Annotated in this window: 54 protein-coding genes (2 of these 54 cut by a window edge); 43 read left to right on the plus strand and 11 right to left on the minus strand. The window is 55.5% G+C overall.

The window, feature by feature from the left end; all coding sequences use genetic code 11:
- Positions 1 to 24, minus strand: partial view of an AraC family transcriptional regulator gene (locus tag ABNS66_RS04825; protein ID WP_286839582.1) — the beginning only. The gene continues 990 nt to the left of window position 1, outside the view; the window shows 24 of its 1,014 coding nt (coding positions 1-24); the start codon lies at positions 22 to 24; the stop codon falls past the left edge of the window.
- Between the two features lie 145 nt (positions 25 to 169).
- Between ABNS66_RS04825 and ABNS66_RS04830 the strand changes: the two genes are divergently transcribed.
- Positions 170 to 1,054: a fatty acid desaturase gene (locus tag ABNS66_RS04830; RefSeq protein ID WP_204997428.1), complete on the plus strand. Its 885-nt coding sequence runs from the start codon at positions 170 to 172 to the stop codon at positions 1,052 to 1,054.
- Between the two features lie 52 nt (positions 1,055 to 1,106).
- Here ABNS66_RS04830 and ABNS66_RS04835 read toward each other — a convergent pair whose 3' ends face one another.
- Positions 1,107 to 2,021: a 2-dehydropantoate 2-reductase gene (locus ABNS66_RS04835; RefSeq protein WP_286839586.1), complete on the minus strand. Its 915-nt coding sequence runs from the start codon at positions 2,019 to 2,021 to the stop codon at positions 1,107 to 1,109.
- A 103-nt stretch (positions 2,022 to 2,124) separates the two neighbouring features.
- On the opposite strand from ABNS66_RS04835, the gene ABNS66_RS04840 reads away from it, so the two are divergent.
- Both ABNS66_RS04840 and ABNS66_RS04845 read left to right on the plus strand, forming a co-directional pair.
- Positions 2,125 to 2,607 (plus strand): YajQ family cyclic di-GMP-binding protein, encoded by a 483-nt coding sequence (locus tag ABNS66_RS04840; protein ID WP_286839589.1) that lies wholly within the window; start codon positions 2,125 to 2,127, stop codon positions 2,605 to 2,607.
- Positions 2,608 to 2,657: 50 nt separating this feature from the next.
- On the plus strand, positions 2,658 to 3,917 hold the full coding sequence (locus ABNS66_RS04845) for an AmpG family muropeptide MFS transporter (RefSeq protein WP_286839590.1): 1,260 nt from the start codon (positions 2,658 to 2,660) through the stop codon (positions 3,915 to 3,917).
- Here ABNS66_RS04845 and ABNS66_RS04850 read toward each other — a convergent pair.
- The 3 genes from ABNS66_RS04850 to ABNS66_RS04860 are packed head-to-tail and all read right to left on the minus strand — an operon-like array spanning position 3,914 to position 5,920.
- A complete protein-coding gene (locus ABNS66_RS04850) occupies positions 3,914 to 4,240 on the minus strand; it encodes an MGMT family protein (RefSeq protein ID WP_286693905.1) in 327 nt (108 codons plus the stop codon). The genes ABNS66_RS04845 and ABNS66_RS04850 overlap by 4 nt on opposite strands.
- A complete protein-coding gene (locus ABNS66_RS04855; protein ID WP_204997432.1) occupies positions 4,230 to 4,874 on the minus strand; it encodes a carbonic anhydrase in 645 nt (214 codons plus the stop codon). Before ABNS66_RS04855 ends, ABNS66_RS04850 begins: the two co-directional genes overlap by 11 nt.
- 32 nt (positions 4,875 to 4,906) lie before the next feature.
- Positions 4,907 to 5,920 (minus strand): phospholipase A, encoded by a 1,014-nt coding sequence (locus tag ABNS66_RS04860; protein WP_286839594.1) that lies wholly within the window; start codon positions 5,918 to 5,920, stop codon positions 4,907 to 4,909.
- Positions 5,921 to 6,067: 147 nt separating this feature from the next.
- On the opposite strand from ABNS66_RS04860, the gene ABNS66_RS04865 reads away from it, so the two are divergent.
- The 7 genes from ABNS66_RS04865 to ABNS66_RS04895 all read left to right on the plus strand — a co-directional run bounded on the left by ABNS66_RS04865 (position 6,068) and on the right by ABNS66_RS04895 (position 11,656).
- Positions 6,068 to 6,538, plus strand: coding sequence for an FxsA family protein (locus tag ABNS66_RS04865; protein ID WP_286839597.1), 471 nt, complete (start codon positions 6,068 to 6,070; stop codon positions 6,536 to 6,538).
- A gap of 213 nt (positions 6,539 to 6,751) precedes the next feature.
- Positions 6,752 to 7,042 (plus strand): co-chaperone GroES, encoded by a 291-nt coding sequence (locus tag ABNS66_RS04870; RefSeq protein WP_027874494.1) that lies wholly within the window; start codon positions 6,752 to 6,754, stop codon positions 7,040 to 7,042.
- A gap of 46 nt (positions 7,043 to 7,088) precedes the next feature.
- Positions 7,089 to 8,735 carry a chaperonin GroEL gene (gene groL / locus ABNS66_RS04875; RefSeq protein ID WP_204997438.1) on the plus strand — a complete coding sequence of 549 codons (1,647 nt, stop codon included), beginning with the start codon at positions 7,089 to 7,091 and terminating at the stop codon, positions 8,733 to 8,735.
- A gap of 226 nt (positions 8,736 to 8,961) precedes the next feature.
- Positions 8,962 to 9,666: an SAM-dependent methyltransferase gene (locus ABNS66_RS04880; protein WP_239547812.1), complete on the plus strand. Its 705-nt coding sequence runs from the start codon at positions 8,962 to 8,964 to the stop codon at positions 9,664 to 9,666.
- The gene (locus ABNS66_RS04885; protein WP_286839601.1) at positions 9,659 to 10,534 is read left to right on the plus strand and encodes a D-hexose-6-phosphate mutarotase; all 876 of its coding nucleotides are present in this window, start codon (positions 9,659 to 9,661) and stop codon (positions 10,532 to 10,534) included. The genes ABNS66_RS04880 and ABNS66_RS04885 overlap by 8 nt, the downstream gene beginning before the upstream one ends.
- Positions 10,535 to 10,657: 123 nt before the next feature.
- Complete coding sequence (locus ABNS66_RS04890; protein ID WP_286839604.1) at positions 10,658 to 11,200, plus strand: hypothetical protein; 543 nt, start codon at positions 10,658 to 10,660, stop codon at positions 11,198 to 11,200.
- Between the two features lie 90 nt (positions 11,201 to 11,290).
- Positions 11,291 to 11,656 (plus strand): CoA-binding protein, encoded by a 366-nt coding sequence (locus tag ABNS66_RS04895; RefSeq protein ID WP_204996595.1) that lies wholly within the window; start codon positions 11,291 to 11,293, stop codon positions 11,654 to 11,656.
- A gap of 97 nt (positions 11,657 to 11,753) precedes the next feature.
- On the opposite strand, the gene ABNS66_RS04900 is transcribed toward ABNS66_RS04895, so the two are convergent.
- Entirely contained in the window at positions 11,754 to 12,413 is a 660-nt protein-coding gene (locus ABNS66_RS04900) for a urate hydroxylase PuuD (RefSeq protein ID WP_027874187.1), read from the minus strand.
- Between the two features lie 218 nt (positions 12,414 to 12,631).
- Here ABNS66_RS04900 and ABNS66_RS04905 point away from each other — a divergent pair, with 218 nt between their 5' ends.
- From ABNS66_RS04905 to ispH, 13 genes are all read left to right on the plus strand, one after another.
- Entirely contained in the window at positions 12,632 to 13,390 is a 759-nt protein-coding gene (locus ABNS66_RS04905; protein ID WP_286839607.1) for a hypothetical protein, read from the plus strand.
- A 139-nt stretch (positions 13,391 to 13,529) separates the two neighbouring features.
- The gene (locus tag ABNS66_RS04910; protein WP_204996597.1) at positions 13,530 to 15,047 is read left to right on the plus strand and encodes a fumarate hydratase; all 1,518 of its coding nucleotides are present in this window, start codon (positions 13,530 to 13,532) and stop codon (positions 15,045 to 15,047) included.
- A gap of 95 nt (positions 15,048 to 15,142) precedes the next feature.
- The gene (gene sbcB, locus ABNS66_RS04915) at positions 15,143 to 16,579 is read left to right on the plus strand and encodes an exodeoxyribonuclease I (protein WP_286839610.1); all 1,437 of its coding nucleotides are present in this window, start codon (positions 15,143 to 15,145) and stop codon (positions 16,577 to 16,579) included.
- A complete protein-coding gene (locus ABNS66_RS04920; RefSeq protein WP_275587349.1) occupies positions 16,576 to 16,887 on the plus strand; it encodes a GIY-YIG nuclease family protein in 312 nt (103 codons plus the stop codon). Before sbcB ends, ABNS66_RS04920 begins: the two co-directional genes overlap by 4 nt.
- A complete protein-coding gene (locus ABNS66_RS04925) occupies positions 16,880 to 18,688 on the plus strand; it encodes an ABC transporter transmembrane domain-containing protein (RefSeq protein ID WP_286839613.1) in 1,809 nt (602 codons plus the stop codon). The genes ABNS66_RS04920 and ABNS66_RS04925 overlap by 8 nt, the downstream gene beginning before the upstream one ends.
- Before the next feature lie 32 nt (positions 18,689 to 18,720).
- Complete coding sequence (locus tag ABNS66_RS04930; protein WP_286696208.1) at positions 18,721 to 19,737, plus strand: aspartate carbamoyltransferase; 1,017 nt, start codon at positions 18,721 to 18,723, stop codon at positions 19,735 to 19,737.
- On the plus strand, positions 19,737 to 20,345 hold the full coding sequence (locus ABNS66_RS04935) for an NUDIX domain-containing protein (protein ID WP_286839615.1): 609 nt from the start codon (positions 19,737 to 19,739) through the stop codon (positions 20,343 to 20,345). The genes ABNS66_RS04930 and ABNS66_RS04935 overlap by 1 nt, the downstream gene beginning before the upstream one ends.
- The gene (gene murJ / locus ABNS66_RS04940; protein WP_286839617.1) at positions 20,342 to 21,931 is read left to right on the plus strand and encodes a murein biosynthesis integral membrane protein MurJ; all 1,590 of its coding nucleotides are present in this window, start codon (positions 20,342 to 20,344) and stop codon (positions 21,929 to 21,931) included. Before ABNS66_RS04935 ends, murJ begins: the two co-directional genes overlap by 4 nt.
- Before the next feature lie 102 nt (positions 21,932 to 22,033).
- Positions 22,034 to 22,981, plus strand: coding sequence for a bifunctional riboflavin kinase/FAD synthetase (gene ribF, locus ABNS66_RS04945; RefSeq protein WP_338061848.1), 948 nt, complete (start codon positions 22,034 to 22,036; stop codon positions 22,979 to 22,981).
- Between the two features lie 36 nt (positions 22,982 to 23,017).
- Positions 23,018 to 25,837 carry an isoleucine--tRNA ligase gene (gene ileS / locus ABNS66_RS04950; protein ID WP_286839619.1) on the plus strand — a complete coding sequence of 940 codons (2,820 nt, stop codon included), beginning with the start codon at positions 23,018 to 23,020 and terminating at the stop codon, positions 25,835 to 25,837.
- On the plus strand, positions 25,830 to 26,336 hold the full coding sequence (gene lspA, locus ABNS66_RS04955) for a signal peptidase II (protein WP_286696186.1): 507 nt from the start codon (positions 25,830 to 25,832) through the stop codon (positions 26,334 to 26,336). The genes ileS and lspA overlap by 8 nt, the downstream gene beginning before the upstream one ends.
- A 30-nt stretch (positions 26,337 to 26,366) precedes the next feature.
- Positions 26,367 to 26,828 (plus strand): peptidylprolyl isomerase, encoded by a 462-nt coding sequence (locus ABNS66_RS04960; protein ID WP_286696185.1) that lies wholly within the window; start codon positions 26,367 to 26,369, stop codon positions 26,826 to 26,828.
- 3 nt (positions 26,829 to 26,831) lie between these two features.
- The gene (gene ispH / locus ABNS66_RS04965; RefSeq protein ID WP_286696184.1) at positions 26,832 to 27,779 is read left to right on the plus strand and encodes a 4-hydroxy-3-methylbut-2-enyl diphosphate reductase; all 948 of its coding nucleotides are present in this window, start codon (positions 26,832 to 26,834) and stop codon (positions 27,777 to 27,779) included.
- 28 nt (positions 27,780 to 27,807) lie between these two features.
- Here ispH and ABNS66_RS04970 read toward each other — a convergent pair whose 3' ends face one another.
- Complete coding sequence (locus ABNS66_RS04970; RefSeq protein WP_286839622.1) at positions 27,808 to 28,308, minus strand: GspH/FimT family protein; 501 nt, start codon at positions 28,306 to 28,308, stop codon at positions 27,808 to 27,810.
- 343 nt (positions 28,309 to 28,651) lie between these two features.
- On the opposite strand from ABNS66_RS04970, the gene pilV (ABNS66_RS04975) reads away from it, so the two are divergent.
- The 11 genes from pilV (ABNS66_RS04975) (at position 28,652) to ABNS66_RS05025 (ending at position 42,048) form a co-directional block, all read left to right on the plus strand.
- Complete coding sequence (gene pilV / locus ABNS66_RS04975) at positions 28,652 to 29,098, plus strand: type IV pilus modification protein PilV (RefSeq protein WP_286696183.1); 447 nt, start codon at positions 28,652 to 28,654, stop codon at positions 29,096 to 29,098.
- A gap of 3 nt (positions 29,099 to 29,101) precedes the next feature.
- Entirely contained in the window at positions 29,102 to 30,124 is a 1,023-nt protein-coding gene (locus ABNS66_RS04980; protein WP_286839625.1) for a PilW family protein, read from the plus strand.
- Positions 30,121 to 30,645, plus strand: coding sequence for a PilX N-terminal domain-containing pilus assembly protein (locus tag ABNS66_RS04985; protein WP_286839627.1), 525 nt, complete (start codon positions 30,121 to 30,123; stop codon positions 30,643 to 30,645). Before ABNS66_RS04980 ends, ABNS66_RS04985 begins: the two co-directional genes overlap by 4 nt.
- A gap of 11 nt (positions 30,646 to 30,656) precedes the next feature.
- Positions 30,657 to 34,439, plus strand: coding sequence for a PilC/PilY family type IV pilus protein (locus ABNS66_RS04990; RefSeq protein WP_286839629.1), 3,783 nt, complete (start codon positions 30,657 to 30,659; stop codon positions 34,437 to 34,439).
- Positions 34,439 to 34,888 carry a type IV pilin protein gene (locus ABNS66_RS04995; protein WP_286696179.1) on the plus strand — a complete coding sequence of 150 codons (450 nt, stop codon included), beginning with the start codon at positions 34,439 to 34,441 and terminating at the stop codon, positions 34,886 to 34,888. The genes ABNS66_RS04990 and ABNS66_RS04995 overlap by 1 nt, the downstream gene beginning before the upstream one ends.
- A gap of 290 nt (positions 34,889 to 35,178) precedes the next feature.
- The gene (locus ABNS66_RS05000; RefSeq protein ID WP_286696178.1) at positions 35,179 to 35,592 is read left to right on the plus strand and encodes a type IV pilin protein; all 414 of its coding nucleotides are present in this window, start codon (positions 35,179 to 35,181) and stop codon (positions 35,590 to 35,592) included.
- Positions 35,580 to 36,035, plus strand: coding sequence for a GspH/FimT family pseudopilin (locus ABNS66_RS05005; RefSeq protein WP_204996612.1), 456 nt, complete (start codon positions 35,580 to 35,582; stop codon positions 36,033 to 36,035). The genes ABNS66_RS05000 and ABNS66_RS05005 overlap by 13 nt, the downstream gene beginning before the upstream one ends.
- Positions 36,035 to 36,598, plus strand: a complete 564-nt coding sequence (pilV, locus tag ABNS66_RS05010; RefSeq protein ID WP_286696177.1) for a type IV pilus modification protein PilV — start codon at positions 36,035 to 36,037, stop codon at positions 36,596 to 36,598. The genes ABNS66_RS05005 and pilV (ABNS66_RS05010) overlap by 1 nt, the downstream gene beginning before the upstream one ends.
- On the plus strand, positions 36,595 to 37,635 hold the full coding sequence (locus tag ABNS66_RS05015) for a PilW family protein (RefSeq protein ID WP_286839632.1): 1,041 nt from the start codon (positions 36,595 to 36,597) through the stop codon (positions 37,633 to 37,635). Before pilV (ABNS66_RS05010) ends, ABNS66_RS05015 begins: the two co-directional genes overlap by 4 nt.
- Complete coding sequence (locus ABNS66_RS05020; RefSeq protein WP_204996615.1) at positions 37,632 to 38,183, plus strand: hypothetical protein; 552 nt, start codon at positions 37,632 to 37,634, stop codon at positions 38,181 to 38,183. The genes ABNS66_RS05015 and ABNS66_RS05020 overlap by 4 nt, the downstream gene beginning before the upstream one ends.
- A gap of 37 nt (positions 38,184 to 38,220) precedes the next feature.
- Positions 38,221 to 42,048, plus strand: a complete 3,828-nt coding sequence (locus ABNS66_RS05025; protein ID WP_286839634.1) for a PilC/PilY family type IV pilus protein — start codon at positions 38,221 to 38,223, stop codon at positions 42,046 to 42,048.
- Between the two features lie 43 nt (positions 42,049 to 42,091).
- Here the strand turns inward: ABNS66_RS05025 and ABNS66_RS05030 are convergent, their stop codons facing one another.
- Together ABNS66_RS05030 and ABNS66_RS05035 are read right to left on the minus strand one after the other, a co-directional pair.
- Positions 42,092 to 43,444: a sigma-54 dependent transcriptional regulator gene (locus tag ABNS66_RS05030; RefSeq protein WP_286696174.1), complete on the minus strand. Its 1,353-nt coding sequence runs from the start codon at positions 43,442 to 43,444 to the stop codon at positions 42,092 to 42,094.
- 15 nt (positions 43,445 to 43,459) lie between these two features.
- Positions 43,460 to 45,052 (minus strand): ATP-binding protein, encoded by a 1,593-nt coding sequence (locus ABNS66_RS05035; protein WP_286839636.1) that lies wholly within the window; start codon positions 45,050 to 45,052, stop codon positions 43,460 to 43,462.
- 126 nt (positions 45,053 to 45,178) lie between these two features.
- Here ABNS66_RS05035 and ABNS66_RS05040 point away from each other — a divergent pair, with 126 nt between their 5' ends.
- Positions 45,179 to 46,807: an NAD+ synthase gene (locus tag ABNS66_RS05040; RefSeq protein ID WP_286839639.1), complete on the plus strand. Its 1,629-nt coding sequence runs from the start codon at positions 45,179 to 45,181 to the stop codon at positions 46,805 to 46,807.
- A gap of 63 nt (positions 46,808 to 46,870) precedes the next feature.
- On the opposite strand, the gene ABNS66_RS05045 is transcribed toward ABNS66_RS05040, so the two are convergent.
- Positions 46,871 to 47,740, minus strand: coding sequence for an outer membrane protein assembly factor BamD (locus ABNS66_RS05045; RefSeq protein WP_027874214.1), 870 nt, complete (start codon positions 47,738 to 47,740; stop codon positions 46,871 to 46,873).
- A gap of 97 nt (positions 47,741 to 47,837) precedes the next feature.
- Here ABNS66_RS05045 and rluD point away from each other — a divergent pair, with 97 nt between their 5' ends.
- The 7 genes from rluD to ABNS66_RS05080 all read left to right on the plus strand — a co-directional run bounded on the left by rluD (position 47,838) and on the right by ABNS66_RS05080 (position 56,428).
- A complete protein-coding gene (gene rluD / locus ABNS66_RS05050) occupies positions 47,838 to 48,794 on the plus strand; it encodes a 23S rRNA pseudouridine(1911/1915/1917) synthase RluD (RefSeq protein WP_286839641.1) in 957 nt (318 codons plus the stop codon).
- Positions 48,791 to 49,564, plus strand: coding sequence for a peptidoglycan editing factor PgeF (pgeF, locus tag ABNS66_RS05055; RefSeq protein ID WP_286839643.1), 774 nt, complete (start codon positions 48,791 to 48,793; stop codon positions 49,562 to 49,564). The genes rluD and pgeF overlap by 4 nt, the downstream gene beginning before the upstream one ends.
- Before the next feature lie 120 nt (positions 49,565 to 49,684).
- Positions 49,685 to 52,273: an ATP-dependent chaperone ClpB gene (clpB, locus tag ABNS66_RS05060; protein ID WP_286839646.1), complete on the plus strand. Its 2,589-nt coding sequence runs from the start codon at positions 49,685 to 49,687 to the stop codon at positions 52,271 to 52,273.
- A 142-nt stretch (positions 52,274 to 52,415) separates the two neighbouring features.
- Positions 52,416 to 53,960: a DUF4331 domain-containing protein gene (locus ABNS66_RS05065; protein WP_286839648.1), complete on the plus strand. Its 1,545-nt coding sequence runs from the start codon at positions 52,416 to 52,418 to the stop codon at positions 53,958 to 53,960.
- 20 nt (positions 53,961 to 53,980) lie between these two features.
- Positions 53,981 to 54,199 carry a hypothetical protein gene (locus ABNS66_RS05070; protein WP_286839650.1) on the plus strand — a complete coding sequence of 73 codons (219 nt, stop codon included), beginning with the start codon at positions 53,981 to 53,983 and terminating at the stop codon, positions 54,197 to 54,199.
- Between the two features lie 58 nt (positions 54,200 to 54,257).
- The gene (locus ABNS66_RS05075; RefSeq protein ID WP_286839652.1) at positions 54,258 to 55,364 is read left to right on the plus strand and encodes a hypothetical protein; all 1,107 of its coding nucleotides are present in this window, start codon (positions 54,258 to 54,260) and stop codon (positions 55,362 to 55,364) included.
- Positions 55,361 to 56,428: a HupE/UreJ family protein gene (locus tag ABNS66_RS05080; protein WP_348655237.1), complete on the plus strand. Its 1,068-nt coding sequence runs from the start codon at positions 55,361 to 55,363 to the stop codon at positions 56,426 to 56,428. The genes ABNS66_RS05075 and ABNS66_RS05080 overlap by 4 nt, the downstream gene beginning before the upstream one ends.
- A 9-nt stretch (positions 56,429 to 56,437) precedes the next feature.
- Here the strand turns inward: ABNS66_RS05080 and ABNS66_RS05085 are convergent, their stop codons facing one another.
- Entirely contained in the window at positions 56,438 to 56,848 is a 411-nt protein-coding gene (locus ABNS66_RS05085; protein ID WP_286839657.1) for a DUF4124 domain-containing protein, read from the minus strand.
- 532 nt (positions 56,849 to 57,380) lie between these two features.
- On the opposite strand from ABNS66_RS05085, the gene ABNS66_RS05090 reads away from it, so the two are divergent.
- Positions 57,381 to 57,671: the start of an acetolactate synthase 3 large subunit gene (locus ABNS66_RS05090; protein WP_286839661.1), read on the plus strand. The gene runs 1,458 nt beyond the window's last position; only the first 291 of its 1,749 coding nucleotides appear in the window; its start codon is at positions 57,381 to 57,383; the stop codon falls past the right edge of the window.

Here is a 57,671-nt window from a genome sequence, read left to right on the forward strand (position 1 = left end):
TGGGTGAAGAATATCCGCGTTCATCGCCCGGCCAGCTCCGTCTGCCGCGCCAGCCGGCACGTAATGTGTGGTGGTCTGCTATGCCCTGATGACGGCCAGAAATGCCCTTCTGGTTGAGCGACGCTGTCTGTAGTGTGCTGGCCTGTCATCAATGCTCGGAGAATAATCGGTGGAAAAGAATCATAGCACAGCTAATCGGCGGGCTATTGTGGTGGCCAAGCGCTACATGGGAGAGTTTGCCTGGCCAACGGTGCTACTCACTATGTTAGTTGTCGGTGCTTTTATTGCTAACTTGGCACTGTTCATCGCCGGTGTGGTGCCGTGGTGGCTGGCGACGCTGGTGTATGCCGCGCTCACCTACATGGCGTACACGCCTTTGCACGAAGCCACCCACGCGAATATTCATGGTGATCATGCATCGTTGAAATGGCTGAACGATGCCTGTGGGTTTGTTGTTGCCCCCATTATTATGATCCCTTACGCATCGCACACGGTGGAGCACTTTACCCATCACCGCTATACCAATCAGCAGGGTAAGGACCCGGACTATATGCTCCACAAAATGGGCGACGGGTGGTGGGCCTTTCTGGTGACGGGCCTGCGGTTTTTTTGGCTGCAAAACCGCTTCCTTTATGCGACCCGCTGGCACAAGGTGTCTGGCCGCGAGCGGTTGATTTATTTGGGTGAAATTGCGTTTTCTGTGAGCTGGCGTATCGCCTTGGTGGCGTGGGTGGCCACGCCGGCGATTGTTGCATTATTGATCGTGGGCTACTTCCTTGGTGGCTTCTTTACGGCCTACTGGTTTGCGTATCGTCCGCACCTGCCTTACCGCGACGCTGAACGCTACCGCAATACCTGCAGTATGATCATGCCGCGTTGGATGAAGCCATTTGAATGGTTCTGGCTGGGACAAAACCTGCACTCCATTCACCACCTCTTTCCCCGCGTGCCGTTTTATCGCTATCACGCTGTTCACAGGGAAATCGAGCCGATTTTGCGCGCAGAGCAAACGCCGATTATCGGTATTTTTAGCCGCGAACCTGTGGAGCCTTGATGGGCACGGTGGCAAATGCCTGGGTCTGCGGCTGGGTACAGAAGCCTGTGGCTTATTGGCCCGGAAGGGCCTTTAGTTGCTCTAGCAGCTGCCGGTTGATGGGTATGGCAATACCGTGTTGCTCTGCCACGCGACAGAGGTAGCCCGTGATGTAGTCGATCTCACTGCGGCGACCGGACTCGATGTCTTGTAACATCGATGAGCGGTTGAGGGCGGTATTTGCGACGACGTCCAAGACTTGCTCTCGCAGGCCGTCAAAGACATCGCCGAGTTGCAAATGCGGCGCCAGGCAGAGCGCCTCGTCGATGACGCCGTGCAGTTGCTGAAGCGCCTGAGGATTGTCCAACAGCTCGCCGTTGCGGCAGCGATACAGCGCCGTTAAGGGGTTGATGGCGCAGTTGATAATGAGCTTGCGCCACAGGGCTTGCTCGATGTTCGGGTCGGGGGTAACAACGAGCGGCCCGACGCTGAGTTCCCTCGCCAGGGCTTTATCATTTGAGCCGCCGCCAAGCAGCGTGCGACCGCGACCCGCGTGCACGACCTGAAAAGGAGCGGGGCGAAATGCTCCTTCCGTGGTGACGGCGTGATAGCACTGCAGGTCGGGCCGAAGTTTGAGCAATTCTTCGCGCACGCCCAGGCCATTTTGAAGCAGTACCACGCAGGCACCCGAGGCCAAGCGAGGGCTGATAGACGCGACGGCTGACGAGCTGTCTGGTGCTTTGGTGGTAAGGAGTAAACGCGCTATCGGCGGGCCGTTTTGTTCGCATGACTCTGCCGCCAGTGGCAGCAGTTCAGCACTCCCTGCCAGAGTCGCGAGAATTCCCCCTGCCATTTTAAACTGCGAAAGTCGTTCGTCGCTGCGTAGCAGCAATGTGGTTGGCAGGTCATGTTTAACGGCGTAGCTGGCCCACAGGCTGCCTATCGCGCCTGCGCCAAGTATGTGCCAATGTGAGCGGTGTGAGGTCATGGTGGCAGCTTACGTGATGGCCGCGGTGTGGAGCAACGGTGCTGTTTGCGCGCGTCAGCCCTTGTTACACTTGTGCCCGTTCATTTGTATAGGAAGAACCTGAATGCCGTCGTTTGATATCGTGTCTGAAGTGGATTTGCACACCTTTACCAATGCCCTTGATCAGGCCAACCGCCAGTTGGATACCCGCTTTGATTTTCGCGGTGTTGAAGCCAGCTTCGAGCGCGACGGGCTCAATGCCACGGTGTTGGCGGAGGCGGAGTTTCAGCTGACTCAGATGGAAGACATACTGCGCAGCACCCTGATAAAGAACAAGATCGACCCGAAGGCGATGGAACTGGGCGACATGGAAGGCTACGGCAAGCAAGTGCGGCAACGGGTGACCATGAAAAATGGTTTGGAGTCGGATCTGTGCCGCAAGATCGTCAAGCTGATCAAAGACAGCAAGCTGAAAGTGCAAAGCCAAATTCAGGGTGATCAGGTGAGAGTCACCGGTAAAAAACGCGACGACCTCCAGCAGGTAATGGCGCTGTTGCGCGATGCTGATCTAGAGCAGCCCCTGCAATTCAATAATTTTCGCGATTGATTGCACCGACTCCGGCCTCTGGGCCGCAGCCCAATTAAGGATAGGCAATAATGCAGCCCCAGCCGTCACCGGACGTCACCGACCTGCCATGGTATCGATCCATATTTACGCAGCAGATGTTTATCTGCGTGCTTACTGGGTTGGCCTCGGGTTTGCCGTTGTATTTCCTCATTCAACTGGTGCCAGCGTGGCTGCGCAGCGAGGGAGTAGGGCTAACCGAGATCGGCTTATTTGCCCTGGTGGGCTTCCCGTATAACTGGAAGTTTGTATGGGCGCCGTTGATGGACCGCTATGTGCCGCCGTTTTTGGGCCGCCGGCGCGGGTGGATGTTGATCACGCAAATCGCTCTCATGCTGTCCATGGCGGCACTGGGTTTTATTGACCCGACGATGTCTGTCGGGCTGGTTGCCTACGTGGCGGCGGGGGTCGCTTTTTTTAGCGCCAGCCAGGATGTTGTGCTGGACGCGTATCGCCGTGAGCTTCTGAAGGACGAGGAGCTGGGGCTGGGCAACGCGATACATGTGCAGGCCTACCGCTTGGCCGGTTTGGTGCCGGGTTCTCTCGGGGTGATCATGGGGGACTACTTCCCCTGGAGCACGGTGTTCATGGTGATGGCCGGCTTCATGCTCATCGGTGTTGCGATGACCTTCTGGGTAAGCGAGGCCGGTGATGACAGCGCGGCGCCTCTTACCCTGCGCGCGGCAGTGGTCGAGCCATTTAAGGAGTTTGTGCAGCGCAACGGGCTGGGCAGTGCCTTGTGGCTGCTGACCTTCCTGTTTCTGTACAAGCTCGGTGACAATATGGCCACCGCGCTGTCGTCGCCTTTTTACTTGGATATCGGTTTTAGCCTCACGGAAATTGGTACGATCGCTAAAACGGCCTCGCTGACGGCCGCGATTATTGGCGGCCTGGTGGGCGGCGTGATAATGATTCGGCTGGGCATCAATCGCGCGCTTTGGCTATTTGGTGTGGTGCAACTGCTGAGCATCTTTGGCTTTGCGGCATTGGCTGAAATCGGGCCGAACCGCCTGGCGCTGACCCTAGTGATTGTATTTGAGTACCTCGGGGTGGGTTTAGGCACCGCCGCCTTTACCGCCTTTATCGCCAGGGCAACAACACCGGCCTATGCGGCCACACAGTTTGCCTTGTTCACCGCGCTGGCGGCACTGCCGCGCACCTTTGCCAATGCCACCACTGGCGCCATTGTTGAAGTGGTCGGTTGGACGAATTTCTATTTGCTCTGCGCTGCATTGGCGATCCCAGGCATGTTGATGCTGGTTAAGGTTGCGCCGTGGTCGGCAGAGCGCTAGTGTTGATCCGGCCACCGGCATCGCTGCCACGCGATTTTGCCGTCGGGTGAGGCGCTGCCTTCATCAATCAGCCGTGAGAGCTGTCGACGATAAGCCTCGGAATTGTGTGGGAAACTGATTTTGCCTTGTGCATTGATAACGCGGTGCCAAGGCAGGGTGTTCTGGTCGGGAAGTTGGCTGAGCTGGCGCCCAACCCAGCGGGCCCGGCCGGGCAGTCCTGCTTGGCGGGCGAGCTCGCCGTAGCTGCATAAGCGGCCAGGAGGAATCTGACTCAGCGCCAGCAGTAGCTGACGCCGAGCTTGGTCGGAAGGCTTATTCGTCAAGGTTGCGAATACGCTCCCAGTAGTCTTCGTAGAAGAAGTCGACCTTTCCGGTTTCCAGCGAGTACTCTGCGCCCACGACCATTAGCTTCCCTTCGCTAATCAGCTGTTCCAATGTGGATGAGCCGCTGCAAAGGTGCTCTACCGAGGTCCGTACATTGGCGCGTACCGCCTGCTTAACCAGTTCCTCTGGGTTGTCTTTTAACTCGGTGACTAGCAGCGTTTCCACGGCTGGGCGCACGCGCTTAACAATGGAGTGTAGGGCGGAGGTGGGGATTTTGGAGTTGCCACTCAGTGCGTCTACCGTGGCTTTGACAGCGCCACAGCGCGAGTGACCCAGCACCACAACCAATGGCGTGCCAAAGTTGAGGGCGGCAAATTCAACACTGCCGATGCCCGACGGGGCTACAACATTGCCGGCTACGCGAATAACAAACAGATCGCCCAGAGTTTGGTCAAACACCATCTCAGCGGGAACCCGCGCATCGGAGCAACCCAAAATGATGGCGAAGGGGCTTTGCTCCTCAACCAACTCGGGTTTTTTATTCGATATGTAGTCTTTGTTTTCAGCCAGCTTTTCAACAAAGCGGGTATTGCCTTCTTTTAAACGCGCAAGCGCTTCCTGAGCATTGATCATTATCTACCTTTATATGTGTTTTCTGTCGAGTGTTACAGCCAATCGCTGATCAGCACGCCAAAACCGACGCTCTGCAGCGAGTTATTGTATTCGATCAGGCTTTCGCCATAACCATTAAAGTATTTTACATAAGCTTTGATCTTGGAACTAATCGGAAAGCTCCAACCGATTTCCACTGCGCCACGGTTGTCGCTGCGCAAGTTGTTGCGCAGCATCACGCTGAGTGTGCGGTCTTTCCATTGATAGAAGCCCATCCACTCAAAGTGGCCGAGATAAAATTCGATATCGCGGTTATCGTCATCATCGGCGGCCTCGGGGATGCGGTACCAGGGCTTAAAGGTCATGGCGAAGCGGTCGTGCTCAAACACCATATTGAGCATGATGCGATTCCAACTGCGTGACAACGGCTCGCCGCGGCCGTTGGACTGATGGTTAAATATTAGCTGGTTGCCCACATTGCGAACCCCATTCCATTGCCAGTCGTTGCTGTAACTGAGAATGAGCTCGGGCTCGTGGTTGGTCTCGCGAAACGGTGCGGAAAACTCCTTGTTGTAGGCCTGCCAGAAGGAGCGGTTGGTATAGGCGCCGCTGAGAATGCCGCCCCCGAGGATTCCCTTGGCGATGTGTACTTTTACACTGAGCTGAAATTCGACCTCAGTGCTATCAACATTTTCCTCTTTGATCGGCAGCGACGAGCTGTAGTCTGCGGTGTCGTCGCGCCAGGACAGGGGAAGCAAGTAATTGGCGCGGTGAGGGGTGAGTACAAAGGGGTTGTCATCGGTGAAGCGCTCTAGTGCAACACGCTCTTCGACAACGCCCTTGGTTTGTTTGCGAATATGCTCTTCGGCAGCATCGGGGCCTTGAAGGCGCTGTTGGCACTGTTCGCGCAGCTGGCCGAGCGTGATCTCGTCGGAGGCACTCTGAGCGGCCAGCGATAGGCATTCTTCCATATCCATCGCTGGTGTTGGCGCACTCGACGGTGCGGCGTAACTTTTTGAAATATATGGTGTTAGCAGCAGTAATAAGGCGGCGCGAGCGAGGTGCATAGGGCTGAGGTCTCGAAGGTGGTAGAGGTCGCAGTGGCGTTGCTGACATAATAAGTTGTCAGCAAGGCGGGCACTAGGCGCTTTGGTTTTTTTCTTTCCTTGGGGCTAAAGACGGCACCATTTTTGATTCATCAGGTCAGCATAACTATGAGAGTCCTATTTAGTATTTTTGTCATCGCCCCCATCTTGGAAATGTGGCTGCTTATCGAGGTTGGGGGGCTGATCGGTGCCCTGCCTACGATCGCGTGTGTATTGCTAACCGCGTTAATCGGCGCCACATTGCTGCGCCAGCAGGGCGTGTCTACGTTATTGCGTGCGCGCCAGCGCCTGGATCACGGTGAGGTGCCCGCCAGAGAGATACTCGAGGGCCTGATGCTGGCAATCGGCGGCGCATTACTGCTCACACCGGGTTTTATTACTGATGCGGTGGGTTTCGTCTGCCTGATTCGCCCCTTGCGCAACACCGTTATTGACCAGATGCTGCGCCGCGGCGTTATTCAGATGCAAGCCGGTGGCTTCAGCGCCAGTAGCGGCCCGCGCGGCAATTCTTCGGGCGCGGAAGGGCGCCGCGAGCCTGGCCATATCACCATCGAAGGTGAATACCGAAAAGAAGACTAAAAATTTTCACTCTTTGCCCTTGAAAAGCATTTTCTCGCCCCCAGTTACCTGAGCAGCCCACGGTGACTGCATGTCCAGTCTGCGCGATGGGAAACCTGATGATTCCCGATCCGTGTGAAAGGGAGGTCGCCAAGTAGGTAATCACTACCTGGCGGTGCCGGAATGTCCGGTCAAATAAAAATCTGTTCATTGATTTAATGGAGATTGATCAAGATGAAAATTCGTCCCTTATACGACCGTGTAGTGGTTCGTCGTAGCGAAGAGGAGCAGACAAGCGCCGGCGGTATCGTTTTGCCCGGTTCTGCCAAAGAGAAGCCGAATCAAGGCGAAGTATTGGCTGTAGGCGAGGGAAAATTGCTGGAAAACGGTGAGTTGCGCCCTGTTGGTGTCAAGGTTGGCGATCGCGTGATCTTCGGTCAGTACTCTGGTAACGCCGTTAAAGTCGACGGTGAAGAGCTGATTGTTCTCGGTGAGTCTGAAATCTTCGGTGTTATCGAAGGCTAATTTCTAGCGCTCAATTGAATCAACGAATTAGTAGGAAGGTAAGACAATCATGGCTAAAGACGTAGTATTTGGTAACGAAGCCCGCCAACGCATGGTGGCTGGCGTTAACACCCTGGCAAACGCGGTTAAGGTAACGCTTGGTCCCAAGGGCCGCAACGTTGTTTTGGACAAATCATTTGGTGCGCCAACCGTAACAAAAGACGGTGTCTCTGTTGCCAAAGAAATCGAGCTTGAAGACAAGCTGGAGAACATGGGTGCCCAGATGGTCAAAGAAGTGGCTTCTAAAGCTTCTGACGACGCGGGTGACGGCACCACCACTGCCACCGTACTGGCCCAGGCCATTGTTAACGAAGGCCTGAAAGCGGTCGCTGCTGGCATGAACCCAATGGACCTGAAGCGCGGCATCGACAAGGCAATCGCGTCAGCAGTTGAAGAAGTTAAGAAGCTGTCTATCCCCTGTGCGGACAGCAAGGCCATCTCTCAGGTTGGCACCATCTCGGCCAACAGCGACAGCCACGTTGGCGCTATCATTGCTGAAGCGATGGAGAAAGTCGGCAAAGAGGGTGTGATCACTGTAGAAGAAGGTCAAGGCCTGGAAAACGAGCTGGATGTTGTTGAAGGTATGCAGTTTGATCGCGGCTACCTGTCTCCTTACTTCGTGAACAACACCGACAACATGTCTGTTGAGCACGACAACCCCTTCATCCTGTTGGTTGACAAGAAAATCTCCAATATTCGCGAGTTGTTGCCGCTGCTGGAGAACGTTGCGAAGGCCAGCCGTCCACTGGTGATTGTTGCTGAAGATGTTGAAGGCGAAGCCCTGGCAACACTGGTTGTGAACACGATGCGCGGCATCGTTAAAGTGGCTGCGTGTAAAGCGCCTGGCTTCGGCGACCGCCGTAAAGCCATGCTGCAAGACATCGCCATCCTGACTGGTGGTACTGTGATCTCTGAAGAAGTTGGCCTCGACCTGGAGCAAGCGACTCTGGAGCACTTGGGTACCGCTAAGCGCGTAACCATGGACAAAGAAAACACCGTGATTGTTGACGGTGCCGGCCAAGCGGGCGATATCGAAGCACGCGTTGCCGAGATTCGCACTCAGATCGAAAACACCAGCTCTGATTACGATCGTGAGAAGCTGCAAGAGCGCGTAGCCAAGCTGGCTGGCGGTGTTGCGGTGATCAAAGTTGGCGCAGCCACTGAGATCGAAATGAAAGAGAAAAAAGCCCGTGTTGAAGATGCGCTGCATGCAACACGCGCGGCAGTTGAAGAAGGCGTTGTACCTGGCGGTGGTGTTGCCCTGGTTCGCGCAATCAGCAACCTGGCTGCAGTAGAAGGCGACAATGAAGACCAGCTGGCGGGTATTAACGCCGCGCTGCGTGCGATGGAAGCTCCTCTGCGTCAGATTGTGACTAACGCGGGTGACGAAGCCTCTGTAGTACTCGACAAAGTGCGCTCTGGCGAAGGTAACTTCGGTTACAACGCTGGCAACGGCACCTACGGTGACATGATGGAAATGGGTATCCTCGACCCAGCCAAAGTGACCCGTACTGCTCTGCAGGCGGCCGGTTCGGTGGCAGGTTTGATCATCACTACTGAGTGCATGATTGCCGACGCACCGAAAGATGAAGCGCCAGCGATGCCTGATATGGGCGGCATGGGCGGCATGGGTGGTATGGGCGGCATGATGTAAGCCCACACATCCATAAAAATGAGAGCCCCGCACCGCGGGGCTTTTTTTTTGCCTGGCCATCCGTGGCAGGACAGGCTTTGCAGCTGAGTTGCCCCTCAGTATTGCGGGAATGTGCCTGTATGGTTGTGTTTTAGCTGAGTTATTGGCGCCATGCTGGCCCCAGGATTTATACTGCGTTATTCGAGCCCGCCACGCGGGTTTTTTCTGGTTATTCGGTGGATTATTTTTGGAGCTATCATCAGTAGTGCCGTGGGGGCGATCCCTGGCGGAATATGCAGCGATGTTTGCGCTGCGAGAGGAAGACCTAGAGCGCAGTATCCTTGGCTGCGGTGACGGCACGGCGAGTTTTAATGCCGAAGTAACGGCGCAGGGCGGTAAAGTGCTGTCGGTCGACCCGATCTATCAGTTCAGCGCCGACGATATCCAGCAGCGTATTCGCCGTGTCTACCCCGGTATGCTCAGCCAATTTGCGCGGCAGGCAGACCAATATGTATGGCGCCACTTTCGCGACCCAGGGCACTTGGGCTCAGTGCGTATGTCGGCGATGAATCGATTTTTGGAAGATTACCCAAGCGGTTTGCAAGCGGGTCGCTATGTTGAGGCCAGTTTGCCTGAGCTGCCGTGTTTTGATGGCGAGTACGACCTGGCCCTTTGTTCACACTTATTATTTCTCTACAGCGAGCACATCGATCTTCAGGCCCATGTTGAGGCAGTGCTTGAGCTGTGCCGTGTTGCCCGTGAGGTGCGTATTTATCCGCTGGTCTCAGTAGATGGTCGTGTGTCGCAGCACCTGCCCGCCGTTGTGCGGGAGCTGGGGGAGCGGGGCTATGATGTTGGCATGGAGCGCGTGGATTACCAATTTCAAAAGGGGGCGAACGATATGCTGTGGGTGAAGTCTGCGTCCGCCGCCGAGGAAAATACTGATGATTGATCTTCCCCGTGGCGTGAGGGTCAGCGATAGCCGTAGCGAATATGGCAGCGAGCAGGCTTTGCCGCTAATCGTTGCAGACACCGCACAATGTCGGGCGGTGTTTGCGCTGCAGGGCGCGCAGTTGTTGTCATTTGCGCCGGTGGGCGAAGAAGACTGGCTGTGGCTGAGCCCCAAGGCGGTTTTTTCCGACGGCGCGGCCATTCGTGGGGGGGTTCCCCTGTGTTTGCCGTGGTTTGGTGTGAATCGTCGCGACGCCACCTTGCCCAAACACGGGTTTGCCAGGCAGCGAGAGTGGCAATTGCTTGAGGCGAGTAGCGACGAGGATGGTTTGGTCCTTCGATTTGCCATCGAGTCTGCACCTGACGAGCAGGCACGCTTTCCCTGGATGTATAGCGCACAGGTGGTGTACCGATTGGGGCGCGAGTTGGCGTGCGAGTTAGTGATTTGCAATCGCAGCCAGCAGAGCCTGCCCTTGAGTTTTGCCATGCACAGCTACTTTGCCGCGGAGACTGCTGCGGCGAGTGTTCAGGGCCTGGGCACGGGCGACTATTTGGACAATGCCCAGGGCTTGGCTAAATGCCGACTTAGCACCGTCCAGCGCTTTGATGGTGAGGTTGATCGCGTATTTGAGCAGGTGGGTGGTGTTCAGGAGTTAGCAACGGGAAAAGGGGCGCTGGCTATTGCGGGGCAGGGGTGCGATACCGTGGTGGTGTGGAACCCGGGTGCAACATTGGCCGAGAAAATGGATGACGTTGCCGAGCACTACAATGAATACATCTGCGTAGAGAGAGGTATGGCTTTCGCCGATGAATTATTACTAGCGCCGGGCGGCTGCCACCGCGCGCACATGCGTATCTGGCGCCCTTAAGTCTGTGGAGTTGCGGCAACTAGGTAAGGGTTTTTACTTATTCAGCTTCAGTTCAGGCGAGGCTAGTAGAGTACAGGTCGGAAAACAAAAAGCAGTTAGCTTTCACAAAAACGAGGAGATTTTATGCGTACCCAGATGATGTTTGTCGCATTGCTTTCAGTGCTGATGGCTGCATGCAGCAGCAGCACTAGTTACCAGCCCGCTGAAGAGCGTGGTGCATACGGCTACACCGAGACCGCTCTAGGCAAGGACCGCTACCGCGTGACTTTCACAGGGAATACTGTGACGGATAAGGAAACGGTTAACGATTACGCACTGCTTCGTGCGGCAGAACTGACTTTGCAGGAAGGTTATGACTGGTTCCAGCTGGTGAATCGCGATACGGAGAGCAAAAGCCGCAGCAGTAGCACTATTTCGGGTGTGAATGAGTTTGGAGGCAGTACTCAGGTATATCGTCGCTGTGGCTTGCTAAGCTGTGACACCGTTGTTGCTCAAACACCCGGGCGTTTAAGTGGTGGTGTTGCATCGACGACCACCCGTACCTCTTATCAGGCGTCTCTGGAAATTAAGATGGGTAATGACCCGATGCCCGACAGCGCAGAGGCCTATAACGCGCAAGAGCTGGCGTCGACCTTGCGCCGCTGGATGGGTACCCAGGAAAAATAAGCGTATTTCGCTATGATAGCGCCGGGGCATGCCCCGGCTTTTTTACGTCTGGCGTCAGTGAAATAGCGAGTATTCGCTTGGAGGGAAGAGATGGCTGAACGGGTTGTGGTACTTGGGGCAAGCCCTAAACCAGAGCGATATTCCTACAAGGCAACACAAATGCTCACCGAGTACGGGCATACGGTTGTACCGGTGAATCCCTATCACCGCGCGGTTGCGGGAATTCACTGCCAGCCTGATATTGCCAGTGTCGACGGACCTGTCGACACCGTCACCGTGTATATGCGTGGCGAGCTACTGGCTCCGCATATGGATGCGCTGATTGGTTTGTCTCCCCGGCGGGTCATTTTCAATCCAGGGAGTGAGGACGAGGGCTTGGCCCGTGAGTTAAGAGCGCGCGGCATTGTTTGCGAGGACGCCTGTACCTTGGTGCTGTTGCGCAGTAAGCAGTTCTAATGAGAGGCGCCTGACTGGTGGGATTTAGGCTGGCGAAAAAAAAGGGGGCGAAAGCCCCCTTTTTAGTACTAAACCACATGGTGTGGTCTCATCGGTATTACACGTACTGAAGCAGTGCAACCATCGCCAAGGCCAGCGCGATGCTGCAATGGACAACGCCTTTGACCGTGGTCATTGGGCCGGTTTTGCCGAACAGGGCGTTCAGTTCGAGGAGCGCGATTAAGCCAAGGCAAATCCACAGGCCGAGGCTCAGGTCGCCGCTTGCTGTTTTACCGACTTGCGCGAGAGCAGCATTGCCGCTGCCGTGGAAAGAGCCCAGCATGCCGATCAGCATGGGTGCTGAGAACAGGGTGTTGGTGCGAGAAGCCAGGCCAGCTTTTGGCGCGGCTTTAGCGGCGTCGCCCGGGGTAATGCCGCAGACAATCTTCTGGTTGGGCCAGATAATCAGCCAGACGTTCAAAAACATCAGGGTGCCCATCAGTGCACCGATGATGATGTAGCCATTCAACCCGCCGCGGCTCATCGTGAAGTGCAGCAAGCCCAGACCCGTCAGGAAGGTGAACATCGCTCCCCAGCGGAACCACCACAGCGCGCGAGGCGCCAGCTTTTGTACGGCGTCTGCCTTGGCAGAGGGCTCTGCCTCCTTGAAGTATTCAGTTTGTACAAAGTTGAAATAGTACAGCAGGCCAATCCAAACGATGCCGAACAGTACGTGCAGCCAGCGCAAGGCCAGATCCGCAGAAATGAACGCGTCCATAAAACCCCTCTCTCATCTTGTTGTCTGTTTTTTTGTCGGGACTCGCAGACTCCGAGGCCCAGGCTGCGCAAGTATAGCAAAGCCGCCGAGGCTGCACAGCGAAACTGCATGCTGGGGCTGGAGGCGAGCGAGGCAGACGTTCATAATGCGCTGACTTACCACGCAGACGCGCGAGCGTAGAGTGGCGCTTTAACTACAATTAATTGGAATACTGAATTGTGAGTACTGATAAACAAGAACCACGATTTTCAATTGCTGTTGACGAGGAAGATGTCGCGCAGCGGGCGGCAGTAAGCTCAAAGGAGCTACCCCCTGCCACTGCGGCGAGTGGCGGAGGTGGTTTCGTCCTGTTTATGTTAACGCTGTTAATTGTTGCGCTGGCGGCCGCCGCCTACTACCTGTTTGATCAACTGACTATTGCTCAGGGTGATTTAAAACATGCCCAGCAGCGCCTGGAAGTGCTGGAGCAGCGCTTATCTTCCGCGGATGAAAGCCTGGAAGAGAACAGCGTGACCACGGCGGTGAAATTAAAAGAGCTGGATTTTGAAATCCGCAAGCTGTGGGACAACGTGTGGAAAAAACAAAAACAAGAGTTGGCTGAGCACGATGCGCAGTTGGCGAAAAATGAAAAGCGACTGGCTGCCATCGAAAGCCGCCACCGCTCTTTAGACGCAAAGCTTAAGAGTGCATTGCAGGGTTATGATGCCGACCGCGAGGCAATGGCGTCAATGTCTGGCAAACTTGACCGCGTCATTGCCCAGTCTGAGGTGAATCGCAAGACGCTGCTCGAGGTGAATAAGCAACTCACTGCGGGCGGCAGTCTGGATGCCCGGGTGAAGGCGGTTGAACGTCGTGTACAGCAGAGTGAAGAATGGCTTGATTCGGTGAACGCCTTCCGCAAACAGGTGAATCGCGATATCGAAGCGCTGCGCCAAACGGTCACGCAATACCACAGCGGCAGTCCCCAGGCCCGCTGACGGCGAGGCCGTAGCTGGTGTATACTTCTGCGCCGATTCCAGCTGTTGCGGCACATGGCTGCAACAGCACAGTGTGATCAGGTGCGGCAACCGTCGCACTTTGGCACCGACACCACAACGTTATCAAGGACCTCGCCCAATGACTGTTATCCGCCAAGATGACCTGATTCAGAGTGTTGCAGATGCGCTGCAATACATCTCCTACTACCACCCGGTTGATTTCATCAAGGCGGTAGACGAAGCCTATCAGCGCGAGCAAAACCCTGCCGCCAAAGACGCGATGGCACAGATTCTGATCAACTCGCGGATGTGTGCAGAGGGGCATCGTCCCATTTGTCAGGACACAGGTATTGTGACGGTGTTTTTGACCGTGGGCATGAATGTGCAGTGGGACGCTGAGATGTCGGTTACCGACATGGTTAATGAAGGCGTTCGCCGTGCCTACAACTTGCCTGATAATGTACTGCGCGCCTCCATTCTTGCCGACCCCGACGGTGCCCGCAGTAACACTAAAGACAATACCCCTGCGGTGATCCACTACGAAATTGTTCCCGGTGATACCGTTGAAGTGCATGTTGCAGCAAAAGGCGGCGGCTCAGAGGCCAAGTCTAAATTTGCCATGCTCAATCCCTCTGATTCTGTGGTGGACTGGGTGTTGAAAATGGTGCCGACAATGGGCGCAGGCTGGTGCCCACCGGGTATGCTGGGCATTGGTATTGGCGGTACTGCCGAGAAGGCGATGCTGTTGGCAAAAGAAGCGCTGCTCGACCCCATCGATATTCACGATCTGCAAAAACGCGGCGCGTCAAACCGCTCGGAAGAGCTGCGTCTGGAGCTGCATGAAAAGGTCAATCAGCTCGGTATTGGTGCCCAGGGCTTGGGCGGCCTGACCACCGTCTTGGATGTTAAGGTTAAAGACTATCCGACCCACGCTGCTAACAAGGCGATTGCCTTGATCCCCAACTGCGCGGCAACCCGCCACGCTCACTTCACCCTGGATGGCAGTGGCGCCGTCGCTCTGACCCCGCCAAAACTCGAAGAGTGGCCAGAGGTAACGCGTCAGTCTGGTGGCGACGTGAAGCGAGTGAACCTGGATACCGTAACGGCCGATGAGATCAAAACCTGGAAGCCCGGCGATACGCTCTTGCTCAACGGTAAGATGCTGACCGGTCGCGACGCTGCGCATAAGAAAATGGTCGATATGCTGAGCAAAGGCGAAACCCTGCCTGTCGACCTGAAGGGCCGCTTCATCTACTACGTTGGCCCCGTTGACCCCGTGCGTGACGAAGTCGTTGGCCCCGCAGGCCCAACCACGGCAACGCGAATGGATAAGTTTACCCGCACCATGCTCGCCGAAACCGGATTAATGGGCATGATCGGTAAGTCCGAGCGCGGCGACGGTGCGATCGACGCCATCAAAGAGTTTGAGGCGGTGTACCTGATGGCCACCGGTGGCGCGGCTTACTTGGTTGCCCAGGCGATTAAAAAGTCTGAAGTGGTGGCCTTCCCTGAATTGGGTATGGAAGCCATTTACGAGTTTACCGTTGAAGATATGCCTGTGACGGTCGCGGTAGATACCGCTGGCGACTCAGTGCATAAGTCAGGCCCGCAAATTTGGAAAGCGAAGATCGAAGCGGAAAATATCAACGTTAGCTAAGTAGGCGGCAGCGCCGTGCTGGCTCTGGGCGACGCCCCGGCCGGTGCATTGGCGCTGCCGTTTTTGTATCTGCTTCACAGGTGGCGAACTGAGTGATGAGTGAGACTTTTTACTGGCACGATTACGAAACCTGGGGAACTCGCCCCGCCCTGGATCGCCCCTCGCAGTTTGCTGGTGTGCGCACCGATGCTGAGCTGAACATTATCGGCGAACCGCTGGTGCAGTTTTGCCGTCCAACTCCCGATTACCTGCCCAATCCCGAGGCCTGCCTGGTTACTGGGATTACCCCGCAACAAGCCTTGGAAGAGGGGCTCAGCGAGGCAGAATTTGTCGCCAACATCCACGCGGAATTGTCTCAGCCTGGCACTTGCACAGTGGGTTATAACAGCATCCGCTTCGATGATGAGGTGACTCGCTTTGCCTTGTATCGAAATTTCTACGACCCCTATGCCAGAGAGTGGCAAAACGGTAACTCTCGCTGGGACCTGATCGATGTCGTTCGGCTGTGCTACGCGCTGCGCCCCGACGGCATTGAGTGGCCCCGGCGCGAGGATGGCTCGCCCAGCTTCCGGCTCGAAGAGCTGACCGCGGCCAATGGCCTGAGTCACGAGTCGGCGCACGACGCGCTCTCGGATGTACTGGCAACGATCGATTTGGCTCGCCTGATCCGTCAAGCCCAGCCCAAGCTCTACGACTATGCCTTGAGCCTGCGGAACAAGCGCACGGTGGCGGCCATGCTCAACACCGACAGCCAAGTGCCGGTGCTGCATGTTTCCGGGCGCCTGCCCGCGGCGCGAGGCTGCTCGGCGTTGATGATGCCGCTGGCACCGCACCCGGTGAACAAGAACAGCGTGATCGTCTATGACTTAAGTGTTGACCCGAGCCCGCTGATTACGCTGGACAGTGACGAGGTTGCACGGCGAATTTTCAGTTCCAGTGACGAGCTGGGTGAGGACACGCCGCGTATTCCGCTCAAGGAAATTCACCTCAATCGCGCACCGATTGTTGCTACCCCTAAATTATTGGACGATGCCAGTGCACAGCGTTTGCAGATCGACTTAGATCAGTGCCGACGGCACTGGTCGATGCTGCGCAAGGCCGAGGGGCTTAATGAAACCCTGGCATCGGTGTATGCCCAGCGTGAATTCAGTGAAAACCCCGACCCGGACACGCAGCTCTATGGCGGCGGCTTTTTTAGTGACGGTGATCGCCAGCAGATGGAGCGCCTGCGAAAAATGCTGCCGGAGGATCTCGCCGGGCAGCATTTTCAATTCAGCGACCGTCGCCTTCCCGAGATGCTGTGGCGCTATCGGGCGCGTAACTTCCCCGAAACCTTATCGGCGGCCGAGCGGCAGCGCTGGCTGGAGTTCTGTCGGCAGCGGCTGCGCCAACCCGGAGAACATCTGCACGGGTTCGACAGCTTTCGCCAGCGGTTAGTGGAGTTGTCCGGCTCCACCGATAACGACTTCCAGCAATTTGTACTGCAGGAGCTCAACGACTACGCCGATGCACTGGAGCAGGAGGGGCTTTGAGTCAGTGGTGGGTGTATATGGTGCGCTGCCGCAGTGGCCGCTTGTATACCGGGATCACCACGGATACCGCGCGGCGTTTTCGCGAGCACTGCGGCGAAGGCGGCAAGGGCGCGCGATTCTTTCGCAGTGACCCCGCCGAGGCCATTGTCTACACCGAACCAGCGGAAAACCGTTCAGTGGCATCGCGCCGTGAAGCGGCGATAAAAAAATTACCGCGTAAACAAAAGTTAGCGTTGGTTGATGCGGCGCTTTTACCTGCCGGGAATACGGGCAATAATGCGCGGCCAGAAGGAGAGGCAAATGGCTGAGCAACAACACAGTGAGCGCGGTACCGCAAAGCTAGGTGTATTAAGGGCGATGCTTGGGTTTTTGAAGCCCTATCGCTGGCAGGTTATCGGTGCCAGCGTGGCTCTGATCTGCACGGCGGGGATCACGCTGTCCATCGGGCAGGGGCTGCGTTTGTTGGTGGATAATGGTTTCTCCAGCAACGCCAGTGAGGCGGCGCTAAACCAGGCCTTGGTGCTGTTTTTCGCACTGGTATTGCTGTTGGCGACCGGCACCTTTGTGCGTTTTTACTTGGTGTCCTGGATTGGCGAGCGCGTTAGTGCAGACCTGCGTAAAGCCGTGTTTGCCCATGTCGTCACCCTGCACCCCGGCTTTTTTGAAAGCCAGCTGAGTGGCGACATTCAATCCCGGATCACCACCGACACCAGCCTTCTGCAAACTGTGATTGGGTCCTCGGTGTCCATCGCCCTGCGCAACGCGCTGATGTTTATCGGCGGTTTAATCTGGCTGTTCATCAGCAACCCGAAACTCACGGGGTTGGTGATGCTGAGTGTGCCACTGGTGATTGTGCCCATCCTGGTATTTGGCCGCCGCGTGCGGCGGCTGTCGCGCAGCAGTCAGGACAAGATCGCCAGTGTCGGCAGCTTTGTGGGCGAGGCAGTTAAAAATATCAAGCTGCTGCAAGCGTTTAACCATCAAACGCTTGATCGCAAAGCCTTTGATGGCCATGTAGAGGTGGCCTTCGATGTTGCCATCGTGCGCATTAAGCAGCGCGCATGGTTGTCGACGGTGGTGATAGTGCTGGTGTTAGGCGCCGTTACCGGCATGCTTTGGGTGGGTGGACACGATGTCCTGGCCGGCCGAATCAGTGGCGGTGAACTGGCGGCGTTTATTTTCTACGCGGTGATGGTAGCTGCCTCCGTCGGTGCCATTTCCGAAGTCTATGGTGACTTACAGCGAGCGGCGGGAGCGACCGAGCGCCTGCTGGAATTGTTGGCGGCAGAGAACCGTATATTGCCGCCAGCAGTCCCGTCGCATTTACCGGTGCCGGTGCGTGGCGATATCGATTTTAGGTCGGTGAGCTTTGCCTATGCCTCGCGGCCGGAACATCCGGCGATAAGCAATGTTAGTTTGCAGGTGCCGGCAGGTAGCAGTTTGGCGCTGGTGGGCAGTTCCGGGGCTGGCAAGTCAACGTTGATTGATTTGTTGTTGCGTTTCTACGATGTGAGTGACGGAGCCATTTGCTTTGACGGCGTCGATATTCGCAATCTCGATCCGGACGAATTACGTGCAAATATCGCGATGGTGCCGCAGCAGCCGGTGCTGTTCACTGGCTCGGTGACCGACAATATTCGCTACGGCCGCCCAGATGCCAGCGATGCGGAGATAGTGTCTGCGGCTAAGGCAGCCTTTGCTCACGAATTTATTGAGCGTTTGCCCGAGGGCTATCAAAGTTTTGTGGGCGAAGGCGGGGTGCGGTTGTCGGGTGGTCAGCGTCAACGCGTCGCGATTGCCAGAGCAATATTGGCAGACCCTAAACTGTTGTTGCTCGACGAGGCGACCAGTGCCCTGGACGCAGAAAGTGAATATCAAGTGCAGCAGGCGCTGGAAAGGTTGATGGAAGGCCGCACGACGGTGGTGATTGCCCATCGCTTGGCAACCGTGATCAATGTCGATCGCATTGCGGTACTCGAGAATGGTGAGCTGGTTGCCAGTGGGCGTCACAGTGAACTTTTGGTGCAGTCACCCCTCTACGCCCGTTGGGCGAGCTTGCAATTTGACGACGCCAATAATCAGGCGGCTTCGGCTGCCAGTGAATCATAGCGGCCGGGCCGCAGTATAAAGGGAGAGCAGTGTTGAAATTTGCCGGTAGTCATATTCTCTCTATCAGTCAGTTTGAGCGCGAAGATATAGAGCGCGTGTTTGCGGTGGCTGATCGCATGGCGCCCTATGCGCACCGCGAACGTATTACCAAGGTGCTCGATGGGGCAATTCTGGGGAATATGTTCTTTGAGCCATCCACACGAACGCGGGTGAGTTTTGGCTGCGCCTTTAACTTACTCGGCGGTGAGGTGCGTGAAACCACGGGCTTTGAAAGCTCGGCCATTGCCAAAGGCGAATCGCTGTACGATACCGCGCGGGTACTCAGTGGTTACAGCGACGTGATCGTCATGCGTCACCCGGCTTCGGGCTCGGTATCGGAGTTTGCGGCGGCCAGCCGCGTGCCGGTGATTAATGGCGGCGATGGCGCCAATGAGCACCCCAGCCAGGCGCTATTGGACCTGTACACTATTCGTAAAGAGTTGCTGCACCAAGGGCGCAGTGATCTGGATGGCTTGCGGATCGCGATGATTGGCGATCTGAAATACGGCCGAACGGTACACTCACTCTGCAAATTGCTGGGCTTGTATAACAATGTCCATATCGTGTTGATTTCGCCGGATGAACTGAAAATGCCCGGTGAAATTGTTGATGCCCTGCGCAGCGCTGGCCACACGGTGATTGAATCCGATGTGATGGAGGGCAGCCTTGCCAAGGTTGATATTGCTTACTCCACTCGCATTCAGGAAGAGCGCTTTGCAAGCAAGGCTGAAGCCGATATGTATCGCGGCCGCTATCGTTTGAATCAGGCAATCTATACTCGCTACTGCGAACCCAATACGGTGATTATGCACCCGCTGCCCCGCGATTCGCGTCAAGAAGCCAACGAGCTGGACAACGACCTGAATGACAACCCTAACCTGGCAATCTTTCGTCAAGCGGACAATGGCGTGCTGGTGCGCATGGCATTGTTTGCGATGATCTTGGACGTCGTCGATCAAGTGGATAAATCGGCGCGGGATGTGAATTGGTACACCGAAAGGCGCTTCTGATGAGCCGTTTTGGTCGCGACGATGTCGAGGTGCTGGAAAAACGCAGCGCCTGGAAAGGTTTCTTTGAAATTCGCCAGCTGCGCCTGCGCCACCGACTGTTTGCCGGCGGCTGGGGCAAGCCGCTTAATCGCGAGCTTTTCGTGCGCGGTGCGGCGGTCGGCATGCTCCCCTATGACCCCGAGCGCGATGAGGTGCTGTTTGTCGAGCAATTCCGTGTTGGTGCCCTCGACAGCGGCGATTCGCCCTGGTTGCAGGAACTCGTGGCGGGAATTATTGATACCGATGAAGCGCCCGAACAGGTCGCGCGGCGCGAAGCGCACGAGGAAGCCGGGTTAACGGTATCTGAGCTGGAACCGATTGCGGAGTATTTTTCCTCGCCCGGCGGCAGCGATGAATATTTTTACCTGTACTGCGGCCGCTGCAATCTGGCGGATGCCGGCGGCCTTCATGGCTTGCCGGGCGAAGGCGAAGACATTCGCGCCAAGGTCTACAGTTTTGACCAGGCGATGCAAATGCTCGCCGACGGCGAGATTAATAACGCCCACGGCCTGATCGCCCTACTGTGGCTGCAGCGTCATCGCCAGCGCCTTCGTGAGGCCTGGCAATGAGTGAGACAGAGGCTCCTCGCGGCGGCGGACTATTGCGCTCCAGTCTGGTGGTGGGCGCCATGACGATGTTGTCGCGGGTGTTGGGTTTGGCGCGCGACGTGGTCATTGCGGTGGTGCTCGGCGCCAGCGCAAACGCCGATGCTTTCTTTGTCGCCTTTAAGATCCCCAATTTTCTACGCCGCTTATTTGCCGAGGGCGCTTTTGCCCAGGCCTTTGTGCCCGTACTGTCAGAATATCGGGAGCAGCGTGACCACGCCGCTGTACGAGACCTGCTCAATCGCGTGGTGGGCGCATTGGGTGGGGTGCTGTTGTGTATTACGATTCTCGCCGTGGTTGCTGCGCCGATGGTGGCGTCGATCTTTGCGCCGGGGTTTCGCGACGATCCGCTGAAGTTTCAGCTGACCACAGAGATGATTCGCATCACCTTTCCGTATTTGATGCTGATTTCACTGACTGGTTTTGCCGGGGCTGTTCTCAACAGTTACGGGCGCTTCGCGGTGCCCGCGTTTACGCCGGTGTTACTCAATGTCTGTTTGATTACCGCTGCCGTGGTGGCCGCGCCATATTTTGCCGAGCCCGCGATGGCGCTGGCCTGGGGTGTGCTCATGGCCGGTTGTGTGCAGTTGTTGTTCCAGCTGCCATTCTTGCAGCGCTTGCACCTGCTGCCAACACCGCAGTGGCGATGGGGCGATGAGGGCGTACAGCGCATTGTGCAGCTTATGCTGCCGGCAATGTTCGGTGTATCGGTTAGCCAGATAAACCTGCTGCTCGATACTGTGCTGGCTTCTTTTCTACCCACTGGCAGTATCTCCTGGCTGTATTACTCCGATCGCTTGGTAGAGCTGCCGCTCGGTGTGTTCGCCATTGCCATCGCGACGGTGATCTTGCCCAAATTGTCTCGCCAGCGAGCCGGTGGCGACGAGCTGGCATTCTCACAGACCCTGGATTGGGCGCTGCGTGGTGTGTTGCTGATGGCGCTTCCTGCGGCGGCGGCGCTGTTGATTCTCGCCGAGCCAATACTGATTACGCTGTTTCAGTACGGAGAGTTGCAAAGCCGCGATGTCGCCATGGCCGCGCTGAGCCTGCGCGCGTACACACTGGGTCTGATCGCCTTTATGTTGATCAAAGTATTAGCGCCCGGATTTTTTGCCTGCCAGGATACTAAGACACCGGTAAAAATCGGCATATACGCGATGGTGGCGAATATGGTGTTTAATATCGCCTTAGTCGTTCCCTTGCATTATTACCTTCAAATTGGCCACGTAGGGCTGGCCCTGGCCACCGCCATGTCGGCGTGGCTCAATGCCATGTTGCTGCTGCGTGGCTTGCTGGCGCGCCAGGTGTATCGCCCCGCGGCAGGCTGGCTGCGATACACGCTACAGCTCTGTGTTCCCGTGGTACTAATGTCGGCGTTGTTGCTGCTGTGCCGCGCGCAAATCAGCGATTGGTCGCTGTGGTCTGCCTGGCAGCGGGCGGCGGTGCTCGGCGGCGTTTGTGCAGCAGGCGGCGTGGCCTACCTGCTGGGTTTGCTGCTTATGGGGCTGCGGCCCGCACAGTTGCGCGGCGGCGCTAACCCGCCGACTTAAGCGTTTTTGTCACGTGGCTGAGTAAGTTATAATCAGCCGCTTTATTACTGCTCGGCGCATTCACTGGCGACTTTGTCGCGGTGCTGACAGCGGGGCGTGCATATGGGGTCGGCCACAGGCATGGAGTTAATCCGCGGATTTCACAATTTCCGCCCGCGTCATCGCGGTTGCGTTGCTACGATTGGCGCTTTTGACGGCGTTCATCGCGGTCACCAGGCGGTGCTGCGGCAGCTGATTGATAAGAGTCGTGAGTACGGCCTGCCCTCAACAGTGGTATTGTTCGAACCCCTGCCGCGAGAATTCCTGGCGCCGGATGCCGCGCCGCCACGGCTGATGTCATTTCGTGAAAAGTTTGAGGCGATTCGCGACCTGGGTATTGATCGTGTGGTTCGCATTCGCTTTAACAACGCGTTGCGCAATATGAGCGCAGACGAGTTTATAACCAGCCTGTTTGTTAAAAATCTGGGTGCGAAATACATCGTTGTTGGTGATGACCTGCGCTTTGGTCGCGACCGAAGCGGTGATTTCGACCTGTTGCGTAAGTACGGCGCTCGCGACGGCTTTGACGTGATGGACACCGCGACCCTACTTCACGAAGGTGAGCGAGTAAGCAGTACGCGGATTCGCGAAGTGCTGGGGCAGGGCGACTTCGCCCTTGCTGAGCATCTGTTGGGCCGCCCTTATAGTATTGCCGGGCGGGTGATTGTCGGTCAGCAACTTGGTCGTACCATTGGCGCGCCGACGGCGAATATCCAATTGCGCCGCCTGCGCTCGCCGCTGTCAGGCGTGTTTGCCGTGCAAGTTGCAGGCGTGTCGGATTCTCTGCTGCCGGCGGTCGCTAACGTTGGGGTTCGCCCAACGGTGGGCGATTTGAGCAAGGCCATACTCGAAGTGCATTTATTGGATTTTGAAGGTGATCTGTATCGCCGCAATATCCGCGTGTTGTTTAGAGAAAAACTGCGCAACGAAATTAAATTTGATGGTATCGACGCCTTGAGCGAGCAAATTTCTCGCGACATCGCACAGGCGCGACGATTCTTCTCCCTTTAACTTTTCCCTATTGCCGGGCCTTTAAGACTAGCTTTTATGAGTGATTACAAGCACACCCTGAACCTGCCAAAAACGGATTTTGCCATGAAGGCAAATTTGGCGAATCGTGAGCCGCAAGCGTTAAAGCGCTGGTACGACGAGGACTACTACGGCCAGATTCGCCGCGCGCGCGCCGGGCGGGAAAAGTTTGTACTGCACGATGGCCCTCCGTATGCCAACGGCGATATCCATATCGGCCATGCGGTTAATAAAATCCTGAAAGATATGATCGTTAAGTCTCGCACGCTAAGTGGCTTCGATGCCCCCTATGTGCCGGGCTGGGACTGTCACGGCTTGCCGATCGAGCTCAATGTCGAGAAAAAAGTGGGCAAGGTCGGGCGCAAGGTTGACGCCGCCACTTTTCGTCAGAAGTGTCGCGACTATGCCTACAAACAGGTCGATGGCCAGCGAGAGGGTTTTAAGCGGCTGGGTGTGCTGGGTGATTGGGAAAATCCCTATCTGACGATGAGCTTCGACTTTGAAGCCAATATCATTCGCGCCCTTGGCAAAATTGTTGAAAACGGCCACCTGCACAAGGGTTTCAAACCCGTGCATTGGTGTATGGACTGCGGCTCGGCGCTGGCCGAAGCCGAGGTGGAGTACAAAGACAAGACGTCGCCGGCGATTGATGTGCTGTTCCCGGTGGTGGACGCCGCGGATGCTCGCCAGCGCTGCGGGCTTGCCGATAGCGCTGACGGCGCAATGAACCTGGTAATTTGGACCACAACGCCGTGGACCATTCCGGCGAATATGGCTGTGTGCCTGCATGCCGAGCTGGACTACGTTTGGTTGTCCTATCAACGAGACGGCAACGCAGAGTTACTGCTGGTTGCTGAGGCCCTGCAGGAGTCCGTGACGAAGAGAGCGGGTATTACCGATTACGCGGTGGTTGGCCAGTGCAAAGGAGCAGCGTTGGAGAACCTCGCTCTGCAGCACCCCTTGTATGCGCGCCAGGTCCCGGTGATTTTGGGTGAGCACGTCACCACTGATGCGGGTACCGGCGCAGTGCACACCGCGCCAGCCCACGGCCAAGATGACTTTGTTGTCGGTCAGAAATATGGCTTGGATGTGTACAACCCCGTTGCGGCCAATGGTACCTACATCGAAGGTACGGAATTATTTGCCGGTCAGCATGTGTTTAAAGCTAACGAACAGGTGATCGCGGCACTGCAAGAGCGCGGTAGCTTGTTGCACAACGAGTCCTACGAGCACAGCTATCCGCATTGCTGGCGGCATAAATCGCCAATCATCTTTCGCGCGACCCCGCAGTGGTTTATCAGCATGAAGCAGGGCGGCCTGCTCGACAAAGCCATGGCCGAAGTGGATGCGGTGAACTGGATGCCAGGCTGGGGCCGGGCGCGTATTGAGTCCATGATGGGTGAGCGGCCCGACTGGTGTATCTCGCGTCAGCGTACCTGGGGCGCACCAATCGCCCTGTTTGTTCATAAAGAAAGCGCTGAACTGCATCCGCGAACGCCAGAACTGATAGAGCAGATTGCCGAGCGGGTGGAGCAGGGTGGCATTCAGGCCTGGTTTGACCTGGACGCTGCCGAGCTGCTGGGCGACGAGGCGCAGAGCTACGACAAGGTCGCGGATACCCTCGATGTATGGTTTGACTCCGGTGTTACGCACTACGCCGTATTGGCTCAGCGTGAGGAACTGGCCTTCCCCGCAGATTTGTACCTTGAAGGCTCTGACCAGCACCGCGGCTGGTTCCAGTCCTCTATGCTCACTTCGGTGGCGGCGCAGGGCTGCGCGCCCTACAAGTCAGTGCTGACACATGGCTTCACGGTGGATGCCAACGGGAGAAAAATGTCCAAGTCCTTGGGCAATGTGGTGGCGCCACAGGAAGTGATGAATAAGCTGGGCGCAGACATTCTCCGTCTTTGGGTGGCGGCGACCGACTACCGCAATGAGATGACGGTATCGGATGAGATATTTAAACGCACTGCCGATTCCTATCGGCGCATCCGCAACACCGCGCGCTTCCTGCTTGCCAATATGGCAGGTTTTGAGCCGGGTGAGCATGCGCTGGCCAGCGACGAGATGCTCGCGCTGGATAAGTGGATCGTCCATCGCGCTGCGGTTTTGCAAGATGAACTGCTGGCCGCCTACGATGCTTATCAATTCCACGTGGTATACCAAAAGTTGCACAACTTCTGTGTGCTGGAGTTGGGCGGCTTCTATTTGGATATTATCAAAGACCGCCAGTACACCACGCCGGAAAACAGCCAGTCGCGGCGTTCGGCGCAAACGGCTCTGTACCACATTGCCGAGGCGCTGACGCGCTGGATCGCGCCGATTCTCAGCTTTACTGCCGACGAGTTGTGGCAGGTTCTGCCCGGCGAGCATCAGGGGCCGGTATTTGCCGCTGAATGGTACCAGGGCCTGCAAAAACTCTCGGACGATGACGAGATGGGCGACGCCTTTTGGCAGCGTGTGCAGAGCGTGAAAACGGCGGTCAACAAAGTGCTGGAAAACGCCCGTAACGAGGGCATTGTGGGCGGCTCCCTGCAGGCTGAAGTGACGCTGTTTTGTGACGATGAATTGATCGAGACGCTGTCGGCGCTCGGTGATGAGCTGCGCTTTGTGTTGATCACCTCTTCAGCCATGCTCGCACCGATTTCCGCGGCGAACGAGGCTGAGACGACAGAGCTGGAGGGCTTACAGGTACGCGTTGGCGCCAGTGAAGGCATGAAATGTACGCGCTGCTGGCACTATCGCGAAGACGTTGGTCAGTCGACGACGCATCCAGAACTGTGTTTCCGCTGTATAGATAACGTCGATGGTGATGGTGAGGTCCGCCACTATGCCTAATAGCGGCGCTGCGCAGCAGCGGCGGGGGCGATTGCTGTGGGTGATATTTGCCGCGGTTATTGTTCTGGTCGATCAAATTACCAAGGTTTGGGCCGACGCCAGTTTGGTGTATGGGCAGCCAAACCCCGTGTTGCCGGTGCTGGATATTACGCTGCACTACAACCCTGGAGCCGCTTTTAGCTTTTTGAGCGATGCCGGGGGATGGCAGCGTTGGTTTTTTACCGTTATCTCCGCGGCGGTAAGCGTTTACTTACTTGTGTGGCTAATGAAGCTGCGCCGACAGCAGTGGCTGTTGTCGATGGCACTGACCTTAGTGCTGGGTGGTGCGCTGGGAAACCTGTGGGACAGGGTTCGCCTCGGCCATGTTATTGATTTTATTTCGGTGCACTGGGGTAACGCGTATTTCCCCACGTTCAATATTGCCGATGCGGCGATATCGGTGGGTGCCGTGCTGTTAATCATCGATACGTTTATTCATTCAGATGCCGGCGACAAGTAAGGTCGGCATAGCGCTAACAGAGAAGCGATTATGACTATTGCGATTGGTCCGGGAACCGCCGTCACCCTGCATTTTGCTCTGCTGATGGAGGATGGTAGCGAGGTGGACTCCACCTTCGAGCGCAGCCCGGCGAGCTTCGTATTCGGAGACGGTAATTTGCTCCCCGGTGTGGAGGCGAAGCTGCAAGGCTTAACGGCAGGTCAGCAAGCGACGCTGACACTCGCCCCCGAAGATGCATTCGGCCAGCGCAACCCTGCAAATATCCAGCGTATGCCACGCAGCCAGTTTGCGGATATTGAACTCAGTGAAGGCCTGGTACTCAATTTTGCTGACGCAGCAAATACTGAGCTTCCCGGCGTGGTAAGCGCGATTGATGATGAGCAGGTCGAGATTGACTTCAACCACCCCTTGGCGGGGCAACAGCTCGGTTTCCGCGTTGAGATTCTCGACGTGCAGGTCCATGCTGGCGATGAAGAGGCCGGTGCGGAGTAAACCATGAAAATTGTTCTCGCTAACCCCCGTGGGTTCTGTGCTGGTGTGGATCGCGCTATCGAGATCGTGAATCGCGCCCTGGATGTGTTTGGCTCACCAATCTACGTGCGCCACGAAGTTGTTCACAACAAGTTTGTTGTTGAGAACCTTCGGCAGCGAGGTGCCATATTCGTCGATGAGCTCGATGAAGTACCCGACGACAAAATCGTGATTTTCAGCGCTCATGGCGTCTCCAAAGCAGTTAGGAACGAGGCAGCGCGCCGGGGCTTGAAGGTATTTGACGCGACGTGCCCGCTGGTGACCAAGGTTCATATGGAAGTGGTCAACTACAGCAACGCCGGGCGCGAATGTGTACTGATCGGCCACAAGGGCCACCCGGAAGTTGAAGGAACGATGGGGCAGTACGACGTTAGTCAAGGCGGAAATATCTACCTTGTCGAGGATGTTGAGCAAGCGCTCAAGCTCGACGTTAAACAGCCGGAAAAATTGTCATTTGTCACGCAAACGACGTTATCCATGGACGATACGGCGGCGGTGATTGATGCCCTGCGGCAGCGCTTCCCCGCTATTGAGGGGCCGCGCAAAGATGACATCTGCTACGCGACCCAAAACCGCCAGGATGCGGTGAAAACGCTCGCCCAGCAAGCCGACTTGGTGCTTGTCGTGGGGTCACCAAACAGTTCTAATTCGAATCGCTTACGTGAATTAGCCGAGCGCTTTGGCTGTCAGGCGCAGCTGATCGACAATGAGAAAGACATACAGCCCCAGTGGCTCAAAGAGGGCTTGCGAATCGGCATCACGGCCGGGGCCTCGGCGCCTGAAATACTGGTGAAAGCCGTGATCGACAGGCTCTGTGAGCTGGGTGCGTCAGCCCCCGAGGAGCTTGAGGGACGCGCAGAAAATATTACTTTTTCCCTGCCTCGCGAACTGCGTTGGGTTGAGGCCAATTAAGCCCTAGAGCCATCGCCAGTGCTCGCCGCTACTCACCACAGCGGGACTCTGCCCTGCGAATTCGTCCACCAATACTGATGACGAGCTGCCGGCCTTCTTCGCCCGTGCTAGGGCATATCGTCAGTGTACCCACTTGAAAGGCATTGCTCTTGAGATGCGCACTGCCGTCTGGCCGGTAGCTGATGTAGTGGCTCACGTGGCGGTTGCCCAATGCATCGACCCCGCCTAGCGGGGGAATAGTGCGAAGGATTTCTTCATCGGCACTGCGCTCGCCATTGCTGTCTGCGTCGACATAGATAATTGCGCCGTGACTCCAATGGCCGTCAGTATTGTTAATGCTAACGGTCTGCTCAAGATAAATGGCTTGTTCGCGCGCAAATTGGGCGGCGGAATGCAGCGTGTTGGTGGCGTGGCTCAGCTGTTGCTGACGCGCAAAGCGCTGCAGTGAAGGTGCCGCACCAGCGCCGATAACGGCGGCGATACTGAGCGTCACCATCAACTCGATAAGTGTCTTTCCCTGTTCATACATCTTGGAATCCTTTCCAGTCCGTAGTGTTAGCTTTAGTTCACGGATGCATTTTTTGCAATGTCTCACTATTTGCCGCTATGTCACTAGACTGCGGAATTTGCGTATTAACACTTTGAAAGTGATCATATATCTTGCAAAAAATGGTTTTTTTTTAAGTCGATACTGGTAAAGCGCAGAAAAATCGCTCAGTGTTCGGTTCATAAAAATAAATCTACTGCATGCAACGGTGTCGTTGAGTCATGGCGGTCGCAAGGTCGAAAGATTGGGTTTCAGGGCTAAAATACCTTTTAAAGTAATCACTATGCGGCGAGGGCTTGAATGACCTTTAGCTAGGGGAGTGTAAATGATTAGCTTTCCGCGCAACCAACGAGGCGCGACGCTTATAGAAGTGCTGGTGGCATTGCTGATCACGGCTATTGGTGTCATGGGTGCGGCGGCCGTTCAGCTGAACTCTGTCAAATTCAACCAGGCGGCGAAATTCCGCTCCAACGCTGTGTTTTTGGCCAACGATATCAGTGACCGAATGCGGGCCAACCGGGTTGTCGCGTTAAAGGGCGACTACGATATTGCTATTGATGATGACGCTCCGACGGGCACGGGTGCGGTTGCCGTCGACCTGCGTGAATGGCTGGGAGAGGTTGCTCTGAGGCTTCCTGCGGGCGATGGCGCGGTAATTCGCGACGATACGCGTTTCACCATCCGGATTCAGTGGAGCGAAGGTCGCTTGGAAAAGACCCGTGAAGGGTCAGCGCCCTCCCTCCAAACCTTTGATTTTGTTACGGAGCTATAAAGCGTGAATGCCCAACGAGGTTTTGGTCTGATTGAACTAATGATCGCGATCACTTTAGGGCTGATTCTGAGTACCGCGATCATTCAGGTTTTTCTTGCCTCTAGAACAAGTTATCAACTCCAGGAATCACTGTCGATGATCCAGGAGAATGCGCGTTTCGGCATGCATTTTATGGGGCGTGAAGTCAGAATGGCGGGGTATATGGGGTGTAATTCCGTCGGCAATATTGACGTTAATGTTATCGCCAAGCCAGCGACCTATGCGGCCGATTTTGTTCCCGTTAAAGGGGAGGATGATGTCGGCGCTGGGCACACTCTAGGCGCCGTTGAAGGCACCGATACGATACAAATACTCAGAGGGGGTGACGGTTCAGTGCGGCTGACCGGAAACCTGGCGCCGAATAATGCCAACGTTCAAATCGAAGACAATACCTACAATATTGCTAAAGGCGACTACGTGTTGATCTCAGATTGCACATCGGCTGATATTTTCCGCGTTACCAACACGCCGAAGGAGAGTGGCAAAGGCACTGCCACTCTCACCCATGGCAACGGCTCGAATACCAGTAACCGGCTGAGCAAAATATACGGTGGCGACGCAGAGGTGTTTGGTTTTGAAGTCACCCACTTCTTTGTGCGAGACACCGGGCGTGATACTGCTGGGGGCAGGCCTGTACTCAGTCTCTACAGTCAGCAGCGAGCAACGGGTAGCGGCGGTTCAATGGCAGCAGCGGTTGAACTCGTCGAAGGCGTGGAAAATTTGCAAATCGTCTATGGCCTGGATACCGACAACGATCGAGCGATTGATAGTTACGCCGACGCATCAGCGGTGACAGATTGGCAGCAAGTGGTGAGTGCCAAGCTCGAGTTGACCCTGGTCGCGAATGATGAGGGAGTTGTGGGGCGTACTGGCTCTGTTGATGCGCAGAGCGTATACGACTCCTCTGGGCAATTGCTGAGTAACACTGACGGGCGCATGAGACAGGTATTTTCATCGGTATTCGCAATAAGGAACCGCTTGCCATGATCACAGCAAATGCGCAGCGTGGCGCGGTACTGATTGTTGCACTGGTGTTTACGGCCATTTTGACGGTCATCGGCGTTGGTGCCATGCAAAATGCCACACTCCAAGAGCGCATGGCGGGCAACAATAAGGATATCAATGTGGCATTCCAAGCTGCCGAAGTGGCCATCCGAGAGGCTGAAGCAGCAATGCCTGGTCTCTCCAGTGCGGATTTCGATGGCACAAATGGGATGTATCTTTCATGCCCGGATCCATCAGACAGTCGTCAAGCCTGCTCTGAACCGGACTGGAAGACCAAGACCTCGACGGGGTGGGCGGTGGTTGGTGAGAAAGTCGACGATGTGAGCCGGCAACCAGAATTTATTATTGAGCAGATTAGTGCGATGACAGACCCCAACGCCGCTTTGGACTCCGACAATACGGTTTCGCTGTTGGGCTTCTATCGTGTTACGGCCCGGGGCTTTGGTCTTAGTGATCGCAGTATGGTGGTTTTATCGACCACCTATAAGCGCGTTGAAAACTAGTAGGTAGTGATATGGCCTTTCGAAGAGTAAGTATTTTACCGAGCTTTCTAGTGGTCTTTGCGTTATTTGGTGTCGCAGAAGCCGTCGCGCAAAGCTGTACTATTCAGGAGAAAACGACGCGTTTTGTAGGGAAAAACAAGCAAAATGATCCCTATACATTCTCAACATTAGAGAGCATTAGCAGTGTTGTAGGAATAGAGCTCAAAAACTCAAAAAACCACTACTGCGACGCCAGTTCATATGTGATTAACGCAAATATACTGACCGTTAAGAAAAACAAAGGCAAAGATAAAAAGTGTAAGGCGAAGTTCACCGTAGAGGGGAAAAAGAAAGGCTGTACTGATAGCACGCCAGCCAATGAAATTGCCCAAAGCCCGCTCTTCTTAGCTCAAAATGCCGAGCCCAATGTGATGTATCTATTGGATGATTCGGGCTCCATGCAATTCGAACTAATGCCGGGAGAGATTATCGGCGGCAGTGCGCGATACATTTTTCCACGGGCGAACGGTATTTATGGCAGCTCTGATTATTCCAACTATGTACCCACAGTAGCGAATAATAGCCCCTACAATGCGCGCAGCCGTTCGCCGCAAGTCAACACAATATATTACGACCCTTCTACAACATACTCCCCTTGGATAAAAGCGGATGGCAGTCGCTACCCGGATGCGAACGTAAAGTGTGCTCCTCACAACCCGGAAACCAGTGGTAGCTCAAACAACCTGTCCAACTGTCGAGATCTCACGTCAACGAATAGCAATTACAACTCAAATAGTTGGGTGAACTGTAATGAGAGTGGCAGTTGTTCGCGCGACAGTAATACCCGCAATTTCTGGCCAGCGACCTATTTTTGGTACAAAGGCAGTGGCGACATGTGGTCGTGGAGTAACTATGAAAAAGTAGAAATTCGCTCGGGGCGTTCCTATAGCGGCCATGGCAGGGATGAGCGCGACGACTGTGCTGATGCTGAGAACGCTACCTGTACCTACGACGAAGAAATACAGAACTTTGCCAATTGGTACAGCTATTACCGCTCACGAGTGTCGGCAGCGCGAGCGGGTTCCGGCTTTGCTTTTGCAGAGCAAGGCGCGAACTTAAGAGTTGGCTTTGGCAGCCTTAACTCTTCAAGTCAGTCGATAGATGGTGTGTCGACCAGCGTGCTTCGCAAAGGTGTGAGAACCTTTGAAGGCAGTGACAGAGAGGCGTTTTTTGACGAATTGTACGGCTTAACGATACCGGCCGCGGGAACTCCGCTTCGCAATGCCTTGAATGCGGCCGGTAAATACTACATGCGCAAAGACTCAAAAGGCCCTTGGTCTGAGCGCCCTGGTACGAATGACAGCACTCCGGATCTGGAGTGTCGTCGGAATTACTCGGTGCTGGTGACCGACGGCTATTGGTCGGGTAGCGATGTCAGCGGTGATCCCGGCAAGAATAACGATGGCTCGAATAATCCGAGCCATTCTTCGCCCACGGGTAACAGCTACACCTATAAAGCAGCGTCGCCGTTTTCCGACAGTCGAGACGATACCTTGGCAGATGTTGCCATGTACTACTGGAAAAATGATTTGCGCAACGACCTCGATAACGTTGTGCCTGTTACAAAAGGGAATCCGGCTTTTTGGCAGCATATGGTGACCTTTGGCGTTGGCTTAGGGGTGACGGGAACGATAGACCCGGATACCGCCTTTGCTGCGATTGAGAGTGGTGCATCTATTTCATGGCCCAACCCCACCAGTGCGGATCAGCATAAAATCGATGACCTGCTTCACGCGGCGGTTAATTCACGCGGCGGCTTTTTTAGTGCGGCCGACCCCGGTACGTTTGCTGATGAGTTGTCGGATGCTCTGCAAGTCATTGCTAACGAAGCCAAGTCTTCCGCGTCGGCCATTGCGGCAAACTCTACGCGCCTGGATTCAGGTACCTTGGTCTATCAAGCCAGCTTTAACAGCTTGGATTGGAGCGGCAGGATGGTCGCCTACAAGGTGAATGACGATGGCACGCTGGGCGATGTGAAGTGGGACAGTCAAAAAGACAGTTATGGGTCGGTGTCGTCACGCAAGGTGTTCACTGCGGTGGGCGCGCCGGGAGCATTGACCACAACCGCGGTTGATTTTTCCACGTCGTCCTGGTCGCTGCTAGATACAACTCAGCGCGATGCGCTTCGCAATGGCGGTAGCATTGCTGACGGCCAGCTGCTTCTGAATTGGCTGCGAGGTGATCGCAGCCAGGAAGGGAAAGCGTTTAGAAGTCGCGGCGCAATACTGGGCGATATTGTTAATTCCGACCCCGCCTTTTCAGGAAATCTTGATGACTATGGTTTTCACGTGCTCTCCGGTACAGAGGGCAGCACTTACAGAACGTTTCTAAAGTCCAAGAAAGCACGCCCGCCATTCTTGGTCGTTGGGGCGAATGATGGCATGTTGCACGGGTTTCATGCAGATAATGGTAAAGAGTTGTTCAGCTTTATGCCCGCCGCATCGTATCCGGCAATTGCAGAGCTGGCCGACCCCGATTATCAGCACCGTTACTATGTAGACGGTTCGCCACGTGTGAGTGATGCCTACCTGGCGAATAAGTGGCGCACCGTAACGGTTGCTGCGATGGGGGCCGGTGGGCGGTCAGTCTTTGCGGTGGATGTCACTGACCCGGAAGCGATGAGTAAGAATAACTTCCTCTGGGAATTTTCAACCTCCAGCAGCGATACCGATAAATTGGGTGTCGCGATGAGTGCGCCCGCCATTGCGCGTCTCGCGGCGGGTAATCAGTGGGTTGCCGTTTTTGGCAACGGCTATAATTCCGGCGACAACGTAAAATTGTTTATCGTTGATCTGGCCGACGGCAAGCTGTTGAAGGCCATTGATACCGGGGTTACAGGCTCTGGAAATGGCCTCGCTTCTCCCGTGCCTGTCGACGTTGATGGCGACCGCGTAACGGATTTTGTTTATGCCGGGGATTTGCAAGGCAATTTGTGGAAATTTGATTTGCGTGGCAGTACGGCCAATAAATGGGATGTCGCGCTGAAATCCGGGTCTAAACCCGCACCGCTGTTCACTGCGGTCGATGACAATGGTGATCCTCAACCAATTACGAGCCGACCAACGGTTGGCAACCATCAAGAAGGTGGGTATTACGTTTATTTTGGTACCGGCAAGTTCTTCGAAACCGGGGATGCCAAGGTAGGCAATAGCCCGCAACTGCAGGACTTCTACGGCATTCGGGATGTCGATGCGGCGGTAAGTCGCTCGGACTTGCTCGTGCAGGATGTGATCTTCGAGCAGGTAGGCGTTACTAAAGACGGCAGTAACACCCCCTTTCAAGTACGCCTCGTGACCAATAAAGCGGCGGATGACGCCCCCGATTACGGTTGGCGCCTGCCATTGCAGCCACCGAATGATAGCGTTGAGGGCGAGCGCGCGGTATCGCGCCCGATACTGCGCAATGGCCGTATCGTGTTTACCACGCTAATACCTACTGACAATATTTGCGGGTTTGGCGGACGTAGTTGGTTGATGGAATTGGACGCGCAGACTGGCGGCCGTTACGCTGATCCGGTTCTGGATACGAACGGTGACGGGCTGATTAACGAGTTGGATGTTGTGCTCTACAACGGTGAGTACTTACCGATAAGCGGCCGCGGCAGTAACGAAATTATTAAGACCCCTGGTATCGTTGGCGCTGGTGATATCGAGTATAAGTTCACCTCAGGCAGCAGTGGCACTATCGGCATTGTGGTAGAAAAGGGTGATGACAACGGTATTGTTGGGCGACAGTCTTGGAGACAATTACAGTAATGACTCATCGTCATTTATCTCGTGGGTTTACCCTAATGGAGCTCATGATCACCGTGGCAATCGTAGCGATACTCGCCTCGATTGCCTACCCGAGTTATCAAGAGCAAGTGGCTAAGTCGCGGCGCAACGAGGCGGCCAATGCCCTGATGATTGGCGCCCAGGCGCTCGAGCGCTACTACTCCGCTAATGGTCGTTATACCACCACTGCCGGGGGGAGTGACTTGCCTGCGGTGTTTCCCTCTCGGGTGCCGGAGAATGGCGGAACGTATTACACGATATCTGCGGATGGCACACCGACAGCGAATACGTTTACCTTGATCGCAGCGCGCAGAGGTACGATGGCGGGCGACAGTTGTGGAGATTTCACTCTGGATGAAACGGGTGATATGGCGTTAAAAAACAAGCCCTCTGGATCGACTAAATCCCTGGCCGACTGCTGGCGCAGGTAGTGCCGTTATACGTAGATATGCGGGTGTCCATACGTGTTATTCAGAGGTGTCGAGTGGCTCGCGAAACACGTCATTTGTTTTGTACATGGCGGTAAATCTGCGTATTCTTGCCCAGTCGCTATAGAATTATAATCAAAGTGCTGGCCGTGCTGATTGGCATTTAAGCGTTTGTGCTTTTGCAAACCATCACAATGACTACGGAAAGTCGCTGGTAACTGCTACTGGCACCCCTACTCAATGCTCCATTTGTTCGGCCGATAATAATTTCCATGCTTGGGAGAAGAGGCCGAGTGCGAGCTAAAGATATTTCCGGTTTTACCCTGATTGAATTAATGATCACTGTCGCGATCATTGGCATATTGGTTGCCGTAGCGCTGCCCTCTTATCAGGAGTATGTCGTGCGCACGAATCGATCGGCAGCGCAAAACTTCGCGATGGAGGTGGCAAATATGCAAGAGCGATTTTACTTGGACAATCGCAGTTATGCTGCCGACCTTGCTACCCTCGGCGCTTCTTTGCCGTCAGAAATTTCCGGCGCGTATGTCGTTAGTGTGACGGCCGACAACACTGCTAACCCTCCTAGCTATATGATTAGCGCTGCTCCGAAGGGGACGCAGGCAAGTCGCGATGATTGCGGGACGCTTACCCTGAACAATAAGGGAGAAAAAGGTTATGCCTCGGGGGCAACGCGATGCTGGGAATAAGTAGGTTTAGAGGCTTTACGTTACTTGAGCTGTTAGTAACCTTGGCGGTAGTGGCCATCGTGACCGCCATTGCGGCGCCGTCATTCAACGACGTTATTGAGCGCCAGCGCGTTCGCAGCGCTGCCGATACCTTACGGTCTACCATTGACTTGGCGCGCAGTGAGGCAGTTAAGCGCAACGCGGTGGTTAGTGTCAGTCGAATTGGCGATAACTGGAACAAGGGGTGGCAGGTACTCGATGGTGCAACTGTACTACAGGTCGCACCGTCTCAGCCGAGCCTGACCATTACCAGCGCGGTCAATACGGTGCAGTTTAACGGCTCAGGACGGAGCAATGCCGCGGCAGAGTTCAGTCTAGTGCCCGATTCCGGGAATACCGCAAACGCCTACTGTGTGGATATAAGCCTCAGCGGCCGCCCGCGAAGCCGGAAGGGAGGCTGCTAATGCCAAAACGGCAAGTCGGATTTACCTTAGTGGAGATTCTTGTTGCCCTACTTATTGTCCTGGTCGGTTTAATGGGCGGAGCGGGCTTGATAGCGCGCTCTGTTCAGCAGGAAGTGGAGGCTTATCAGCGCTTACAGGCGCTTAATTTACTCCAGGATATGGTGAGTCGGATTAATGCAAACCGGCTTGTCGTGAGTTGTTATTCTGCGGGTGCCAATGGCTTGGCCTTAGGGCACGGTGCCTCCAACCCGCCCGCTTGCGCTCAAGGTTCTGCCGAGCAACGCGAGACCGCAGACGAGGATCTTGTGCAGTGGAATGCCGCATTGATTGGCAGCGCCCAACAAAATAAAAGTGACGAGAGTATCGGCGCGATGATTGGTGCCCGTGGTTGCATACAGCAGCTAGACGCGGCTACGCGTCAATATCGAGTGAGTGTCGCCTGGCAAGGTCTGAACGAAACCTCTGCTCCCTCTGATAACTTGACCTGTGGAAAGAACCAATACGGTGACGAAAAGCAGCGAAGAATTGTTACCGCGATCGTGCGAATTGGAGACTTAACGTGAACCTGTCTAGGCGGCAGCAACGTGGCCTTTCTTTGGTTGAGCTCATGATTGCTCTGGGTTTGGGCGCCTTTATGCTATTGGGGATTATTTCCTTAGTTGCCTCCGTCAGTCAGACCCGCACCAAGCTCTCTCTGGTATCAGATCAAGCAGAGAGCGGGCGGTATGCTCTGCATGCACTGAATGAAGAGTTGGCACTGGCGGGTTTTCTCGGCACCTATCATCCGGGTGTTGGTGTGGCCGATTACCAGCTCGTTGACCCATGCGTAAATAGTGGCAATGCGAGTGACCTAGGTTTTGATCCGAGTACGCTTGCGCTGCCGCTTGCGGTGTCTGGCGTTGTCAGCGGTGCCGCAATGCCGGCATGTATTGGTGCAGATAGTCCGGTGGCGAACTCGCCGATGCTGAACATTCATCGTGTGGACGTTGCCGAGGTGGACGTGGCGAGCATCGCGGCGGGAAACATGACACCGTATCTGCAGGTTTCCAACTGTGAGCTAGATGCTCTGCCTTATGTACTGAATACAGACCCTGCTGCGCTTACCTTGCGGGCAAAGGGTTGCGCGTCATTAGCAAGTGCTCGCCCTTACCTCGTTCGCAGCTACTTTATAAGCGATTGTGAGGATTGTGCCGATGGTGGTGATGGTCACCCCACACTTAAAATGCTGGAGTACAGCAGTGGGGTTCGGCGCGTACTGCCACTGGTCTCCGGCGTCGAAGACCTGCACATCGAATACGGATTAGATTTAGATATCGACGGTGGCCCCGATTGCTATGTGAGTGATCCCGGAGCCGCCGTTGCGCCCGGTGGCTGCCCGGCCGCAGAGTGGTCTGGTACGGCAACGGAAAACTGGCGGGATACCGTTGCTGTGCGCGTACATTTATTGATTCGCTCTGAAGAACCGATTTTAGCGGAGCCAGTTGAAGACACCTTTGACCTTGGTCGCGCTGACAGGGTGGGGCCTTTCGACGACCGTTTTAAACGGCAAGTTGTGTCGACCGTTGTGTTAATACCTAATGTTGCGGGGCCGAGAGAATGATAAGCGTAAAGCGACAGTCAGGCTTGGTATTGATCGTAGTGCTCGTCATGCTGGGGATATTCAGCATTATCATTGTCAGCATGCTGAGCGGCAGCAATATTAATTTTAAAATAGCCGGTAATCAGCAGTATCACATCGAATCAAAAAATGCGGCGAGTAACGCCATAGAATCTTTTGTCAGTAATCCGGCTAATTTCGCAATTCCATTGCCCGACGGGAATACGGAGTTTGGCAGCGACTTCAATGGTGATGGTAGTGATGACATGGTTGCTGTGGTCGCGCCGCCAACCTGTCTGAGTACAGACCCAATAAAACAGGTTGAACTTGATGTCGCCGACCCAGCAGATGCTCAGTGCCTGGGAACGGGTAAAAATAATACCAGCGGTGTGCTGACGGATGACGACGTTGCCCTCCAAGGCAACTCCTGGTGTACCAAAATGCGCTGGGATATCGCCGCAACAGTGGGTGACGCTAAGACTGAAAGCCGCTTGGAAATGCACCAAGGGGTGTATTTGCGCGAAGTCATTGGGACGCCCTGTTTGAATTAATTCTCCGGTTTAACCGGTGTTAGAAAGAGTGAAGGCCATGAAAACGCTAATTAGTTGGATCCGTCTGTCGCTTCTATTTATCGCGATGTCTGCGCCGACACAGGCCGAGGATATCGATTTATTTGCTGGGATCACCCCTGGCGGTGCCAACCCCCCAACGGTGTTGCTGGGTTGGCACAGCACGGCAAATTCCAATGCCAATGTCACCCACGGCTGCGTTTACGGAGATAGCGGCGCGGCCCCATCGCTTGGTGATACGGTGGGCGGTATGGAGCAGTGTGCGCTGGTGAACACCATGCTCTCTCTATTAGACGCCGAAAATGATTACTTGCTAGGTGCAATTAAGATTGGCCTGATGGTATTCAATGAGAATGGTTACAGCAGCTTCAATAATGGCACGGGTTTAGGTAATGGCGATAACCGGTGTGGTTATTTGCTTGTGCCACCAACACTGATGGACAGCTCTGGCATCAACAGCTTCATTAGCAAGCTTAAAAGTATTGATAAAAACAACTTGGCAAACCAGTCGCGGTTGGGTGATCTGATTGCCGAAAGTTGGGCCATGTTGAATGGTCTGGCAACCTCTTGTTCAGGCGTTGACTACTCCGGTCTTGCGGAAACGGCGACCCAATGCCGCGACGCCGTGCTCGTCTATATTGGCAATGCCACGAAGGAAAATTCCAGTGTTGCCGATGGCACGGGAAGCCCCGATACGCTATTGAAAAACCAGTTAACAAGTGAGTTTTCCTACAGCACCGGTTCTTCTCAGTACAAGTTTTTTGCCACACCGCGCGCGGTTACCCAGCTCACCAATTCAGACTCATCCAATAATAAATATTGGGGGGATGAATGGGCGCAGTTTATGAATTTGGTAGATACCAGTGACAGCGCACAATCTGATCGCAATGTCAGTACCTACTCTATAGCGGTTTACGATCCTAGCTTAGAAACAAAGCTGGCTGGCGAGATAAACTTCCTCGCAGATTTAGCCAATGTCGGTGGCGGCAAGGCCTTCAAGGTGACTGCCGATAATCATGCGGGGCTGGCGGAGGTGCTCCTGCAGATATTTAATGAAGTGCAGGATATTAACAGTGCATTTTCATCGGCGACGCTGCCTGTTAGTGCTAACACGCAAGGCACCTTTCTGAACCAAGTTTATATCGCCAGCTTTCGGCCAGACAGCGATGCGGCGCCTCGTTGGAACGGCAACGTTAAACAGTATCAGCTCGGCTTTGACGCCGGTGGAAATATCGTTTTAACAGATTCGACTCAGGATGTGGCGTCGGTGGTTACTTCTGTTACTAACCCCATCACCGGAGCAATTGTTGATGATGCAGTGAGTTTCTGGACGACAAACACGCCCAAGGATGCGTCAGGCGCCGCCGTGGCGGATTGGCCGCTGGATGGCTTCTGGCGTAATAGCCCGGAAGGAGAGGGCTTTGCCTTTGACCACCCTGACGGCGATTTAGTTGAGAAAGGCGGTGCGGGCCAGTTATTGCGCGTGAACAACCTGACCACATCGTCAGGCCGCAAAGTGTATACCTGTAACAGTGTCGGAAATTGTCCGAGTGCGTCGGCTCTACCCGAGTTTAAAACGACGAATACTGCTTTGGTGTCCCAGCTAGATGCGGAGCTGGGCGCTGCCGAAGAGGGTGGTAATGCATCGATAAGCGTTGGCCGCTATGACGATGGCGAAACGATATCAACAAGCTGTTCAGGTAAAGGGAATAATATTACCTGCACCATCGCTCACGATGGCAGTGGCGGTACCCAGCTTGACGCCGCAACCGACAGAGTGGTGATACTAAACGCGTGGAACGAATCGCTGCAGGCCAACAAGCAGAGCTGTACCTTCGCCGCACCCTGCAGCATCAGCAATGTCACGGCCACTAGCTTTGACGTTGCCTCTCGCAATATCCCCGATGGTCAAACGTACAATGGTGCAGTGATTGTTGAAGTGAGCCGAGCTGCCCGTGTGGCGCAAACCTCCCATGGCTTGTCATTGGGAGACCAGGTTGAATTAGAGGGCTGTACTGTCGGCTCTACCGCCAATACACACAATAGCGCCTTGCTCAACGGTACGGTGCTTGGCAGTGTGATTGCAGTTACTGATGCGGATAACTACCTGCTCAGACTTGGCGATTATGTGCTTGCCGAAAACAACAATGTAAGTTGTGGCAGCAGTGCAGTGTCGCTAACCGCCGAGACCCTCATCGATTGGGTACGGGGGGAAGATATTATCGGCAATGAAAGCCGTCGAGGCCCATGCCCACCCGAGCTGCGCGGGAGCGATTGTCCGATCACCGCGCGGGGGTCGATTCATGCAGATGTCCTGCACTCGCGCCCCGCGGTTATCAACTACGGCGGCACTACCGGGGTTGTTGTGTTCTACGGCTCCAACGATGGTCACTTCCACGCCATCAATGGTAATCAGGCAGGTAATATCGCCGGCGTACAACCCGGTGGTGAGTTATGGAGCTTTATAGCGCCGGAGTTCTTTGGCAAGTTTAAGCGGCAATTCAATAACGACCCGCTGGTGAAGTACCCAAATGTGCTCGACAGCCGGGCTCAGCCGCGCGACTACTTTTTCGACGGAAACACCACGATTCTGCAGGACAAGCGCACCGGTAAGCCCACGTCTGGAAAGTCCTTGATCTTTATGTCGGCGCGCCGTGGCGGACGTTTACTTTATGCACTCGATGTCAGCAATGTCGCGGAACCGCGTTATCTGTGGTCGCTGACGAATGATCAGGTTCCGGAGTTGGGGCAGACATGGTCGCAGGCCCAGCTGACCTTAATCAAAGGTCACAGCAACCCCGTATTGATCTTGGGGGCGGGCTACGACCCCGCCGAGGACCAAGAGCCAGCACCTGCAACGAATAGCCAGGGGCGGGGTATTCTCATACTGGATGCGATGACCGGAGGAGTGCTGTGGGCAGCGCTGGCTGACTGTACCGGTGTCACCGTGGCAACAGGCGGACACTGCGAGACCGTTTCCGCGATGACGAAATCGTTTCCCGCTGATGTAACGGTTCTGGATAAGGACTTAGATGGCTTCACCGACCGCCTCTATGCGGCAGATGTGGGCGGGAATATATGGCGTGTTGACCTTGAGGCAGCCAGCCCCGCGACAACCGCCTTTAGCGACATTGAAGTCAATAAGTTCGCAAGCCTGGGGGGCAGTGGCAACAGTGCTCGCAAATTCCTCTTCGCCCCGGATGTCGTGCCCACGAATAATTTCGACGCTGTGGTGGCGGTCTCCGGCGACCGTGAGCACCCGCTTTATACCAGTAGTACCACCGCCGGGCTTGCCTACAATGTCGAGAATAAGTTTTTCATGATTATGGACAAAAATACCGGTAAGTCGATGCCCTCGACTCACTCGGCAGTGACCGTAAGTGACCTCGTTGACCAAAGCACTTTGCAGTGTACCGACGGCAGCGGTGGCATTGTGTCCTGTGGTAGCGAAGGAGCGACCGAACTGTATTTTAGTGGTTTGGATAGCGGTGTCGCAGGGTATTACTTTGACCTGTTGGTGGGTGAAAAAGGCGTTAACGCACCATTGGCGGTTGCCGGGAAAGTCTATTTTGGTACCAACCAGCCGGATGTGCCCGATGCTGAAAGTTGCAGTGCAAATTTGGGTAACGCCGGCGCCTATGTTGTGAACCTTGTGACGGGTGAGCGGCAGAGAAATGAATTCTCTGGTGGTGGACTTCCACCGTCGCCCATTGCCGGGCTTGTGACGATTGACGGAAAAACCGTGCCCTTTGTGATTGGTGGGGCGGGGCCATCACCCTTTGATCCCAGCACCCCCGCGCTCGACCTGTCCGGCGGGCGAAAACGCACCTACTGGTATTACGAATAAAGAAAAAGGCAGCCTCGGCTGCCTTTTTCGTTCTATGAGTTCATTAGTCGAGGTTGTACTTCTTTAGTTTGTAGCGAAATTGCCGGAAGGTGAGCCCCAGCAACTTCGCTGACTCCGTCTTATTGCCCTGTTGGGCTTTTAGCGCGGCATTGATAATGTTTTGTTCAATGCTCGCCAGATACCCCTCCACGTCTCCGATAGCTGCCGATAGGTGGTCGGCGTGTTTATCCGGGTTCACGCTGCTATTTGATGCCGGTAGCGATAGATCCTTGGCAGTGATGATCTCGTCGTCGCACAGTGTTGCGGCGCGTTCAATAATGTTTTCCAACTCGCGGACATTGCCGGGAAAGGGGTAACTGCTCAGCGCATTAAGAGCATCTTCACTGAGGCGGGGGGCCGGTATACCCCACTCGCTAGCGATTTTCTCTAGCATAAAATTGGCCAATAACGGGATGTCGCTGACCCGTTGCCGCAGGCTGGGCACCGCGACCTCGATAACGTTAATACGGTAGAACAGGTCACTGCGGAAGTGTTCTGAGGCGACTTCGCGGGATAGGTCTCTATGCGTGGCACTGAGTATGCGAACGTCGACGGCTATTTCCTCATTTGAACCGATACGTCGCACCGCCTTTTCCTGAATGGCGCGAAGCAGTTTAACCTGCATATTCAGCGGCAGGTCGGCGACTTCGTCCAGGAAGAGAGTGCCGCCATTGGCGGCTTCAAATAAGCCTTCCTTATCACCGTAGGCGCCAGTAAAACTGCCCTTAACATGGCCAAAGAACTCACTTTCGACAAGCTCGTCGGGGATGGCACCACAGTTCACTGGGACAAAGGGAGCATTGCGGCGCGGCCCATTGGCGTGGATCATGCGCGCCACCACTTCCTTGCCACTGCCCGACTCGCCACTGATGTAAACGGGAGCCTGGCTGCGGGCAAGTTTGGTGATTTGCTGGCGCAGTCGGCTGATAACGTCGGTTTCGCCGAGTAAGCGGGTGTTGCGGCTGCTGTCGATGGCGGTGGCGCTGCTACTCTCCAGTTGCAGGGCGGTTTTGATCAGGTTGCGCAACTGCTCAATAGACACCGGCTTGTTGATGAAGTCGAATGCCCCCGCCTTTAGCGCCTCAACCGCTAGCTCTGTGCTGCCGTAGGCAGTTAACACCGCAACGGCGGTTTCGCTGCAGTGCTGCTGGATGTGGTGAACGACGTCCAAGCCCGAGCCATCTGGCAATTTGATATCGGTAAGACAAAGTTGAATAGTGTTTTGCTGCAGGAGCGCGATAGCGTCACTGACACAGCCGACCGACTCGGTATGAAGGCCCATGCGACTGATGGTAATTTCCAGAAGTTCGCGAATATCCGGTTCGTCGTCAATGATGAGTACGGTTTTCTGTGTCATATCGGCTTGTCAGTCTTAATCGGGGAACGCGCTGCGCTGCGGGTGGGCGAATTGTAATCGAAAACAGCTGTCGCCGCTGGGTTCCCGTCGGTAGCTAATAGCGATTTGGTTCGCCAGGCAGAGCTCGCGGCAAAGGTACAAGCCGAGCCCATTGCCCTGAGACTCCGTGGTGAAAAAGGGCTCAAAGATTTTGTCTTGATTGTCCTGTGAAATGCCGGGGCCATTATCGATGATATCCAGTGTTACACCGCCGCTAATACCGTTGCTCAAACGGTAGCGGATAACGGCTGTGTCGGCCTCTGCCAGGCTATGGCGAATACCGTTTTCCGTAATATTACTGAGGATCTGGTTTAGCTGGCTTTGGTCGACATTCACCGTATCGTTACTGCATTGTGAGTCGTCAGTTAGCAGCTGAATTTGCCCCTGATGAATGCTGTGCCAGTCCCGGCAAAAGCGCTGCAACCAGGGCATTAGTGCGAAGGCTTCAGGTTTGGGCAGTCGGCCGCGTGACAGCTCGAGAACATTTTTCACAATATCGTCCATGCGTTTTGCATGGTTTTGGATAATGCCGACAAAGCGCGCATCGCCGTCGTCGAGGTGAGGGCCTTCGGCGAGCAGTTGTGCCGCATGGCTGATTGCCGAAAGAGGGTTGCGTATTTCATGCGCGATGCTGGCGGTGAAGCGCCCAAGGGAGGCAAGCTTCAAGTTTTGCGCGCGCTGATTGATCTTGCTGATATTTTCAATATACAGCAGGAAGTCTTCGTCGTTGTCTTGGTCCAGCTGGGCGATGTTGACGTGTAATTCCACGCCCGAGGGCTGCAGCTGAATGATTTTCGACAAGCTGCTACCCGGTGCAGTGAGGGCGGTGATTTGCGGGGGAGCATAGAGTGAGTCGGGGCGACGTTGGTAGGGGACTTGCAAGAGCTCTGCGGCAGCGGCATTGCAGAGCTTGATGCGGCCACTGCGTGACATGACCACAATGCCAGTCTGCATTCGCTGCACAATGCTTTGGTTGATTTGCGACAGCCGCTCTAAGTCACTGCGGCGACGCTCTGCCAACTGCTGAGCGGAAATAATTCGTTGGCTGAGGTAGCGAATGGCAATGGCTGTCGAAAAATAGGCCATCCCCATCATGCCAGCGACGACAAATTGCTGGGTCTCTACGCGCTCGTACAGGGTGTTGGCTGCGACCTCGGCGATGGCGCTGATGGTCGCCAGTGAGGCCAAAGACAGGCACAAGCGGGCGGGTAAGGTCATGCTGGCTGCACTGATGCTAACCATCAGCAGGGAGGCGAGGCCAGAGTCGGCGCTTGCCGAGCAGTAGCTCATCAGCATGATGCAGCCAATGTCGATGAAAAACTCGAAGAACAGCCCCGTGTCGTGATAGTGACGACTGGTCAGCAAGTGCTGGAACAAGGCAAGCAGTGAAAAAGCCAGGTAAGCAAAGGAAATCAGCGAATAGATGCCGGGGGCGGTACTTCCCAGCACCGATTGACTGAAGCCGTAAATGAAGATGAAAAACAGCGCGCTGGCTAGCAGCAGGCGGTACACCGCATATACCCGCATGACGGCGCGGCGTTGGCTGTGGTCGATGCTGGCGCTATGCATGATGATCTCGTTCAGATAATGCCAATAAGTGTATCTGGCAATTCCTGCGGATGCACATCGCGAGTTTTGATAGAATGCCTGCGCACAGCGGTAAGCCAACGCCTATTAACGGGGATACACAGATTCATGACCACGCTTCGTATTGTTACTGCTCAGATCAACCCGGTAGTAGGGGACATCGAAGGCAACACCGACAAAATTCTCAACGCCGTTGAACAGGCAATGCAGGCGCACAACCCCCAGCTCATATTGTTCCCAGAGCTTGTTGTAACGGGGTATCCACCCGAAGATTTGCTGCTGCGCAGCAGCATCAGTCATCGTGTAGAGCGCGCGTTGGCGCGCATTGCCAAAGCCGCGAAAGAGACCTATATCGTTATTGGCTATCCGCGCAGCCGAGAGCAGGGTTTGTACAACACGGCCGGGGTGTTCTACCGCGGCCGTTTGCTCCACGAATACCACAAGCAATGTTTGCCGAACTACCGCGTATTTGATGAAAAGCGCTACTTCAAAGAAGGCCGTGAAAGCGTCGTCTTTGACCTGTTTGGTGTGCCCACGGCGCTGAGTATTTGCGAAGACATTTGGCAGGATGGCCCCACCGCGGCTGCCAGAGCCGCCGGGGCACAGCTGATGCTGAATATGAGCGCCTCGCCCTTCCATGCGGGTAAGCAGATAGAGCGCGAAGCCCTGCTGGCGCAACGGGCCTGGCAAGGCGGCATGCCTATCGTCTACTGCAATTTGGTGGGAGGGCAGGACGAACTGGTATTTGATGGTGCGTCAATGGTGGTTTCCAAAGAAGGCGAATTACTGGCGCGAAGCCCCGCCTATGTCGAGCATCTGGCCTGTGTTACGGCACATTGGCAGGACGGCACGCTGAGCATTGATGAAGGGGCGGTGACCGACCTTAAGCCGGTGCTGGACGATGTCTACGAAACGCTGGTGCTGGGGGTGCGCGACTACGTTGAGAAAAATGGCTTTAAGGGCGTGGTGTTGGGTTTGTCAGGCGGTATTGATTCCGGTTTGACGCTGGCGATTGCCGTAGACGCGCTGGGCCCTGAGCGCGTGGAGGCGGTGATGATGCCCTTTCGCTACACGGCGTCCATGAGCGTTGAAGATGCCGAGGAACAGGCGAATATGTTGGGTGTGCACTACTCCTGTCTGTCGATCGAGCCGATGTACGACGCCTTCATGGCGACGTTGGCAGACGAGTTTGCCGGCACCCAAGTCGATACCACGGAGCAGAACCTACAGGCCCGCTGTCGTGGTGTTCTGTTGATGGCAATCTCCAATAAAAAGGGCTACCTGGTCCTCACCACGGGCAACAAAAGCGAAGTGGCGGTCGGTTACTCGACGCTATACGGCGATATGGCCGGTGGCTTTGACGTACTGAAAGATGTCGCTAAAACCCGGGTGTTTGAACTGGCTCGCTATCGCAATACTCGCTCTCCAGCGATCCCGCAGCGCGTTATCGACAGGCCGCCCTCGGCTGAGTTGGCGCCAGATCAGAAAGATGAAGACAACCTGCCGCCCTACGATACGCTGGATGAAATCCTGGAGCGCTATATCGAGCGCGATGAAAGCGCCGAAGCGATTATCGCCGATGGCTTTGACCGCGACACCGTGTACAGGGTACTGCGCCTGGTAGATTTAAACGAGTACAAGCGCCGGCAAGCGCCGATTGGTACGCGTATCACCGAGAGAGGCTTTGGGCGTGACCGCCGCTACCCCATCACTCAGAAATGGCCGATCGGTGATTGATAGACCGGAAATAAAAAAGGGCGCCTATGGCGCCCTTTTTTTGTACCTCGCTGTCGCGACGACCTATTCTTCACTCTTGCTGCGGTTGTCAAAACGCGGCGGCTCATAGCGGTCAAACAGGCCGAAGGTGGCTTTATTGATAAATGAGCCTTCCTGTTCGATACCGACTTCGCTGATGAAGTTACCGTTTTTATCGAGGTTGGGGTGGTCAGGATAGTTCTTGCGCAACACGGCAAGTGACTGCTCCGCCAGATCATCCATGCCTAACAGCAGATAGGCTTGCACCATTACCGCCAGTGCATCGGGTACGGCCGGTGTTTGCGGCAAATTTTCTATAACATAGCGCCCGCGGTTGGCAGCGGCTAAGTAGGCTTTGCGCTTGAAGTAGTAATTCGCCACATTGATCTCGTAGCGCGCGAGACGGTTGCGCAGGTAGATCATCCGGGCGCGCGCATCGTCTGCATACACGCTGTTCGGGAAGCGCTGTAGCAGCTGGCGAAAATCTTCGAAGGATTGGATCGCCGAACCCGGGTCGCGCTGCGTCATGTCAGTGGGGATGAAGCGTTCCAGCAGGCCCTCGCCCTCGGTGTAGTTCGAGAGGCCGCGCATGTAGTAGGCGTAATCCACTTTCTCGTGCTGTGGGTGCAGGCGAATAAAGCGATCGGCAGCAGCGATCGCTGCCTCGTTGTCACCGCCGCGATAGTAGGCGTAGATAATCTCCAGCTGCGCTTGTTCGGCATAGGGGCCGAAGGGGTAGCGGCTTTCCAAAAGCTGCAGGTTCTGAATAGCCAGTGAAAAGTTCTTGCTGTTCAGGTAGCCTTGCGCGGTTTCGTATATCTCCCGCTCCGACAGTTCCTGTCGTTCAGGTTCGCTGGCGCAACCCGCGAGGGTGGCGATGAGAAGGAGTGCTAGGAGCTTGTTAAACGCTTTCATTTACCCGTTCCAAATGGCGGAAGATCCCCGCATTTGCGAGGGCCTGCTATTTAACCACAGCGTGTCAGTGGTATAAAGAAGGCCTCGGAGAATCACTATGACAGAAACCATCAATCGCCAGGAAATCGTTCCCGCCGGCCTCAACTATGCGCGTTTCGACCAGGCCGCCAGCGCCTTGTTCCCCGAATATTCGCGATCGCGCCTACAAAGCTGGATAAAAGGTGGCCAATTAACGGCCAATCACAGCAGCTGCCGCCCTCGGGACAAAGTTCACGAAGGCGACGTGCTGACCCTGCAAGCGGAGCTGCAACCCGAGGGGCGTTTTGAGGCCGAGGCGATAGCGTTGGATATCGTCTATGAAGACGACGATATTATCGTGATCAATAAGCCCGCTGGCCTGGTTGTTCACCCGGGTGCCGGTAATCCCAGCGGCACCCTGCTGAATGCCCTGCTCAGTCACTGCCCGAGTATTGATAGCGTGCCGCGCGCGGGTATCGTGCACCGTCTCGACCGCGATACCACCGGGCTCATGGTGGTTGCCAAAACGCTGCAAGCCCACGCTGACTTGGTGGCGCAGCTGCAGGCGCGCGATGTTCACCGCGAATACGACGCCGTTGTGATGGGCAGCATGACCGGTGGGGGTAAGGTTGAGGAGCCAATGGGGCGTCACCCCCAGCAGCGCACGAAAATGGCGGTGGTGCAGTTTGGCGGCAAGGAGGCGATTACGCATTATCGCTTGCAAAAGCGTTATCGCGACCACTGCCACGTGCGGTGTTTTCTTGAAACCGGCCGCACCCACCAGATTCGTGTGCATATGGCCCATATTCGCCACCCTTTGGTGGGCGACGCTACTTATGCCGGTCGGCCGCGCCTGCCCAAAGGCGCGAGCGATGCGCTGGTGAATATGCTGCGCAGCTTTCCCCGGCAGGCGCTGCATGCCCGTAAACTTGAGCTCGAGCACCCCATAAGCGGCGATACCATGAGCTGGGAAGTGCCTTTGCCCGACGACATGCAAGCTCTGCTAGCCGTATTGGATGCTGAGGAAAAGTTGTGATTCGCGCGGCCTGGCCAGCGCCCGACAATGTGGTCGCGCTGACCACAACGCGGCACGCGCCAGCGGGCACTATCGGCGCCAGTGAAGGGGCGTATGCGGATTTTAATCTTGCCCAGCATGTTCACGACAAGCCGCTGGCGGTCGCCGCAAACCGCGCGGCGCTTTTCCACCAATTGCAGCCGCAGGGCTTGCGTCGTATTCAATGGCTGAACCAAACCCACGGTACTGTTGTGTATCGACCTCGGGCCGATGTGCAGGCGCTGCCCGATGCCGATGCCGCCATCACAACTGACATCGGCCAGGCGCTTGCCGTATTAACCGCCGACTGCCTCCCGGTGTTGCTCTGCGACCGGCTAGGGCGGCAGGTGGCCGCTGTTCACGCGGGTTGGCGCGGTCTGTGTAGCGGTGTGGTCGCCAACGCCGTTGCCGCCTTTGATCGCCCCGCTCAGCAATTAATGGCGTGGTTGGGGCCAGCGATTTCCCCTCAACATTTTGAAGTTGGCGAAGAGGTGCTACAGGCGTTCGAGTGCCAATTTGCCGGCCCGGATACCGCGGTCATTCGCGCCGCCTTTGCGCCGATAACCGGTCACGCTGGAAAATATCTCGCCGATTTGTATCAATTAGCGCGGCTGCAGTTGAAATCGCTCGGTGTCGCCGCCATCTATGGAGGAGAGTACTGCACGGTGGCCGACGAGGACCTGTTCTACTCCTATCGGCGACAACCCCAGTGTGGGCGCCAAGCCAGCATTATTCTGCTGCGCGACAACTAAAAATCTCTCCAGTCAGACTTGAAAGCCAGCGAAGCATCCCCATCTAGTAAGTAGAAAGACCTTATTAATAGTGCGGTTATCGCTCTGCGTGAGCTGGGCCGCATGGATGGAGAGCCGCGAATGCGTATAGACCGATTTACCAACTCACTGCAAACCGCGCTGCAAGATGCCCAATCCTTGGCGCTGGGACGCGATCACCAATATATTGAAGCCGAGCACCTGTTGGCGGCGATGCTAAAACAGTCCGGCGGCGCGGTTAAACCCATGCTCAGCCAGGCGGGGGCGAATGCCGCTGCGCTGGACACCGCGGTCAATGACGCCCTGGATAAGCTACCCCGAGTCGAGGGCAACCCTGGCGATGTTCATGTGTCGCAGGGCCTGGCGCGGGTATTTAATATCAGCGACAAACTTTCCCAACAACGCGGCGATGCCTACATTTCCAGCGAGCTTGTGGTGTTGGCGATGCTGGAGTCGGCGACGTCGATTAGCAAAGTGATGAAAGAGGCTGGCATAGAGAAAAGCCGCCTTGAATCCGTGATAGAACAATTGCGAGGAGGGCAGTCGGTGAACGACGCATCGGCCGAGGAAAATCGTCAGGCCTTGGATAAATACACCATTGATCTGACCGAGCGCGCTGAGTCGGGCAAGCTGGATCCGGTGATCGGCCGTGACGATGAAATTCGCCGCACAATTCAAGTGTTGCAGCGCCGTACCAAGAACAATCCGGTGCTGATCGGCGAGCCGGGCGTGGGTAAAACTGCCATCGTTGAGGGCTTGGCGCAGCGCATTATTAACGGTGAGGTGCCCGAGGGCTTAAAAGACAAGCGCGTGCTGTCTCTGGATTTGGGGGCACTGCTTGCCGGCGCCAAATTTCGCGGTGACTTTGAAGAGCGCCTGAAGTCGGTGCTTAACGAACTCGCCAAGGAAGAGGGGCGGGTCATCCTGTTTATTGATGAACTGCACACCATGGTCGGTGCCGGTAAAGCTGACGGCGCGATGGACGCAGGCAATATGCTCAAACCTGCGCTGGCGCGCGGTGAGCTGCACTGTGTGGGCGCCACAACCTTGGACGAATACCGTCAGTACATCGAAAAAGATGCGGCGCTTGAACGTCGTTTCCAAAAAGTCTTGGTGGACGAACCCTCTGAAGAGGACACCATCGCGATACTGCGTGGCCTGAAAGAGCGCTACGAGGTGCACCACGGCGTCGACATTACTGACTCCGCCATTATTGCGGCGACCAAGCTGTCGCAGCGATACATCACCGACCGCCAGTTGCCGGATAAAGCCATCGACCTGATCGACGAGGCGGCCAGCCGTATTCGCATGGAGATCGACTCCAAGCCCGAGGTGATGGACAAGCTGGAGCGCCGCTTGATCCAACTGAAAATTCAGCGTGAAGCGGTGAAGAAAGACGACGATGAGGCGGCCAAGAAGCAACTCGCCTTGCTCAATGCCGATATCGATAAAGTGGAGAAGGAATTCGCCGATCTCGACGAAGTTTGGAAGGCCGAGAAGGCGACCCTGCACGGCAGCGCGCAGATTAAGAGTGAGCTCGAGCAAGCTAAGCTGGATCTGGAGGCCGCGCGTCGCAGTGGCGACCTAACCAAGATGTCGGAGCTGCAGTACGGCGTGATCCCCGATATGGAAAAGCGTCTTGCATCGGCAGATGCCGCAGAGCACGGCGAAATGCAGCTGCTGCGTAACAAGGTCTCGGACGAGGAAGTCGCCGAGGTGGTATCGCGCTGGACAGGTATTCCCATCAGCAAGATGCTGGAGGGCGAAAAAGACAAGCTGCTGCGCATGGAGGACGCGCTGCACAAACGTGTTGTCGGGCAGAGCGAAGCGGTGGACGCCGTTTCCAATGCGGTGCGCCGCAGTCGCGCGGGCTTGAGTGACCCGAATCGCCCCAATGGCTCGTTCCTGTTCCTGGGGCCAACCGGTGTGGGAAAAACCGAGCTGTGTAAGGCGTTGGCAACCTTCCTGTATGACAGCGAAGAGGCGATGGTCCGTATCGATATGTCGGAGTTTATGGAGAAGCACTCTGTCGCTCGCTTAATTGGTGCGCCTCCGGGCTACGTCGGCTATGAAGAGGGCGGTTACCTTACTGAGGCGGTGCGTCGTCGCCCTTATTCACTGTTGTTGCTGGATGAGGTTGAAAAGGCCCACCCCGATGTGTTCAACATTCTGCTGCAGGTGCTCGACGATGGCCGTCTGACCGATGGTCAGGGCCGCACGGTGGATTTCCGCAACACGGTGATCGTGATGACCTCGAACTTGGGTTCCGACGTGATTCAGGAAATGACGCGCGGCGGTAGCGACTACCCGGCGATTCGTTCCGCGGTGCTCGACGTGGTATCCGGCCACTTCCGTCCAGAGTTTGTTAACCGCGTCGATGAGCTGGTGGTTTTCGAGCCGCTGGGCAGAGAGCAAGTGCGTGAAATCGCGCATATCCAGCTGGGTATACTCAATAAGCGGCTGGCCGAAAGGGAGTTGTCACTGGTGCTCAGCGATGCGGTGATGGATCGCCTGGCGGATGTGGGCTTTGACCCCGTATTTGGTGCCCGCCCGCTCAAGCGCGCGATACAACAGCAGCTGGAAAACCCCTTGGCGCAGCGCCTGCTGCAGGGTGAGTTTACCCCGGGCCAGCAAATTCGCGCAGAAATTGATGGAGATCAATTGGCATTTAAGGCGGCCACGCTACAGTAGGCCTGCGACAAAACATACCCACCCTTATCAATTGCCCGGCACCCACCGGGCTTTTTTTTGTCTAGGTGATCGCAATACCTAGTTGTGTCGTAGAACTCCTTTGTAAGAAAAAATAAACACTATATCTGACAGAGGTGACACTATGGGGTTAGCGTACAAGAAGGCCGTCATGCTCGGCATGTTAGGCTGCGCAGCATTCTCTTCGTCTTTGATGGCGTCAAGTCATCGGGAGGCGCCATTTATAGCGGGCTCTCCAAAAGTCGACGGTACGGATTTTTATATGTTTCGCAGTTATGAGGCAGGTCGAGAGGGATTTGTGACGCTCATTGCAAACTATCAGCCGTTGCAAGATGCCTATGGCGGTCCTAATTACTTCACGATGGACCCGCAGGCGCTTTATGAGATACACATAGACAACGACGGAGATACGATTGAAGACCTGACCTTTCAATTCCAGTTTGCCAACGCCTACGGCCAAGCCTCAGCGGCGGGGCTGATTGAGGGGGGTAAGGTTAAAACCGGTGAAGACGATCAGGGCAATGACATTTTGGTGCAAGTGCCGTTATCCGCCGTGGGCGGTGGCAACGGCACCAGCACCGGACTGCTGAATGTCGTGGAGAGCTTCTCTGTGGAGATGGTCGCTGGACCGCGCCGCAGCGGCAATGCGACGCCGGTCTCGAACCTGGCCGATGGGTCAACAAGCTTCGCAAAGCCGGTAGACAATATCGGTAACAAGACCATTCCTGACTACGAAGGCTACGCCTCGCAGTTCGTATACGATATTAATATTCCCGGGTGCATGTCTCCGGGCAAGATGTTTGTCGGCCAGCGCCAAGAAGGGTTTGTTGTAAACCTGGGTCAAGTCTTCGACCAAGTGAATCTCAACCCTCTGGGCGCTCGAGACAGCGCTTCAAATACAATCGCTGATAAAAACGTAACGTCGCTGGCGCTTGAGCTGCCGATCAGTTGTGTGACCGCTGGCAGCGAAACCGTTATTGGTGCCTGGACAACGGCAAGCAAGCCGCAGGCACGATTGCTGAACCCCAAGCCCGTTGGGCCGACTGCTTCGGCTGACGGGCAGGGGCCCAGCGTGGAGGGTGGTGCCTGGACTCAGGTGTCTCGTCTGGGTAGCCCGCTAGTTAATGAAGTCGTCATCGGGATCACCGACAAAGACAAGTTTAACGCCAGCCACCCGAAAGATGACGTTGCAAACTTTGGCGCTTATGTGTTGTACCCCACGCTGCCAGTTCTGGTGGATGTTCTGTTCCCTGGAGCTACTGTCGTACCCGACACACCGCGAAACGATTTGCTCGCGGCATTCGTGACCGGTGTTAACGGCCTGAACCAAGCCGCTGCCGCACAGCCGGGCGAAATGCTTCGCTTGAATACCGCGATTGCGCCAACGGCGTTAGTGAGCCAGGGGGAGTTGGGCTTTTTGGATTGTGACTTAGCGGGCTTCCCAAATGGGCGTCGCCCAGTCGATGATGTCGTCGACATTGCGTTAAGTGTTGCCGAAGGCGCGATTACCGCGGCCAACCCCAATGGCTTGCAGACATGCGATTTGTCAGGAGCAGCGCCAGCGGTGGTAAATGCTGGCGCCGTCGTCAATGACGGGGCGAAGCCCGACCGCTTTGATTACCTCGGCGGCTTCCCCTATCTCGCCACGCCCATTGCGGGCTCACCCTGAACAATACGAGGACTTTACTTATGAAAAAGCGACTCGTAATAGCAATTGTGGCGGCAGCGGTGTCGGCGTGCTCACTTGACGACGACGGCGATAGACCTGCGCAAGCCAAGCGCGATGGCGTCTTTGCTGTCACTTTTGCACAGGCCTTTTCTCAGGAGCCAAATGACGCGCCTGTGGAGGTCAACGATATTAAGCCTGAAACACTGGATAAACAGTCTTTCGACGGCTTTATTCGCTAGCCAGTCTACTGGCAGGCAGGGGCAGCTGAGCTGCCCCTTTTACTATTGAGTAAATAATATGAAAGGACTCATCCTTACCGCTTTTATCGGCTTTTTTAGCGCGAGTATATACGCCTTCCCCGCCGCGTCCTGGCCCGCGCCGAGTACCGAACTAATTACCTTTGAGGCTAAGACTGAGTCTGTGGATAGGTCGGATCGACCGCCTGCAGAGCAGCTGGCTCAGGTGCAAGATTATCTTCAGCAATACCGGCGTGAGGGTAACCCCCGGCGATTGGGTGAGGCCAGCGGCGTATTAGCCAAATTAGAGCCGCCTACGACTCTTTCTCCTCTTCTGAAATGGCGATTTCATTTTTTAACGGCTCAAATTGCCGAGAGCCTTCACAAGTTTGACGAGGCCCAGCAAGGTCTCGAAAGTGCATGGCAGGTGCTTAGCAATGCAGGCGAGGCTGAAGTCGATGGCCCCTACGAGCAAACGCTGCTTGCCCTCATGAATTTGGCCGTTGTGCGAGGTGAATACAACGCTGCGAAATCGCACTGTGAGAAATTGGGCGTCGTCAGTCCATCGTTGTATTTCCAAGCATGCCGCGAATACTTGCGCGGTCTCACCAGTGATATTGAGCAAGCTTTCGAGGCGCTGCAAGGTCTCGTAAGAGCAAAAATGCTGCAAGGCACAGGCCCCGAATTACACTGGTCATTGGTCAGCCTGGCTGACTTGGCTGACCGGGGGCGCCGTGCAGATGCGCTCTCGCTATGGCGCTCCGCCGCTGCGCTATCGCCAGGTGATCAATACGTGCGGGATCGCTTTTGCCTTGCGGCATTGCAGCAGCGTGAGTACGCGTTGGTACTGGATATCAGCGAGGGAGCGCGCTCAGATGGCGTACTCACTTGTCGCGCGGTCGCGCTAAAAAGTCTGGCAGCAACCAACGCAGTGGATCACAAAAAGCAGTATTTACTGCTCAAGGAAGAACTCCTCGAAAAGTTTGAGGATGCTCAGTGGCGTGGGGAGCGGCTCCACAAGCGTGCTTATGCGCACTTTTTGCTCGATGTTGTAGACAAGCCGCAACTGGCGTTGCGTGTTGCTAGTAGTAATTGGCAAGAGCAGCGCGAATGGCCGGACGAGCAGTTACTGGTGCGCAGTCGGTCGGCAGAGGGAGCACAACAATGAGTCGGTGGTTTGCTCTCTTTCTTTGCTTTGCCAGTACCAGCTTGTTTGCGCATAAAAATAGTGACAGTTATCTGTATATCGCTTCGGAGCAATGGCGGCTAGATATTGCTGTGGAAGATCTGCAGCGAATCTACGATCTGGATACAAACCCAGTGGATGGACGGGTGACAGCCAAGGAGCTTCGCGGTGCGACGATGGGGCTTGAGGCATCTATTCTAAAAGGTATCCGTGTAACGCGGGAAGGTGGCGATTGCCCCCTCAAATTACAGCGCCTGGGCGTAGCGAGCCACAGCGGCGAGTACTATGCAGCATGGGGGCTTAAGTCACCTTGTTTTGCTGAACCGGACAGGCTGACGCTGAATTACGACTTGCTCTTTGATGTCGATCCACTTCACAGGCTGCTCTACCGAAATGATGTGGCAGAGCAGCCGCTACTCGGTGTACTGACACCTTCCGAAAGAGCCCTGGCTTTGCAGTCTCATGGGCCCTGGGCGACCGTAACCGCCTTCTTCAAGGAAGGTGTCCTGCACATGGTGTTGGGCTACGACCACCTTCTTTTCTTGTTGGCTTTGCTATTGCCTCTGGTGAGGACATCCTCCTCAGATGAGTCGCTTAGACCGTTGCTATGGCGCTGCGCAGGCGTTGTGACGGCTTTTACGGTATCTCATAGTATTACGTTAACTGCAGCAACCCTGGGGTGGTGGCAGCTACCCATTCAGCCTGTCGAAATCGTCATCGCGCTATCAATAAGCGTTGCGGCGTTGGCCGCCTTGGTCGGCGAACGCCACCGGTTTCAATGGCAGCTGGCGGGGGTGTTTGGGCTCATTCACGGCTTTGGCTTTGCCAGTATGTTGGCCGGATTAATGGATGAGGGCAGCGGTGCGGTTCTGGCATTAGCCAGTTTCAATATTGGTGTGGAGGCGGCGCAATTAGTGGTAACGGTGGCTCTGGTACCCCTTCTGGTGTACTGCCAGAAAAAGCCCTTTTATACCCGCTGGGGATATCCCGCTGTATTACTTGCGGTTGCCGCCACAGGATTGTGGTGGGCGTGGCAACGTGTTTAACAGAGCGCGTTATTCGCAGTGCACTTTAATCGCGTCTTGAGCGCGCAGTTTTTGCACTTCAATCTCTTCCTGCGTCAGGTAGCGGACTTCGCCATTCTTCCCGGTTGCGCGAATTCGCGCCCCGGCTGCATTCAGTGATTGCATATTTCTCTTCGCCTGCTGGCAAATTGCCGGGTCCTTGGGCGGAAGCACTTCCATTTTTGCGTCCGGGGATAAGTCCTGCTCGGACTCAGGTGGGGGCGTTGCTGAATCGTTAGCGCTTTCAGTCGCGGCTGAGCGTTTACCGGTTTGCGATTCGATAAACTCGTAGGCTTTTCCTACCGGGGGTTTTTGGCTGAAGTGCACCTCGCCCTCTGCATCGGTCCAGCGGTAGTAACCGGACTTGGCCGCAAGGGCGGCGTGGCTTGTCAATAAGCTCACACTTATCAGGGATAAAAACAGCAAATTTCTGCGCATATTCAGCGGCCACAACAACATAATTGATGGGCTGATTATGGCAGATTCTAGCGGGGCCGCAAAAAGCGCTGTCACAAAACCACAAAACAGCCAGATTGCCAGAAAAAACACGGTCTTGGCGCACCCATTGCCTTGACAAAAAACAGGTGAGGTTAAAAAATATACCGTCCTCCCAATTAGGGTGGCGATGGCTGTTTTCCGCGCTGCTTACCTGCGGCCAATATACAGAGTGTGACTAAAGCTGTTGCACTGCTACTCAAGGTAGTTCCATTCACTCTGCAGACACATGACCTGTGTTGCGAGATTGCCCGCTTTGCGTACCCCGCAAAGCAAAGATAGCTGCTAGCAGCGGCATTAGGCGATTCGCCCGAGCACCAGCAAATGTGCTCGGAAGGTATGTGTTTCGGCATCTAGGCGTTCACATTGAGCGTTTCCGGTGGGCAGCCGGAGGCGTGGCGACGGAATTTAAGTTTCAAACTGAAGCGAGGGTCTTTCAGTGGAGTTGTTATCTGGCGGCGAAATGATCGCACGTGCTTTGGAAGACGAAGGTGTTGAGTTCATCTTCGGCTATCCCGGCGGTGCGGTATTACATATTTACGATGCGCTTTTCAAAAGTTGTAAGGTGCCGCATATTCTGGTGCGCCATGAGCAGGCGGCCACCCATGCGGCAGACGGTTATGCCCGTGCCACGGGTAAACCCGGTGTGGTGCTGGTGACATCCGGCCCCGGAGCCACCAATGCCATTACCGGTATTGCCACGGCGTATATGGATTCTATTCCGATGGTG

It is taken from the genome of uncultured Spongiibacter sp., assembly GCF_964011655.1.
GTDB classification, from domain to species: Bacteria; Pseudomonadota; Gammaproteobacteria; order Pseudomonadales; family Spongiibacteraceae; genus Spongiibacter; species Spongiibacter marinus.

Coding starts and splice junctions, on each gene's coding strand:
- ABNS66_RS04835 (WP_286839586.1), bottom strand. CDS start 2,021: ATGACCTCACACCGCTCACATTGGCACATACTTGGCGCAGGCGCGATA.
- ABNS66_RS04840 (WP_286839589.1), top strand. CDS start 2,125: ATGCCGTCGTTTGATATCGTGTCTGAAGTGGATTTGCACACCTTTACC.
- ABNS66_RS04845 (WP_286839590.1), top strand. CDS start 2,658: ATGCAGCCCCAGCCGTCACCGGACGTCACCGACCTGCCATGGTATCGA.
- ABNS66_RS04855 (WP_204997432.1), bottom strand. CDS start 4,874: ATGATCAATGCTCAGGAAGCGCTTGCGCGTTTAAAAGAAGGCAATACC.
- ABNS66_RS04860 (WP_286839594.1), bottom strand. CDS start 5,920: ATGCACCTCGCTCGCGCCGCCTTATTACTGCTGCTAACACCATATATT.
- ABNS66_RS04865 (WP_286839597.1), top strand. CDS start 6,068: ATGAGAGTCCTATTTAGTATTTTTGTCATCGCCCCCATCTTGGAAATG.
- ABNS66_RS04870 (WP_027874494.1), top strand. CDS start 6,752: ATGAAAATTCGTCCCTTATACGACCGTGTAGTGGTTCGTCGTAGCGAA.
- ABNS66_RS04885 (WP_286839601.1), top strand. CDS start 9,659: ATGATTGATCTTCCCCGTGGCGTGAGGGTCAGCGATAGCCGTAGCGAA.
- ABNS66_RS04890 (WP_286839604.1), top strand. CDS start 10,658: ATGCGTACCCAGATGATGTTTGTCGCATTGCTTTCAGTGCTGATGGCT.
- ABNS66_RS04895 (WP_204996595.1), top strand. CDS start 11,291: ATGGCTGAACGGGTTGTGGTACTTGGGGCAAGCCCTAAACCAGAGCGA.
- ABNS66_RS04900 (WP_027874187.1), bottom strand. CDS start 12,413: ATGGACGCGTTCATTTCTGCGGATCTGGCCTTGCGCTGGCTGCACGTA.
- ABNS66_RS04910 (WP_204996597.1), top strand. CDS start 13,530: ATGACTGTTATCCGCCAAGATGACCTGATTCAGAGTGTTGCAGATGCG.
- sbcB (WP_286839610.1), top strand. CDS start 15,143: ATGAGTGAGACTTTTTACTGGCACGATTACGAAACCTGGGGAACTCGC.
- ABNS66_RS04925 (WP_286839613.1), top strand. CDS start 16,880: ATGGCTGAGCAACAACACAGTGAGCGCGGTACCGCAAAGCTAGGTGTA.
- ABNS66_RS04935 (WP_286839615.1), top strand. CDS start 19,737: ATGAGCCGTTTTGGTCGCGACGATGTCGAGGTGCTGGAAAAACGCAGC.
- murJ (WP_286839617.1), top strand. CDS start 20,342: ATGAGTGAGACAGAGGCTCCTCGCGGCGGCGGACTATTGCGCTCCAGT.
- ribF (WP_338061848.1), top strand. CDS start 22,034: ATGGGGTCGGCCACAGGCATGGAGTTAATCCGCGGATTTCACAATTTC.
- ileS (WP_286839619.1), top strand. CDS start 23,018: ATGAGTGATTACAAGCACACCCTGAACCTGCCAAAAACGGATTTTGCC.
- lspA (WP_286696186.1), top strand. CDS start 25,830: ATGCCTAATAGCGGCGCTGCGCAGCAGCGGCGGGGGCGATTGCTGTGG.
- ABNS66_RS04960 (WP_286696185.1), top strand. CDS start 26,367: ATGACTATTGCGATTGGTCCGGGAACCGCCGTCACCCTGCATTTTGCT.
- ispH (WP_286696184.1), top strand. CDS start 26,832: ATGAAAATTGTTCTCGCTAACCCCCGTGGGTTCTGTGCTGGTGTGGAT.
- ABNS66_RS04970 (WP_286839622.1), bottom strand. CDS start 28,308: ATGTATGAACAGGGAAAGACACTTATCGAGTTGATGGTGACGCTCAGT.
- pilV (WP_286696183.1), top strand. CDS start 28,652: ATGATTAGCTTTCCGCGCAACCAACGAGGCGCGACGCTTATAGAAGTG.
- ABNS66_RS04985 (WP_286839627.1), top strand. CDS start 30,121: ATGATCACAGCAAATGCGCAGCGTGGCGCGGTACTGATTGTTGCACTG.
- ABNS66_RS04990 (WP_286839629.1), top strand. CDS start 30,657: ATGGCCTTTCGAAGAGTAAGTATTTTACCGAGCTTTCTAGTGGTCTTT.
- ABNS66_RS04995 (WP_286696179.1), top strand. CDS start 34,439: ATGACTCATCGTCATTTATCTCGTGGGTTTACCCTAATGGAGCTCATG.
- ABNS66_RS05005 (WP_204996612.1), top strand. CDS start 35,580: ATGCTGGGAATAAGTAGGTTTAGAGGCTTTACGTTACTTGAGCTGTTA.
- pilV (WP_286696177.1), top strand. CDS start 36,035: ATGCCAAAACGGCAAGTCGGATTTACCTTAGTGGAGATTCTTGTTGCC.
- ABNS66_RS05020 (WP_204996615.1), top strand. CDS start 37,632: ATGATAAGCGTAAAGCGACAGTCAGGCTTGGTATTGATCGTAGTGCTC.
- ABNS66_RS05025 (WP_286839634.1), top strand. CDS start 38,221: ATGAAAACGCTAATTAGTTGGATCCGTCTGTCGCTTCTATTTATCGCG.
- ABNS66_RS05030 (WP_286696174.1), bottom strand. CDS start 43,444: ATGACACAGAAAACCGTACTCATCATTGACGACGAACCGGATATTCGC.
- ABNS66_RS05035 (WP_286839636.1), bottom strand. CDS start 45,052: ATGCATAGCGCCAGCATCGACCACAGCCAACGCCGCGCCGTCATGCGG.
- ABNS66_RS05040 (WP_286839639.1), top strand. CDS start 45,179: ATGACCACGCTTCGTATTGTTACTGCTCAGATCAACCCGGTAGTAGGG.
- ABNS66_RS05045 (WP_027874214.1), bottom strand. CDS start 47,740: ATGAAAGCGTTTAACAAGCTCCTAGCACTCCTTCTCATCGCCACCCTC.
- rluD (WP_286839641.1), top strand. CDS start 47,838: ATGACAGAAACCATCAATCGCCAGGAAATCGTTCCCGCCGGCCTCAAC.
- clpB (WP_286839646.1), top strand. CDS start 49,685: ATGCGTATAGACCGATTTACCAACTCACTGCAAACCGCGCTGCAAGAT.
- ABNS66_RS05065 (WP_286839648.1), top strand. CDS start 52,416: ATGGGGTTAGCGTACAAGAAGGCCGTCATGCTCGGCATGTTAGGCTGC.
- ABNS66_RS05070 (WP_286839650.1), top strand. CDS start 53,981: ATGAAAAAGCGACTCGTAATAGCAATTGTGGCGGCAGCGGTGTCGGCG.
- ABNS66_RS05075 (WP_286839652.1), top strand. CDS start 54,258: ATGAAAGGACTCATCCTTACCGCTTTTATCGGCTTTTTTAGCGCGAGT.
- ABNS66_RS05080 (WP_348655237.1), top strand. CDS start 55,361: ATGAGTCGGTGGTTTGCTCTCTTTCTTTGCTTTGCCAGTACCAGCTTG.